Genomic DNA, 51,165 nt, shown 5'->3' with positions numbered 1-51,165 from the left:
CCTGGATGCGGCCTGGCCTCGGCACCAGCGAGCAAGTAGTCCTCGACCGCCCCGGGGGCCCACTGGAGGATCTCGCCAACCTTGTAGTAGCCGTCAGGCACTCGGTCGGCGCGGGCGGGCGGCCGCCCGTTCTCGTAGTTGCTGATCGACTTCCGGTCAAGGCCAGCGGCGCCCGCGAGCTCTGCCTGCGTCATGCCGATCTTCACCCGCGCCTGTCGGATTTTGCGACCGAGCGCGGCCCAGTCGAGGCCAGCCTCTCCGGCTGCGCTCATCACGGGCTCCCAGATACCTCGACGGACAACGATAGGCAACAGCATCCCAGATCGCTGCCCATCCGTGCGCGTCGGGTTCCCGCCATTCCCCCAGGTGAGAGCAATCATTCCGCTTCATTGCTCACAATGCCTTGCCATTGCCCATCATTGCTCATATGGTTCTCGGTGTGAGAGCGCACGGACCGAACATCCGGCACAGGCGCGAACGGTCGGGCTACGGCCTGCGGCGGTTCGCCGCCTTGGTCGGTGTCTCACCTGCGCACCCGTCCCGAATCGAACGAGGGCAGCGCGGCGCCCAACCCGAGGTGATCAAGCGGATCGCCGCCGGGCTGGGTGCCGAGATCACCGAGATCGCTGATCTCTCCCAATGAGCAATGGAGGGGAGCAATGAGTACTAGCGGACCCGAGAAGCACCTCCTCACGCTGGAGGAGGCTGCGGCCTACATCGGCCGGTCGACCAAGGGCCTGCGCGGCCTCCGCGAGCGCAGGAGCGGCCCGCCCGGGTTCCGGGCTGGTGGACGCGTGATGTACCGGCGGACTGCCCTCGATGCGTGGCTCGACGCGCAGGAGGCGAATGACTCCCGGTCGAACCTCGCGCTCGACCCGACCCGCCAGGCCCCCGAGCCGCGCCGGCCGCGACGCCAGCAGCCGCTCGCCGCCTGACCCCAAAACAGGTTCGGGCCGCTCCCCACGGATTGCGACCCCAGGAGAGCGACCCCGGGCCCACCGATCAACCCGAAACGAAAGGAGGTAGGCCCGCATGATCGAGCCTACCCGTGCCCCCGCCGGTATCCCCCCGGCGGCCGCCCCCTACGTCCCGCAGCGGACGGTGCTCGCCGGTATCGCGGTGCTCCGCACCCGCGCCGGCCTGCCCGCTCAGTCCATCGACGCCGTCGAGCTCGCCCCCGATGGCCGCCGGGCCACCGTGACCGCCTCGATCGGAGAGCTGTCCGCCTGGTACTCCGCGTCGGCGCCCCGCAGTGCCGTCGTCGGCGGCCGGGACGAGACGGGCCCGAACGGACTGACGCGTCCCTCCGGCGGGCTGCGCTGGGTCCTGTCGTACGGGCAGATCCCGGGCTGCCCGGGCGTGATGCTGTCCGTCGTCGCCGAGACCACGGCCTCCGGGTCCCTGCCGGACACTCCGCTGGTGCGCGCCCTGCACCCGCGGGGCCTGGGAGTGGCGGCGTGAGCGCCCTCGACCTGGCGGCGCAGGCAGCCGCGATGCAGGCCGTGGTCCACCTGACGCGCATGGCCGCCGGGTCCGGCGCGAGCGAGGCACCGACCTGGACGGTCGACGCGGCCGGCGCGGTCGTCGGCCAGTTCAGCGGACCGCGGGCCCTGATGGCCTTGGATGGCTGGCGGCAGACGATCGGGACGCACAGCGTGTGGTCCGACCGGGTCGCCGGCGGTCTCCGATGGACGATCGTCGCGACGGTCCAGGACGTGATGGTGCGCCTGGTCGCAGTCGCCCCGGCCCGGACGGCGGTGGCGGTGTGATGCCCCCCGCCCTCGCAACGATCGCCGCACTTCATGTCCTGGTGGCTCAGCACATCGAGTTGGGCAGCCTGCCGCTCGTGTGGCGGGTCAACTCGGACGGCGCGCTGTTTGTGGAACCCGACGACCGCAGCCCTGAGGGCCGGGACGCGGTGCGGGCTCTGGCGGCGGCGCTCGGCGTCGACACGGACGAGTCGGAGATCACGAGCAAGATCGACGGCCAGCGCCTGTCGGTGGTGTCGCTGCACCACTCGACCATGATCGCGGGCTCGCCGGTCTACGCCACCGCGTACCTGCCCGTCGAGGACGGTGCCCAGTGAGCAATTCCCTCGGCCCGATCGCCTCGGGCGCGATCCTCTCCGCCCCCGTGGCCGCCGCGGTCGCCATCGCCTACTGGCCGAGCCGCGAGCAGCTCGCGCGCCGCCGTCGGCGCCGCGCCTACCGGCGCGCCCGCGCGGCCGCCCTTCCCCGCCCGCGCAACGACTGACCGGAGGCTCCTGATGCCCGCTCCTCAGCCCGAGTCCGCCGACGTCGTCATGCGGCGCACGGTGGTCGACCACATCGCCAACGGGCTGTCGAGCGGGCGGCCGGAGGTCATCACGGCCGCCCTGAGCCTGCTCACCGAGCTGGACCTGGCCGGCGTGCCGGTCGGTGACGAGGTCAACCAGGCTCTCGTCACGCTCCCTCCGGCCTGGCGCCGCCGGTGACCGGCGGCCGCCGGGCAGTGGCTGCCCGCCGATGACCGCCACTGCGGCCGGACCGCCCGGCCGTACGTGGTCGGCCCCCGGTGCCCCGCGCACACCCCGGCGGCCCAGGCCGGACACCCGGAGTCGCAGCCCGGGCCCGGCTACACCCCGCAGACCCTGCCGACCCCGGCCTCGGCGAGCGCCCTCGTCGACGCGCGAGCGATCGCCTCTGGCAGGCGCCGCAGCACCACCCAGACCTACCGCCTCGCCCAGGCCGCCACCGGCCGCAGGTGAAGCCCCGAACCACCTGCAAGGAGGAGACCGCCATGGTCCCGCTGTTCCCGCCCGTCAGCAGCAGCGTCGGCATGTACGGCCCGGACGCCGAGCCGCTCACCGAGGGCCCCCGCTTCGTGAAGACCGAGCGGATGCGCCGCTGGCACCGCGTGCGCTCCGGCGTCCGCTACTGCACCGGCCGGACCGTCTACCACCTGTGGTGTCAGGGGGCCGTGTTCGACGACCAGTTCCTCTCGAAGGAGGCGGTGCCGGCCGACGCCGAGGTGTGCGGGCCGTGCGACGGCCGCGCGGTCGGCGCCGGCCAGGAGCCCGAGGGCCCCGCCGGACGGCTGCTGGTCTTCAACCCGCGCGACAACGAGCTGCCCGGAACCTGCCCCGGCTCCCGGAAGGAACGGCTGACCCTGGCCATCCCGCCCGGCACCGTCGGCCAGTGCCTGGCCTGCCTCGACCTGCACCCCGTGCGCGCCATGGGCGGCCCGTACGACCCGCGCAACGCGATCACCCGGCACGCCCCCGGCGCCGGCCTGGTCACCCCGTGCCCCTTCCACCGCTGGAAGTACCTGGAGCCCTCGCCCGACGGCGCCCTGCGCTGCTCGTGCGGGCGCACCCTGCGCGAACCGGCCCCGGCTGCGGCCTGACGACCCGGCACCGAGCGGCCGGGTGGCGGGCGAGCCGAGTCCTCGCCCGCCGCCCGGCGACCACCCCACCTACCGCCCGGAGGGCACCCTTGAGCACCACCCGCACCCGCCCGGCCAGCCTCCCGGCGGCCCGGCACACCTGGACCACGCGGCTGCGCGCCGAGGTCCTGCGTGTCCGCAGCCGCGACCTGGCGGCCGTGGCCCGGATCGGGGTGTGGCTCGCCTCCTACGCGGACGCCGACGGCGGCCGCGCCTTCCCGGCGCGCGAGACCCTGGCCTCGCTGGCCGGCTGCGGGGTCGAGTCGGTCACCCGCTCGCTGCGCGTCCTCACCGAGGCCGGAATGCTGACTCAGCAGCGGCGCCCCAACGCGTCGACGGTCTATCAGCTGATGGTTCCGATCCTCCCGGACACGGAAGAGATCGACTGGCCCCGCCACCTCCTCCACTACACCGAGACCCGGCAGCGTCGGGCCCGGGCTGCCGAGAAGCAGGAGAGCATCGCCGCGTCCGAGGCCGCCAGGGATGTCCGGACAGCGTCCTCGGACGCGGTCCGGACAGCGTCCTCGGCGGGGGTTCCGGACAGCGTCCCCGGCGGGGGTTCCGGACAGCGTCCGCGAACGCCTTCCGAGGTTCCGGACAGCGTCCCCGGACGCCCCCGGACAGCGTCCCCGGACGCGGTCCGGACAGCGTCCCCGGCGGGCGCCTACAGATACCTACCTACCTACGGTAGGGACAGGCTCCACGACCACCGCGCGCGCGTGGCCCCGGGCCAGGTGCCGGCCGCACCGGGCGCCGCCGAGGACGACGAGGCCGCCGTTACCCGGCTGGCCTCCGCAATGCAGGCCGCCGGCATGCGGGTGTCCTGGCCGCTGAGCCCCGACGAACGCGAGCAGCTCGCCCGGCAAATCGCCACCGTCGGCGCGGACGCCCTCGTCGAGTACGCGGCCCGCGTCTGGCGCACCGTCCAGGACCGGCCCTTCAGCGCCCGGTTCTTCCTCACGCAGTGGCTCACCCTCCAACCCCTCCCCGACGGGACGCCCGGCGGCGCCGACGGTCCGAGTCGCACCGGGACCTACCTCGCCGCCATGGCCGCCCTCGCAGACGAGATGAGGCAGACATGACACCCGACCTGATACCGCGGCTCATCGCCGAGATCGCGCTCGCGGACCCACGGGTCCGCAAGGACGACGACGCCGAGCAGCGGGCACAGGCCCTGATGTGGGCCGCCGCACTCACCGGCGTGCCGTACGACTTCGCGCTGCGGGCCGCCCGCGAGCACTACCGGACCTCGCCCTGGTCGGTGATGCCCGCCGACATCGCGACCCGCTGGGACACCTGGAGCAGGGCCCGCCTCGCCCGGCACACCGACCCGACGCCCGCCGTCGACCCGGACCGTTCCGGCGCTTGGTGCCGCGAGCTCGGCGCAACCCGGCGCGCGGTCGCGGTCGGCGAGGCCGAGCCCACCCCGGCCGCGATCGCCGAGGGCCCGCCGCTCGCCGTCGCCGAGCTCGTCGCCGGTATCGGCCGCACCCCGCCGACCCGGGACGACGCCGCCCCGTACATCCCCGCCGACGTCCGCCAGGCCCTCGATCAGTTCCGTACCGCGCGCCGCGCCGAATGGACGATCCCGTGCCCCGTCCCGGCATGCCGGGCCCGGCGCGGCGACCCGTGCACCCGTCCCAGCGGTGGCCGACTGAACGGCGACGAGCTGAGCACCGGCAGCCACCCGAGCCGCCTGGACGCCTGGCTCGTCCAGCAGGCCGCCGCGTGATCCCGCCCGCCGCCGTGCAGATCATCCGCACCGCCGCGCACGACGCCGCCCGGGCCGGCCACAGCCACCCCGACGCGCTCGCCGTCCGTATCACCGCCGCCCTTGTCGAGGACGGATGGCAGATCACCCCGGACCTCCTCGAGGCCCCCGACGACTCCCCCACCACCCCGAAGCCCTGGAGGACCGACATGACCCTCGCGCAGGTGGTCACCGACCACCCCCTCGTCCCCGCCGTCAACCCCTGCGACCCCGACCTCTGCCTCGGCTGCTGGATCGCCGACGGCGACTCCGTGCCCTGGCCCTGCGGCCCGCTGCTGCGCGTGGCCAAGGTCGAGGCCATCGAGGGCGGCTGGAACATCACCGCCTGCTCGTGAGCCCCTGTTCGTCCTCGTCGCCACTGCCATCGGCCTGACCATCCTCGGCCGAGACACGGTCGGCGGGGCCACCCCGCAACCCGCAACCCGCAACCCGCAACCCGCAACCCGCAACCCGCACCAGCCTGATCCCCGGGAGCCCGTTATGCCCCCCGCCCGCCCGGCACAGCTCGGTCAACGGCTGAGCGAGAGTGAACTTCGCGTCATGCGGCTGGTGATCAACGGCCGCAGCAACATCGAGATCAGCCGCGAGCTGTTCATCAGCGAACTCACCGTCAAGTCGCACCTCGGCCGCATCTTCCGCAAGCTCGGCGCCCGCGACCGCGGGCACGCCGGCGCCCTGTGTATCGCGACCCGCCAGCTCCACCCTCGCGAGGTCGAGATCATCGCGATGCCCAGCGCGGTCGCGTTCTGACCGCAGCCCTGTCGGACCTGCCCGACCGCGCCCAGGAGAACCCCATGACCCAGCACCTGACCGCCGCCGCGCCCCTCGACCTCGACGCCATCCAGGCCCGCACGGTGGCTGACAAGGAGCTCCGCGGCGCCGTCGTCACCGCCATCGTCAACGACGCCACCAAGCCCCGCGCCGAGGGCCGCCTCGACGCCGCCCTCGACGTCGTCGAGCAGTGGACCGACCACTGCATCGGACCGCAGACCCGCAACCTCCTCGACGAGATCCGCGCGGCGCTCAACCCGGAGCCCGCCCCCGGCGACCCCCAGCCGCCCGCCTGACGGCCCCGCAGCGCCGGACCGGACCCGTCGGCCACCGCCCGCCCGCAAGGACGCCACACGCCCGCACAGCCCCGCCGCGACCCCGAGGAGCACCGTGCCCCAGCCCTACTACCAAGACGACCACGTCACCCTCTACCACGGCGACAACCGCGAGCTCCTCCCCGCCCTCGGAATCACCGCCGACCTAATCGTTACCGACCCGCCCTACGGGATCATGCAACGTACCGGCAGCTGCACCTGGGACGAGTGGCCGGACGACTGGGTCGCGCTCGCCGCCACCGTGGCCCGCTCCATGTGGTGCTTCGGCACCGCCCGCATCTTCCTTGATCACTACGCCGATTTCATCGCAGCCGGCTGGCGCATGTCCCAAGACGTCATCTGGGCCAAGACCGCCGGCACCGGCGTACAGGCCGACAGGTTCCGGCGTGCACACGAACACGTCTTCCACTGGTATCAGGGGCCCTGGAGCGACATACACCACGAGACGCCGCGGGTACCCAGCAACCGCCCGAAGACGGGCACCGTGAAGCGAGCCCGGGGCGGCCGTGGTGACACCTACACCCACCGGCCAGCCGGCACATGGACCGACGACGGCCTCCGATGCCAGCTGTCCGTCATCACCGCCTCCGCCGTAAGGGCCCGCCGACACCCCACCGAGAAGCCCGTCCCAGTGCTCGACCTGCTGATCCGCTACGGCAGTCCCGAGGGCGGCCTCGTCGTCGACCTGTTTGCTGGCTCCGGCAGCACCCTCGACGCTGCCCGCCAAGCCGACCGCCGCGCCATCGGCATCGAGGCCGACGAACGCTACTGCGAAGCCGCAGCCCGCCGCCTCTCACAGGCCACCCTGCCCGCAGCCTGACGCCCCCCGCGCCGGACCGGTCCAGCCCCGAACCGCGCGCGCCACACCCACCACGGAGACCCGCATGCAGATCCGCATCACCCACGGCGCCACCGACCAGCCCGACGAGATCATCTCCGTCATCACCCCGACCGGCGACGACGGATGGAAGTACACCGACGTCGACGGCGACCGCATCGCCGTCTTCACCGCCGACATCAACGGAACCCCCGGCGTGTACTTCCGCACCGACCCGAACGGCTCCTCGATCCCCCTCGCCGACCTCGACGCGTTCGTCGATGCCGTCCGCACCCCGACCAGCTGAGGACCCGCCACCATGACGACCCGGCCGCACGGATACGCCCGCTACAAGCTCGACGGCTGCCGCTGCAACACCTGCGGCTGGGCCGTTGCCACCTACCGCGACCACCGCGAACACCTCATCCGCCGCGGCCAGTGGCAGCCCTACGTCGACGCCGCCCCCGCCCGCGCGCACGTCGTCGACCTCAAGGCCTGCGGCCTGGGCGAGCGCACCATCGCCGCCCTCGCCAGCCTCGACCGCAAACGCATCCGCGACCTGACCCACGGCCGGCCCGAGCGCGGCACCCCGCCGCCCGCCCAGATCCGGCCCGCCACCGCCCTCGCGATCCTGAACGTCGAGCCCACCATCGACATTCTCCCCGGCAGCCTGATCATCGACGCGACCGGCAGTATCCGCCGCCTCCAAGCGCTGACCGCAGCAGGCTGGCCACAGGCCCAGCTCGCCGACCGCATCGGGTCGACGCCGGGCAACATCTCGGCCCTGCTCCGCCGCGACCGCACCATCGTCCGAACCGCCCGCGCCGTCCGCAGCTCCTACAACGAGCTGTGGTCCACCGACCCGCTGACCGAGGGCGTGACCGCCCAGGCCGTCGCCCGCGCCCGCAACCACGCCCGTGCCAACGGCTGGGCGCCGGTGGGCGCGTGGGACGACGACACCATCGACGACCCGGCCGCCGTACCGGACTGGACCGGGGAGTGCGGCACCGCAGCCGGCTACTGGATCCACCGGCGCGAGGGCATCCCACGCTGCCAGCCGTGCATCGAGGCCCGAGCCGCCCAGCGGCAACAGCACGCCGCCTGACCCCTGACACCCGTCTGCCGCCCGTCACCACGGGCGGCCCCACCCCGGCCCGAGGAGCACCCCGTGACCGACCAGCCCGCCGACCTGCTCGCCGCCGCCGTCAACCGACTCCGAACCGGAACCTGGATTGCCGCCCCCGCCCTCGCCCGGCCGCTCGCCGACTGGCTGGCCCACGAGGCCGCCTACCAGCTCCACCTCGACGAGACCGGCCAGGACGGCGCCGAGGACTCCACCCACGCCCTCGCGGTCGCCCGCGCGGTGCTCGGCCAGGACGGCGGCCCCCGATGACCCGCCCCCTCACCATCCGCGAGGCCGAAGTCCTCCGCTGGACCACCCAGAGCTGGAGCACCGGCCGCATCGCCACCGCCCTCGGCATCGCCGCCAGCACCGTCCGCGCCGCCCTCGCCCGGGTCCTACGCGCCCTCGGCGTCCGGACCGTGGACGAGGCGATCCAGCGCCACCATGGGGCGGCTGCGGACCAGGTCCCCACGCCCGAGCAGGAGCCGGCTGCGACGACCCGTCCCGCTGACGGTCCCCGCCCCCGCCTCTTCCACCTCCAGCGCGATCACGATGTCACCGGCGTCTCCGGCACCGGCGTCGTCGCCTGGGGCGTGCAGTGGCCCGACGGCACCGTCACCATCCGCTGGACCGGCGACCGGCCGTCCACCGTCAACTGGGCGTCGATCGACGACGCGGTCCACGTCCACGGCCACGGCGGCCACACCCGCATCGTCTGGGCCGACGGCACCGAGTGACCGCCCCAGCCGCGGTGGCCGGCGCCCTCATGGTCGCCGGCTCGACCGCCCTCGTCCTCGCCCTCTGCCTCGCCGCCGCCGAGGACGACCAGGACCCCCAGCAGCCCGACCCCGTCCGCGCCGACGCCGAGCACAGCGACCTCATCCCCGGGAGCCACCAACCATGACCCGCCCCACCGCACCCTCCGCCGACCAACTCGACCACCTCGTCGACACCGCCAGCCGCCGCCGCCTCACCCCCGACGAGGACGCCGCCCTACGCGCCGGCGTCCGCCAACTCCGCGCATCCCTCGCCGGCGCCGGGGCCGCCGCCCGCCGCGCACCTACCCCGACCTACCTCGCCCAGCTCCAGCAGCAGGCCGCCCGCGCCGGGCGGTACCGGACCGCCTGGCAGTCCGCCCGCCGCCGCGCAAGCCAGGAGCACGGCATCGTCGACCGGCACCGCGCCGACCACATCGCCAGACTGCTCCACGCCATCGAGGCCCACCCGGCCGCCCCCTGCGCCTCGTCCAGCGCGGTCCCACCTGCCGACCACGACGTCCACATCTCAGAGGACGAGGACGGGTGGCGCGCCTTCTGCTGGACCTGCGGTGAGGCCGAAGAGGACCTCGGCTCGAAGCACGACTCCAACGAATGGGCCGAGCGTCACCTGGCAGAGGCCCAGCCGTGAGCGGCGCCCGCGGCGAGGACGAGCGGTTCACCACCGAGGCGCTCGCCCTGTTCACCGCCGACGACGAGTTCCCCCGCGACCCCCCACCCCCGCTCAGGCCCGTGGTCGACGCCCCCAGCATCGACAACTACCCGCCCCTCGCCTGACCGCGCCGACGAGACAGCACAGCACAGGAGACCGGACATGCTCCCCGCCCCGTACCTCGACCGCCTCCGCACCCAGCTCCAACAGCTCCCCGAGCTGATCGCCCACGCCCACCTCGCGCTTCTGCCCGGCGCCGGTCCGCGCGGGGCCCGCGTCTCCGGCGCCACCCGCACCCCGCCCCTCCCCTGCCGCCTCGACGTCCTCGACGACCTCGGCCCCCGCCGCGACAACACCCCCACCCTCGGCCTCCTCACCAGCTGGGCCGAGACCGTCCTCGACGATCGCCGCCGGGCCAACGACTGGTCCGCCTGGGCCATCCTTCCGACGCCGACCCGCGCGCCCTACGAGCTCGACAGCGAGCACCAGGCCCGAACCGCCATCCAGTACCTGCTGTTCCACCTCGCCTTCGCCGCCACCCGCACCTACGCCACAGACCTCGCCGACGAGGCCGGACAGCTCCACCGACACCTCAGCGAGGTCACCGGGTGGTACCGGCTGGACAAGCCGGCGCGCCGCCGCGCGCTTGCCCTCCCCTGCCCCCGGTGCGGCCTCCTCTCCCTCAGCCAGGCCGAGGGCGACGACATCCGCTGCAGCGACGACGTCTGCGGCGTGATCATGCGCCAGACCGAGTACGACGCCCGCGTCGAGGACTACCTCGCCACCGCCGCCTGACAGCCCTCTTACCTCGCCCGGAGTTACCGTGAGCAGCCCCCTTACCCTCGGCGCCGTCCACGCCGCCCACCTCCACGGCATCGCCGGCGCCTGGACCATCACCGGCACCGCTACCGTCTGGGCCACCGACGACACCGACACCGTCCTCCTGCAGCTCAGCGACAGCCCCAGCCCGCACCGCATCAGCCACGCCACCTACTGCCGCGGCAGGGTAAGCAGGCTGCCCGACGGCCGCCGCGAGGTCGTCGACCTCGTCGTCCCGCTGCCCGGCCCCACCCGCATCAGCCTCGGCTGGCACGTGCTCCACCAGCGTGCCCTCGACGACCTGCCCCACCACATCGAGCAGGCCGAGAAGGTGTTGGAAAGCTGGCTTCCCCTCCCTCCCGGCGACGGCCCCCTCGGGGTAAGCGCACTGCCCTGGCTCGCCCGGGCCGTCGAGCGCACCGCCCACCACCCCGACGACGACGACGCCCGCGACGACCTCGTCCGCCGGCTTCGCGCCGGCGGCGTCCCCCGCGACCTCGTCGCCGCCACCGACGGCCGCAGCCCCCAACGCATCACGCAGATCGCGACCGGCGCGACCCGTGCCACAGTGACCGCATGACGACCACGGTGTACGACACCGCTCTACGCGCTGCCCGCCAGGGCGCCGCCCGCCTGGAGACCCTGCGCGGCCTCGCCGTCGACTACGGCCTCGACCGAGACCGGGCGGACGCCCTGCTCGTCCAGGCCCAAGCGGGCGAGGTCGGCAGCACTCCCACCGCCGACACGTTCGCCACCGCAGAGCTGCTGCTGTGGGCCGAGTACGAGGCCGCACACCCGGTGCCCACCGGCGACCCATTCACCAAGCTCGCCACGCCGGGCGCCTAGCGGGAACGCCGCTTGCGCAAGATCCGCGCCATGTGTCAGGCTGCTGCCAGCACCACACGTGCGCCCACGTACAGGAAGGCCCGACCACCACGGTCGGGCCTTCCGCGTTTCCCGGGAGGCCGTCATGTCCAATCTGATGACCCCCCGGGAGGCCGCCGCCCTCTGCGGCGTCACGGTTGACGCCATCTGGCAGTGGAAGCGCCGCGGCCTCTTGGAGCCCGCCGGCCTCGACGAGCGCGGCCGCCCCCTCTACCGGCAGCTCGACGTCGCCCGGGCCGAGAAGCGCACCCGCGCCCGGGCACACCGCACCGTCGGCCCCGTCGCCGCCTGAGCCTCACCACCGAAGGAGCGCCGTGCAGCCCACCATCGGACGCATCGTCCACTACACGCTCAGTGAGCAGGACCAGCAGCGCATCACCGCCCAGCAGAATCGGCCCCTGCCTGACGGCCGAAGCCCGCTGTCCAACTCGGCCCAGGCGGGCGACGCGTTCCCCGCCGTGATCGTCCGCATCTGGGACGCCACCCCCGGGTCACCGCTCTGCAACCTGCACGTCCTCCTCGACGGCGAGCTCACCCTCTGGGTCACCAGCCGCGCCGAAGGCGCCGAGCCTGGCACCTGGGCCTGGCCACCGCGCACCTGATCGCTACGGCACCAGCGGGCCCTTGCCCACCACCCGCGGCCCAGCCGGCGGCACATCAGGCACCGCCTCGTCCTCCCGGCGGCCGCCGACCAGCCCGCCCACCACCGCAGCAGCACCGGCCACCGTCAACAGCCACGCCGTCCCCGACCGGCCGGACAGCTTCATCGAGCACTCCGCAGCATCCGCGCGCGTCAGCGCGGTGATGCCCGTGCCCTCCTTCGGCGACCACGCTGACCCGCAGTCACCCACCGAGGCGACCCCAAACAGGATCCCCCCGCAGACCAGCACCACCCCGGCCAGGCCCACGCCCTGAGCCACCTGCGACACAGCCATCACAACCCCCTCGCTCGACAGGGCGCCAGCGTAGAGGCAGGTGATCGCGGTGGCCAGACGCAGAGCCCACACCAGCACCACCCCGGTCGAACTCCGGTACGCGGGCACCGAGCTCGCGATCTCCCGGCTTCAGCAGGAGCTGGACAGCACGCTAAGCCAGACCTGGGGTGGGCGCCTCGCGCTGCGGCTCGCTCGCTGGTACGCAGCGTGGAAGAGCTGACCGTGGCCAGACGCAGAGCACGCACCGTATGCACCGTGCCCGGCTGCCCCGAGATCACCGACAGCGGACGCTGCCCCACCCACCGCGCCGAAGCCGAACGCGCCCGCGGCACCACCACCCAGCGCGGCTACGGCCAACAGCACCGCACCCGCTTCCGCCCCGGCGTCCTCGCCCGCGACCCAGCCTGCGTCTGCACCGAGCAGGACCACGGCCACGCCCAGCCCTGCGGCCAGCCCAGCCGACACGCCGACCACTGGCCGCTCTCCCGCCGCGAGCTCGTCGACGCCGGCCACGACCCCGACGACCCAGCCCACGGCCGCGGCCTCTGCCACAGCTGCCACTCCCGCGAGACCGGACGCCACCAGCCAGGAGGGTGGAACACGTGACCGTCATCAGAGTCCTACTCCGCGAGGAACTCGACACCAACCGCGAGGCGATCTGCGCCTGGCTCACCGCCAACCACATCGACCCCAAGCACGTCGACCCCGCATGGATCTCCATCGAGCTCTACGCAGGCGAGAAGCTCATCCGGTGGAAGGCGATCAAGCGCACCATCGACGGCCGCGCCCTCGTCGACCCGGACAACCCGAACCAGCACTGGACCGTCCAGCTCCAGAACCGCCTACTCGTCGAGCTGGACCTCCCCGCACAGCGCCCGCCACAGCTACGGCGGGAAGCGGTCGGACAGCACGCCGATGGGTGAGCACACGGTGCGGCTCTACAGGCTGCCAGGAGGCGGCCTGGTGCTCGCTGAGGAGCACACGTGGACAGCCGAGGAGTGGCAGGCCGCCCAGCACGCTCTGGCCGGCCACCAGCCGCCTGCCAGCTCCCTCTGGCTGTCGACCACGGAGGGTGACTGACCCCAGGGGGGTGACCCCCTCCGGCAACCCGCCAGGGACCCGCGGGGGAGGCAGCTCGCTGTGTGTACGGGTCTGGGAGCCCCAGACCTGAGCGTCAAGTGACGCACCGTGACATCTGGCCCCGCCGCAACGGTCCGGGCCGCACCGTGCCGCAACGGCACTCCGTGGAGGCGACATGGCAGGCATGGGCCCGGCCCCGAAGCCGGCGAGCGAGCGGCGGAGGCGCAACGCCACGCACGCGACGACCAAGCTGCCCGCTGGCGGCCGGACCGGCGATCCACCGCGTTGGCCGCTGCTCGACGACATCGTGATGACGACCCAGCGCGACACCGCCCAGCGCCAGGTCGACGAACTGGAGCTCCAGCTCCTGGAACCGACGCTGAAGGGACGGCCGAAGGGCACTGCCCAGCGCAAGCTCGACGCCGCCCAGTCTGCACTGAACATCGTCTCCGCCCAGCTCACCGCTGCCCAGGCCGTTGAGGCCGAGCTGTGGTCCGAGCTGTGGGCCACCCCGCAAGCGGCCGCCTGGGAGCGGCTCGGCTGGACCCGGGAGGTAGCCCAGTACGTCCGGTGGAAGGCGAAGGCGGAGCAGGGCGACATGGACGCCGCCAAGGAGGCCCGACAGTTGGCCGACCGGCTCGGCCTGAATCCGCTCGCGATGCTGCGGCTGCGGTGGGAGGTCGCCGCCGACGAGGTCGCCGAGCAGCGGCAGGACCGTACGGCCCGGCAGCGTCCAGCCAGCGCCCGCCAGCGGCTGAAGATCGTTGACCCGAACGCGGCGGGAGGTGCCTGATGGCCGACGTCGTGAAGCTGGAGCCGGGCGACGTACTGATCCTGTCGAACCTGGGCGACTCCGATCTCGCCGATCTCGTTCCCGCGGCCGAACTCCTGACCCGCTGGCTGGGAGGTGGTGGCGTCTACCTGTTCTCCGGCAACGTCGACATCTCGAAGCTGTCGGCCGTCGAGGCGAAGGGGGCGTGATGGCTGGCGTGTACCCAGACCGTGAACGAACGCTGCGGCACCTGCAGTTCAAGCGGGCCGTGTACCTCTGTGGCCGGATGCCCCAGCGCGTTGCTCTCGGGGTCGGTCAAGCCCCGGAGAGCCTCGGCCTCATCAGCAAGGTGCCCGCCCGTGCCGTGGCGAGGACCTGAGTATGCGGGCGAGTTCCCCACCCTCGGCTGGACCGTCGGCGAGTGGATCGAGGAGTTCTGTGTCATCCCGGACGGCGACCGGGCGGGTGAGGCGTACCGGCTGACCGACGAGATGTGGACCTTCCTGGCCCACCACTACCGGCTGCGGCCGGGCGCCCAGGCCGGGCAGCGGGCGCCCGCCTTCGCCTACCGCCGCAGCCAGTTGGTGAGGCCCCAGAAGTGGGGCAAGGGCCCGTTCTCGGCGGCGCTGATCTGCGCTGAGGGGATCGGGCCGGTTCTCTTCGACGGCTGGGACGCTGACGGCGAGCCGGTCGGTCGGCCGTGGCCGACTCCGCTGATCCAGATTGCCGCCAACAGCGAGGACCAGACGGCCAACGTCTACGCCGCGCTGCAGCCGATGATCGAGCTCGGGCCGCTCGCCGACCTGATCCCGGACACCGGGGACACCCGGATCAACCTGCCGGGCGGCGGCCGGATCGACCCGGTCACCTCCCGCGCCCGGACCCGGCTCGGCCAACGCGTGACCTTCGTGGTGCAGGACGAGACCGGCCTGTGGACGGTCGCCTCCGGCATGGTGCAGGTCGCCGAGACCCAGCGCCGCGGCCTCGCTGGCATGGGCGGCCGCTCGGTCGAGACCACCAACGCCTGGGATCCAAGCGAGGACTCGGTCGCCCAACGGACCGCCGAATCCCGAGTGGAGGACATCTACCGGGACCACCGGCTCGCCGACCCGCACCTGAACTACAAGCTCAAGCGGGACCGTCGGAAGATCCACCGAGCCGTCTACGGCGACTCAGCGAAGCCCCGGACCGGGTGGGTCGACCTCGACGCTATCGAGGCCGAGGCCGCCGAGCTGGTCGAGAAGGACCTGGCCCAGGCCGAGCGGTTCTTCGGCAACAGGGTGACAGCGGGCGTCGGCACCTGGATCGAGCGCGCGGTCTGGGACACGCTCGCCGAGGCGCGCGAGGTGCCCCGCGGGACCCGGGTGACGCTCGGCGTGGACGGCTCGGACCTGGACGACTGGACCGGCTTCCGGTGCGAGACGCTGGACGGCTACCAGTTCACCCCGGTGTACGGGCCGGACCGGCGCCCGTGCGTATGGGACCCGGCGGAGTGGGGCGGCCAGGTGCCGCGCCTCGAGGTCCAGGCCGCATTCGACGAGGTCATGCGCTACTACGACGTCGTCCGGGCCTACATCGACCCGCCGTACTGGGAGACCGAGACGGACGCCTGGGCGGAGACCTGGGGGGACCGGGTGGTGCGCTGGTACACCCAGCGGGTCACGCAGATGCACGCCGCCGCAGAGCGGCTGGTCACCGACGTGACGAAGGCGGACACGGTGCTGCGGCACGACGGCTGCCCGACAGCGTCGGCGCACGTCGGCAACGCCCGCAAGGCGGCCCGGCCCGGCGGGAAGTACGTCCTGCGCAAGGCCAGCGTGCACCAGAAGATCGACGTCGCCGTGTGCTCCGTGTTGGCGCACGAGGCGGCCGGAGACGCGGTCGCCGCCGGCCTCGCCAAGCCGCAGCAGCAGTTCTACGTCTACACCGGATAGGGGGTGGTGCCCGTGGCCACCGTGGAGCAGGCCCGCGCCCTGGTCGACGTCCTCGCCTCCGAGCTGACCAGCCGGGCGTCGGCGGCGAAACGCACCTCGGACTACTACCGGGGCAAGCACCCGCTGAGGTTCGCCAGCCGGGAGTTCCGGGACTACTTCGCAGAGCAGTACGCCGGGTTCGCCGACAACTGGGTCCAACCGGTCAGCGACAGCCCGGTGGAGCGGCTGACCGTGGTCGGGGTCCAGGCCGCCAGCGAAGTCAAGGCCGACAAGGAGCTCTGGCAGGTCTGGCAGCGCAACGGCCTCGACGCCGACAGCCAGCTCGGGTTCCTCGGCGCGGTGACCTCGGCGCGCTGCCACGTCCTGGTGTGGGGAGACCCGGGCAACCCCGACCTGCCGATCGTCACCTTCGAGGACGCGTCCAGCTCGATCGTGCAGTACGAGCCGGGGTCGCGCCGCCGGCGCCGGGCCGCGCTGAAGCTGTGGCAGGACGGGATGCGCGAGTACGCGACCCTCTACCTGCCCAACCAGGTCTGGAAGTTCGAGCGGCCGACCGGTCCTGGGCCGAGGAAGTCGCCGCAGATGGCTGAGGCCGACGAGGTCATGGACTCGTGGGAGCCCCGCGAGACCGGGAAGGAGCCGAACCCGCAGCCCAACCCCATGGGCACCGTGCCGATGGTGGAGCTGCCGAACCGGCCGCTCCTCGCCGAGGACCCGATCTCGGACGTGGCCGGGGTCATCTCGATGCAGGACGCCATCAATTTGCTGTGGGCCCAGCTGTTCACCGGCGCCGACTACGCCTCCCTGGCCCAGCGGGTGGTGATGGGCGCCGAGGTGCCCAAGATGCCGATCCTGGACGCGAACGGGCAGAAGGTCGGCGAGAAGCCCATCGACCTGAAGCGCTTCGCCAAGGACCGGGTCCTGTGGCTGGAGAACCCCAACGCCAAGATCGGCTCGTGGGCGCCCGCCGACCTCAAGGCGTACACCGAGGTCATCACCGTCGCGGTCGGGCACATCGCCGCGCAGACCCGCACCCCGCAGCACTACCTAGTCGGCAAGATGGCCAACCTGTCCGGGGACGCCTTGCTGGCCGCCGAGACCGGCCTGGTCAAGAAAGTCGAGGAGAAGCAGCTCTGGTTCGGGCAGGCCCTGCGCGAGGTCTTCCAGCTCATCGCGCTGGCCCGCTTCGAGCGCGAGAAGGCGTACGCGGTCGCCGGCGGGAGCGTGTTGTGGGCCGGGGTCGAGTCCCGCTCGATCGCCCAGCTCACCGACAGCCTGCTGAAGTTGAAGCAAGTCGGCTTCCCCTTCGAGTGGTTGGCCCTGCGCTTCGGCCTGACTCCGACCGAGGTGGCCGACCTGATGGCCATGCGTGAGCGGGAGGCCGAGTTCGACCCGGTGTCGGCGCTGATGAACTCGGCCCAGCGGGTCGAGGGCGCCCACCCGACGCCCGGGCCGCAGCCTGCCGACGTGCCGGAGTAGGCCGTGGACGTGATGGAGCTGGCGGCGCTGCACCTGGCCGCCCGGCGCCGAACCGCTGCGGCCGCCGTGCTCGGCGCTGTCCGGGAGTGGCGCACGCTGGACGCCGACGACCTCACCGGATCGTGGGAGGCCGCGATGCCCCGGCTCCAGGCCGTCCTGTCTGCCGGGCAGCTGGTCGCCGCCGGCGCCGCCCAGGCGTACACGGACACGGCCCTGGCCGCCCAGGGCGTCCCCGCCGCTCCGTCCCGCATCGACCCCGCGGCGTTCGCCCGGACGGCGGTCGACGGCCGCAGCCTCGTCAGCCTGCTGTACCTGCCCGTCATCGACACCGAGCAGGCCCTGGCCGAAGGCGCGAGCACCCAGGAGGCGTTCGGCGTCGGGGAGCGCAAGCTCCGCATGCTGGTCGACACCGAGGTCGCCGACGCGGGCCGGGCCGCCGACGGCGTCGGCATCACGGCCAACCGGCGATCGCGCGGCTACGTCCGCATGATCTCCGGCGGCGCCTGCGGGCGGTGCGCGCTGCTCGCCGGCAAGGAGTACGCGTTCAACCGCGGGTTCCAGCGGCACCCGCACTGCCACTGCACGCACGTACCCATCGGCGGCCGCACCGGCTTCCGCGGCCGGACGCTCAACGCGCGCGACTACTTCGACTCCCTCACCCCGGCCCAGCAGAGCCGGGCCTTCACCGTGGCTGGCGCCCGGGCGATCCGCGACGGCGCCGACATCACCGCGGTGGTCAACGCCCGCCGCGGCGTCACGACGATCGGCTCCTGGGTGCGCGACGACGTCACCCACCGCGGCCGCGTGGTGCGCATGGGCACGCCCGGGCGCCAGGTCACCACGACCACCGAGGGCACCACCCGGCGAGGCCTGGCCGCCCGGCGCCTGCGCGACCTCGACGCCGACAAAGCCCGCGGCCGCGGCGCCCGGCGGGTGAACCGCCTGACCCCCGAGGCGATCTACCGGCTCGCCAGCGACCGGGACGACGCGATCCGGCTGCTGCACCGGTTCGGCTACCTCTTCTGACCGTCCGGCCGCCCGCAACGGGCTGCCCCGACTCCTGCAACAGGAGCATCCGATGCACCACAGCACACTGCCCAGGCACCCGCGCACCGGGCTCACCGCCGTCGGCTGGCGCAACGCCCGCCCCGGCGAGAGCGGACCGCAGCCGATCTGGCCGATCCTCGGCGGCGCCCCCGAGGGCGAAGGCGAGGGGGAGGACGAGGAGGAGCCGGACGACGAAGAGGAGGCCACCGAGGAGGAGGCCGACGACGCCCCGCTCGGCGAGGCCGGTACGAAGGCCCTCGCCGCGGAGAAGGAGCGCCGCAAGGCTGAGGCCGAGCGGCGCCGGGCCGCCGAGAAGCGCGCCACCGACCTCGAGGCCCAGCTCGCAGCGGCGAAGCAGGGCGACGGCGCCCCCGACGAGGACCGGATCCGCCGCGAGGCGACGACCGCCGCCACCGCGCACGCCAACGCGCGGATCATCAGCTCCGAGGTCCGGGCGGCCGCCTCCGGGAAGCTCGCCGACCCCCGCGACGCCCTGCGCTTCATCGACCTCACCCGGTTCGAGGTCGACAAGGACGGCGCAGTCGACGAGGAGGAGATCGCCGATGCGATCGCCGACCTCCTCAAGTCCAAGCCGTACCTGGCCGCAACGGCCGGTGCCGACGGCCGCCCCCGCTTCGAGGGCACCGCCGACCAAGGCGCCCGCAAGGGCGCCGCCGGCCCCCGCCAGCTCGGCGAGGCCGACGTCAAGAAGATGACGCCCGAACAGATCGACGAGGCTCACCGCAAGGGTCAGCTGCGCGACTACCTCGGCGGATAACCACCACCCAGAGGAAGGACCCACCGTGGCCATCACCCGGTTCAAGCCGGAGATCTGGAGCGCCAAGCTCGCAGTCGCCTCCCGCAAGGCGCTCGTCTACGGCGGCCCCATGGTCATCAACCGCGAGTACGAGGGCGAGATCGCCGACGCCGGCGACACCGTCCGGATCACCTCCATCTCCGACCCGACGGTGGGCACCTACGTGCCCAACCAGACGGTCATCACCCCGGAGGAGCTGACCGACGCCCAGCGGGCCCTGGTCGTCGACCAGCAGAAGTTCTTCGCCTTCAAGGTCGACGACGTCGACAAGCGGCAGGCCAAGGGCGACGTGATGACCGAGGCCATGTCCCGCGCCTCGTACCGGGTCGCCGACCAGCAGGACCAGTACATCGCGGGCCTGTACACCGGCATCGTCGCGGCCAACGTCCTCGGCAGCACGGGCGCCCCGATCAACACCTATAGCACCCCGACCGACGCGTACGACAAGGTCCTGGTGCCGCTGCGGACCAAGCTGGCGAAGGCGAACGTGCCCAGTCAGGGCCGGTATGTCGTCGCCTCCCCGGAGTTCATGGCCTCGCTGCTGCTCGACTCCCGGTTCATCAAGGCCAACGAGGCCGGCACGCCGGACGCCCTGCGTAACGGCCTGGTCGGCCGCGCCGCCGGGTTCACGATCTTCGAGAGCAACAACACCCCGGTGCCCACCGGCGACATCCAGGTCATCCAGGCCGGTGTCAACGCCGCGATCACCTTCGCCGACCAGATCGCCAAGACCGAGGCCTACCGGCCGGAGAACAGCTTCGCGGACGCGATCAAGGGCCTGTCGGTCTACGGGGCCAAGCTGATCCGCCCGGACATGCTCGCCTGCGCCTACATCGACCCGGCCTGATCGGAGACCAGACACCATGGCACGCACCGCTGTCGCCTACAGCAGCTTCCTCCCCAACAGCTCCGTCACGGACGCGTCCCTGACGGCCGTCACCCTCAACCCGGGTACGAACAACGGCCACTCGATCGCCAAGGCGGTGCCCGAGCTGACGGTCCTGCGGGTCGCGGTCGGCGCGACCGGCGGCAACATCACCGTCAAGGCCGGCACCTACCCGCCCGCGATCGCCGCCGGCCAGGGCGACCTCGTTGTCAACGTCGCCTCGAACACGATCAGCTGGATCGGCCCGTTCGAGTCCGGCCGGTTCCTCCAGAACGACGGCAGCATGCTCATCGACGTCGCCGCCGCAGTCGTTCCCGGCACCATCACCGCGCTCCGCGTCCCGAGGAACACCTGATGGCCGCCGAGACGATCCACGTGCGCGGCGAGGGCGGCACGGTCATCGCGATGGACCTGCCGCTGCCCGAGGCCATCGCCCAGCGCCTGGCCAAGGGCCAGCTGCAGCGCGTCACCGAGGACGGCAGCCCCTACACGGCCCCGCCCCCCGACGACGTGCCGTCCCTACCGGCCAAGGCGCCCGCCAAGGCCGCACCGCGGGACGCCTGGGTCGGCTGGGCGGTGGCCTGTGGCGCCGACCCGGACCAGGCCGACGGCATGACCAAGGCCGACCTGGTCGACGCCTACGCCGAGCTCACCCCCCGGGAGCCCGCGCCGAGCGAGTAGGAGGCGACGATGAGCCTGCCCGCGCTCGCCACAGCGGCCGACGCCGCCGCCCTGGACTACGCCCTCCCCCCGGCCCGCGCCGACGCCCTGCTCGCCAAGGCGTCAGTGCGCATCCGGCGGGCGGCCGGCCAGCCCATCACGCCGAGCACGGTCGTCGTCCAACTCGACTCGGAGGAGGGCTCGGTGGTGCTCCCGGCTCCACCGGTCATCACGGTGCAGCAGGTCCAGGCGGTCACCGCCGCCGGCACGCTGACTGTGGTGACCGGCTGGGTGTGGGACGGCGAGCGGCTGCGGCTGCCGGACCCGTGCACCACCCGGGTTCAGGTCACCTACCAGCGCGGCTGGACGGTCGTCCCGGACGGGCTCGTGGACCTGACTTGCCAGGTTGCCCAGCGCTTGGCAGACACCCCCACCACCGGCATGGCCACCGGCATCCGGTCCGAGCAGATCGACGACTACAGCGTCACCTACGCCGTCGAGCAGCTGGACGCCGCTGGCGACCTCCTGCCTGGCGAGCGGACCGCGCTGGCCGATGCGCTCGGTGCCGCCCCGACAGCGTGGGTGGTGAAGTCGTGATCGAGCCCGCTGTCCTACTCGCGCGCGGCCGGGCCGCGGCGGAAGTGCTGATGCTCGACACCGTGCGCCTCGTCCGCCCGGGCACCGACGTCTACGACCCGGTGACCGGAGCGACCGCCCAGCCGGACGCCCGCGTGCTCTACGGGGGGCCGGACGGCGGCCGGGCCCGGGTGAAGCCCAACGACGCCATGAGCGAGGACGTGCAGGCCGGACAGCGGGCCGTCGTACTCCGTCGGTACGTGGTCTCGCTGCCGTGGTCGGCCGTCCCTGCCGGTGGCGAACGAATCGTCCCCGGTGATCGGGTCGATGTGGTCGCGTCCCCAGACGCCAGGCTTGTCGGCCTGGCTCTGTGGGTTACCTCGGTGGGCGAGTCGGCGACGGCCACGGCGTGGCGGATCAGTGCGGAGGACCGGTCATGAGCGCGGACATCCGCGAGCTGGAGGCCCTGGTAGCCGATCTCGCCCGGGCCAGCGCCGAGACGGACCGCCAAGCCCGGCAGGTCCTGGCCAAAGGCGCCCTGAACGTCAAGCGGGACTGGCAGACCAACGCCCGAGCCAGCAGCGGCCGGTACGCGCCGCACTACCCCCGCAGCATCTCCTACGACCCGCCGTCCACCGGGCCCGCTGGCATCAGCGTGGTGATCGGCCCGGACAAGGGCGCGGCTCAGGGCGCACTCGGCAACATCCTCGAGTACGGGACGAGCACGCAGGCCGGCCACAACGACGGCGGGAGGGCCCTGGCTGCCGAGGAGCCGCGGTTCTTCGCCGCGGTCGAGGCCCTCGCCCGGGACCTGCTGTGAGCGCGCCTGCCGTCCTGCCGCACGTGGAGGCCGTCCGAGCGGTGCTCGCCGCGGTGCCGCTGACGGTGTACGTCGGCGGCGCCCCGGCCGGCCCGACGCCGCTGCCGAAGTCCTTCGCGGTGCTCTACCCGGCTGGCGGCCAGGCCGGGCCGGTCAGCCTCGCCGACGAGCGCACTGCGCTGGACGTCCTGCTGCAGGTCACCTACGTGGCGACCACGCCCGAGGGCGCCCTCGGCACAGCCGACCGCGGCCGCGTCGCGCTCGCCGGCCCGCTCACGGTCGACGGCCGCGTCTGCTGGCGGCCCGAGGAGCTCGGCGGGCCGCCCCTCGCCCGGGACGACGACGTCACCCCGCCCCTCTACTACCTGCCAGTGCAGTACCGGATCCGATCCATCATCGCCTGACGACAAGGAGGCCCCCGTGGCCACTCTCACCCCCGCAGCGCTCTCCGCGGCGGGCACCCTCGAGTCCCCCGTCGCCGCGTCCGCCGGCGGCGACAAAGTGGCCCCGGTCGGCGACCGCGTCTGGGTGGAGGTGACCAACGGCGGCGGCAGCAGCATCACCGTCACCGTCCCCTCCTACGCGGCCGTCCGCGGCCTGGCTGCCGCCGACCGCACGGTCACCATCGCCGCCTCGGCCACCAAGAAGATCCCGATCTTCGCCGACCTCAACACCAACCCCAGCGACGGCCTCGCATCGATCTCGTACTCGGGCGTCACCACGGTGACCGTCGCCGCCTACCGGTCCTGACCCAGGGCGCTGTTCGCCCGCCCCGTTGACCTGCCGCCCCGCCGCCCCGGCGCCGGGGCGTTTCTCATGCCCCGAGGAGCCCCCCGTGTCCGACCTCATCAGCGACGGCCTCACGAAGGTGGTGTGGTGCGCATCGCTCTCCAGCCAGAGCGCGCCGACCGCCGCCGAGCTCAACGCCGCACCCGACTACACCACCCGCATCACCCCCGACGGTCTGAAGGTTGACCCGACCACGGCGGGGGTCGACACCGGCAGCCTCGCCAGCACGACCGACACCGAGGAGGTCGGCCGGGTCAAGTGGGACCTGGAGATCACCTTCAAGGTGGGCTCGACGCCGACCGAGCAGCTGCCCTACACCACGCTGACCCGGGGTACGCACGGCTACCTCGTCGTGCGCCGGGACGTTCCGGTCGCCACCGCGTTCGCCGCCGGCCAGGCCGTCGAGGTCTACCCGGTCGCCTGCGGGCAGCGGGCCCGCAAGTCGCCGGCCGCCAACGAGGTCGCCAAGTACGCGGTGCCGATGAAGGTCTTCGCCGAGGCGATCCCGGACGCGGTGGTCGCCTGATGGCCACCCAGCCCAAGGCCGCGCCGACGGCCGCCGCCATCCTCGCCCGGGTCCGCCCGCGCACCGAGACTGTCACCCTCTACCTCGACGGCGAGGCCGCCGGCCGGATCTCCCAGCTGGAGTCCCGGTTCGCTGCCCTGGCCGACTGGCAGCCCGAGTCCCTTGCCGAGCCGGACCCGCGCCGAGCGATCGCCGAGGAGATCGTCGAGCTCCAGGACCGAATCCGCGACAGCGCAACGGACTTCACCCTGCGGGCCCTGCCCCCGGAGGCCTGGTCGGACATCCTCGCTCTACACCCGGGCCGACACGCCCAGGAGCTCTACAACCCGCTGACGCTGCCGCCCGCGCTCGTCCCGGCCTGCCTGGCCGAGCCGGCGATGTCGCCGGAGGAGTACGAGCAGCTCACCGAGGGGCTGAATCAGGGCCAGCGCGACCAGCTGGAGCTCGCTGCCTGGCAGGTGAACAACGAGGCCACCAGCATCCCTTTCTCGCTGGCCGCCTCCGCACTTCGGTCGTCCACCGGCGAGAGGTAGAGGCCGCCCGCGCCTGGGGTGTGCCGCGGTCGGTGTTCTTGGGCCGGCCGCTGCCCGGGCCCGGCGAGGTGCTGTGGACGGACGACGACCGGGCGTGGGCGCTCGCCTTGCTCGCCGTCGAGGCTGAAACGTGCTCCGGCTGTGGCCACCCGCTCGCCGACACCCTCGACGGCGACCTTGAAGAGGCCTGGAAGGCCGAGGCCTTGAAGTGTCACGCCTGCGCAACCGCAGCACGGCACATCGACGGCTGGCGCGACGCCGGCGGCGACACCCGCGGCGCCCAAGTGCGCGTGACCCGGAGGGAGAGCCATGGCTGACCGCACGGTGAACGTTCGGCTCGACCTCAACACGAGCGGCTTCCGGCGCGGTGCAACGCAGGCCGAGCAGGACACCCGGCGCCTGGCGGCCGCCGCGACCGCCTCGGCGGACCAGACCGAGCGGAGCTTCAACAGCGCGTTCCGGGAGACGTCGGCGGCAGCGACGGCGGCCCAGCGCAGCCAGCAGGCCGCGTTCGAGCGCACCGCGGCGGCCGCGGTCTCCGCGTCCCGGGTCACCGCCGAAGCGGGCCAGGCCGCGGCGGCCGCCACCCAGCGCGTCGCGGCGTCCGCGGCCGACATCCCCGCGACCTTCACCGCGGCCGGCACCTCCGCGTCCCGGTCGCTCACCGAGATCTCCACCTCGGCGCTCGGCGCGTCCCAGGCACTGGACCGAACAGATGTCGCCGCGGTGAACCTGTCGGCGGAGGCGTCGGCGGCCCTCGGCCGGCTCGCCGCGAGCGCCCGCTCGTCGATGGGCGAAGTCGCGGCGTCCACTCCACCTGCGGCGACCGCGACTCAGCGCGTGGCCGTCGCCGCCGGGGAGATCTCGGCCGCGTTCCGTGTCGCCGGTACGGCCGCCACCAGCTCTCTGGCTCAGGTGATGGCGGCCAGCACCCGCTCGGCCCTGGCGCTCGCCCAGGTATCAACGGCCGTCACCGCCACCAGTCTCGCGGCGACGAGCGGCCTGTCCGTGGCCTCCCGCGTCGCGGTCGCGGAGGCGGCTGCCGCGGTCGGTGTGGTGTCGGCGGAGGCCACCGCCGCGCAGGCCACGATGCTCGGCCGGGCCAGGGCGGCGACCGCCGCATGGTCCGCGTCGGTGCGCGCGCAGGCGGCGGCTACCTCGGCCGCGATGGTCGCCAGCGCGGAGCGGTCCGAGACCGCGTGGAAGGCCGTGCGGATGGGCGGCATCGCCCTGATCGCGGTCTTTGCCGCGGCGGTTGTCGCTGCGGCCCGTTTCGAGCAGGCCATGAGCGTGGTCGGCGCCGCATCGGGTGCGACGGGCAAGGACCTGGAGGCCCTGCGAAAGAGCGCGCTTGAGGCCGGCCAGGCGACCGTGTACTCCGCGCGGGAGGCGGCCGAGGCCGAGGTCGAGCTGGCCCGTGCGGGCATCTCGACGGCGGATATCGTCGGCGGCGCCCTGCGCGGCGCACTGGACTTGGCCGCGTCCGGCCAGCTCGACCTCGGTGAGAGTGCTGTAATTGCCGCGCAGGCGATGAATGCTTTCAATTTGCGCGGCGCGCAGGTTGGACATATTGCGGATGTCATTTCCGCTGGCGCCGGAAAATCGGCGACAAATGTTCACGATATGGGTTTTGCTTTCAAAATGTCGGCGCTTGTCGCGCAACAGACTGGCCTCACACTGGAGGACACGGTCGGCGTTCTGTCGCTTTTCGCGCAAAATGCCCTGACCGGTAGCGATGCGGGCACCAGTTTCAAGGTGATGCTGCAGCGACTCACTCCGCAGTCCGCTGAGTCGGCCGCGATGATGCAGCAGGTCGGCCTCAGCGCCTATGACGCAAAGGGCCAGTTCGTAGGCGTCACCGAGTTGGCCCGCAGAATGGCCACCGCCTTCGGCGATTTGACGCCCGAGGCTCGCAACGCGGCACTCGGCGTGATTTTTGGAAGCGATGCCGTTCGCGCCGCAACCATTCTCTATCGGGCTGGCGAACAACAGGTCCGCGGCTGGATCGGCGCCGTCGATGACGAGGGTTTCGCGACCCGAACCGCCGCCCAGCAGACCAACAACCTGATCGGTGACCTGGAGCGCCTCAAGGGCACACTGGAGACCGCGTTGATCGAATCGGGAGCCGGTGCGACATCGGTGCTGCGCGACATGGTCAAGGGCATCACGTCCGTGATCGAGGCGTACAGCAACCTGCCCGGCCCGGTGAAGGAGAGCGTCACCGCAGTGGCCGGAATCACCGGCATCCTGACACTCGCCGTCGGAGGGTTCGTCCTCGCGCTTCCGCGCATCGCCGCCTTCCGCACCGCGCTGGTCGAGCTGGCCGTCACCATGCCCCGGCTGGCGGCCGCGGCCTCCGCCACGTCGAGCTTCCTGTTCGGCCCCTGGGGCCTGGCCGTCGGCGGCGCCGTCGCCGCGATGATGCTCTTCTCCAACAGCCACAAGACCGCCAAGATCGACGTCGAGGGGCTGAGCGCGGCCGTCAAGCAGGACAGCGGCATCGTCGGCGCGAACACGAGGGCCTACGCCGTCAACTCCCTGCAGAAGTCGGGCGCCATGGCGGCGGCCAAGGAGCTCGGCGTCAACCTGCACGACCTGACGGACGCGGCGCTCGGCAGCGGCGATGCGTGGAAGGAGGTCCAGGCCCAGATCACCGCCAGCAGCGGCGAGATCTTCAAGGGCGGCCGGAAGGTCGACGACTACACGGGCAAGATCAGCCTGCTGAGGTCGTCCGTCGACACCACGAAGGGCGCCGTAGCGGACGCCGCCGCGGCGATCGCGCAGGAGGGCGAGGCCAGCGGCAAGGCCGCTGCGGGCACCAAGACGCTCGGCGACGAGGCCGAGGCCACCAGTGGCGACCTGAAGAAGACCGAGACGGCGGCTGATCAGCTGTCGAAGACCCTCGCGGGTCTGAACGGCACGAACATCTCGGTCGCTCAGAGCGCGATCGCGTTTCAGAGCGACCTCCAGGGCCTGCGCGACGCGGTCGAGGAGAACGGCGTTCAGCTCGACATCACCTCGGAGAAGGGGCGCGCGGTCAAGGCCGCGGTGCTCGGCGCCGCCGAGGCAGCGACCGCGCACGCCAAGGCGGTTGCGGAGCAGACCGGCGAGGTCGAGGCTGGGACGATCGCTTTCGGCCGGGATGTCGAGGCCCTCAAGGCGACGATGCGGCAGGCAGGGTTCACCCAGCAGCAGATCGACCAGCTGACCATCTCATACGCCACCCTGCCGCCGGTCAAGGAGACCCGGGTCACCGACCCCGGGGCGATCCAGACGATCACGGATCTGGAGGTGCTGCGGGACAGGCTGGCTGCGGTGCCGCCCGGCAAGTCGATCGTCGTCAACGCGCCGACGGCGGACGCCCTCCAGGACCTGAAGACCATCGGGTATGCGGTCGAGAAGCTCCCGAACGGGCAGGTCAAGGTCACCGTCCCGGTGGGCGATGCTTTCGATGGAACGCGCTCAATCCAGCAGGCGATCAACGGCATCAAGGGTAGGGCCGTCGCCATCGACGTCGTTGCGAACTTCCCCGCCGGCCTGCACCGCGCTGGCGACCTGCTGAGCGAGCAGGCGGCGGGCAGCGTCATCCGGTACGCCTCCGGCGGCATCCGCGCGGCCGCTGACGGCCTGTCGACCCGGCAGGCCGGGATCAGCAACCGCCCGATCCTGTGGGCTGAGGCCGGGCCCGAGGCGTACATCCCGCTCTCCCCGGGCCGGCGGGAGCGCTCCATGATGCTCCTCGGCGAGGTCGCCGGGATCTTCGGCCAGCAGCTCATCCCGGCCGGGCCGACCGCCCGGGATCTGATCCCGGCCCGGTCCCTCAGCGGGCCGAGCGCCCCGGCGCCCGGGTCCGGTGGGGGCCGCGGCGACACCACCATCCACCTCTACGGCGCCCACCAGACCAGCGAGGAACAACTCGCCGACCTCGCACGCCGGATGACTTTCATCACCTGAGAGGGGGTGGCCCATGGCCGGCTACGTCCCGGGGCAGGTCCTCGGCCGCACCGTCACGCTCGGCACGCTGCAGCTGGGCCGGGTGGACGCGGCGGGGGTCGCCTGGACCGTCGCCAAGGACGGGCTGAGGGGCTGGGCGGGCGCCGCGGTGCGCACCCAGTACACGGAGCGGCAGGGCGCCCACGGCGTCTGGGCGGGTCCCACCTACCTCGGGGCCCGGGTCATCACCCTGGCGGGCACGATCACCGCGCCGTCCCTCGCCGCCCTCGACGCGGCCGCCGAGCAGCTGTACGCGGCGGCCTCGCTGACCGACACCACCCTGACCGTTGCCGAGACGATCCCCAAACAGGCCACGGTCCGGTGCTCAGGCGAGCCGCTGGTCGACTACGAGACCGACCGGGTCGCCCGGTACTCGGTGATGCTGACCGCCGCCGACCCGCGCCGGTACGCGCTCTACGAGCAGGGCGGGAACACCAAGCTGCCGTCCGGCTCGGGCGGGGTGACGCTGCCGATCACCCTGCCGCTGACCATCGCCGCGGGCAGCAGCTCCGGCACGGTCACCCTCCAGAACCAGGGCACGATCGCCACGTCCCCCAGATTCGTCGTGGGCGGGCCGCTGCCGGGTTTCACGATCCTCGTGCAGTACTCCGACAGCACGGTCCGCCAGCTCACCTACACCGACACCGTGGGCGCGGCCGATGTCCTCATCATCGACACCGGCGCCCGCACCGTGGTCCTCAACGGCACGGTGAGCCGCCGCCGTTACCTGTCCGGACAGTGGCCGGACATCCCGCCCGGCCAGACGGTCACGGTCCAGTGGGTCTCTGCCGGGTCCGACCCTTCCGCCCTCCTGTGGGCGTACGCCCGCTCCGCCTGGAAGTAAGGGAGGACCGACTCCATGGTCTCCACCGACCCGCTCTGGATGCCCTCGCTCAGCTACGACGAGACCGAGCTCCGCAAAATGGACTCCGCCTTCGTTATGGCGGACGGGACCGCACTCGGCTCCCGGGCCGGCATCCGGCCCGGCGACCCCGGGCTCGCCGTCACGCTGGCCGGCACCACGGTCAACGTCAGCGCGGGCACCGCCACCGTGTACCGCTCCGGCCAGGGCGTCTACCGGGCCCAGCTGGCCGCGACGTCCCCGGGCACCCTCGCCGCCGCGAACGCTTCGTTCTCGAGGATCGACCTGGTCTACCTGCGGGTGTGGGATACGTCGGTCGACGCAAGCACCCTGCGCAAGGCTGACACGGTGCTGCTCACCGGGACCGCGTCGGGAAGCCCTGCGGTGCCGTCGCCGGGCGGCACCGAGATCTACATCCCCCTGGCGACGATCAACGTTCCGTCCACGGGCGGCGGCGGCACCGGCGCGGCCACCGTCTCCAGCACGATCCGCCAGATCACCGTCGCCCCGGGCGGCATCCTGCCCGTCTCCAGCACGGCAGACCTGGCGCTGGCCGGCGTCTACGGCGGGCAGGCCCGCTGGAACGGTACTCGGAACGTGGTGGAGTACTGGACCGGCTCGGTGTGGATCGCACCCGGCGACGCGATCGCCTACACCCCGACCTGGACGGCCATCACCACCAACCCGACCCTCGGCAACGGGTCGCTCGCGGCGACCTACACCAAGGTCGGCGGCCTGGTCACCTACCAGGGCAGCCTCGTCCTCGGCTCGACCTCAAACGGGGGCACCGGCATCTGGGCGATGTCACTGCCGCTCCCGCCGGTCACCGGCGTGGCCGGCGTCCGGGGCGTCGCCAGCTACACCAAGCCGGGGGACAACGAATACGTAGGCGTGTCGGTCATCACGCCAGCCAGCACCGTCCTGGGGTTCGTCGTCAAGACTCAGAGCACCTACTTCTTCTCCGACGTGAGCAACACCGGCCCAGTGGCGGCCACGAGCGGCAACACGCTGCTGTGGACGATCCAGTACTGGACCACCAGCTGATGGCGGCCGGGCCGTACGTCCTGAGCTGGTACGCCTGCGACCTGCGGACCGGCGCCGTGGTGGAGGAGCTCCTGGCGCTCGCGCCGACTCAGCCGCTGCAGCGCAGGCTCGGCGCGGCCACCTCCTGCTCGTTCGCCCTCGCGCTGGCCGGTGCGCCGCTGGAGTGGGAGTCGGCAACGGACCAGGGCCGCACCATGCTCGTCGCGACGGACACGGCGAGCGGCCAGCCCGTCTGGCCCGGCCTCACCCTCGTACGCGAGGGCGGATCCGACCCCGTCCTCGACCTGGCGGCCGCCAGCCCCGAGGCATACCTGGACCGGCGCTACCCCGGCGACTACTCCGCCACCGCGACGGACGCCACCACGGTGATGGCCGCTCTCGCCGCGCCGCTCCTGAGCGGCGGCCCGCCCTTCGTCCTGGACACCGCCCTGTCCGGCCTGCTGATCGACTACGCCATCGCCGACACCGAGGACAAGACCGTCCTGTCCTGTCTGCAGGAGATCGCGGCGATGGCCGGCGCCCCCGAGTGGACGATCGACGCCGTGTGGGCGGACGCCGCGCAGACCAGGTTCCAGCTGGTCCTGCGGATCCGCCCGACGATCGGCGTGCAGAGCACCAACCCCGGGGCGGTGTTCGACCTGCCCGGCTGCATCAGCCGCTACCGGCTGACCGAGTCCTACGAGCGAGGCCGCGGCGCGACCCGGGTCATCGCACGCGGCGAGCAGACCGCGGGCGGGCGGGCAACCAGCATGGTGCACACCAACACCGTGCTGACCGCCGCCGGGTGGCCGCTCTGGGAGCACCGGTGGACCCCGGCCGCAGGCCTGGCGGATGCCGGGCAGCTGGAGCGGCACGCGGCCGAGGCGCTCGCCCTGATGGGCACCGGCTCCCGCGCCTGGTCACTCGAGGCGGCCGCGTCCGTGGCGCCGCGCCTGGGCGCCGACTGGGGCCTGGGCGACAGCGTGCACGTGGTCATCGACTTCTCTCCGCGACACCCGCGCGGCGCTGAGGCCGTCGCCCGGGCGTACGCCTGGACGCTCGACCCGGGCGCGGACAGGGTGTCGCCGATCCTGTTGGAGGACTGATGACGACCCGTCACGACCAGCTGCCTGGTGATCCGTCCTCGCTCGCCCGCCGGGTCGCCGACCTCGAGCGGCGGATCGCCGAGCTCCGCGCCCAGGCCGTCGACCTCACGGCGGCCGATGCCCTGCTGCCGCCGCTCGACGCGGATACGACGCGCTGGCCGCAGACCACCTCCGGTAGCTACGTCACCATCTCCCGCTGCTATCAGCTCCGTTGGGGGTCGCAGCTGCGGCTGTGGTTGGCCACCGCGGTCGGCGGCGGTACCACCGGCGCCGTCCGGGTCTTCGTCGACACCACCCAGTTCGGCCCGGTCGTCGCTGCCGGCCAGGCCTTCGATTACACCGGCCCGCTGCCGTCTTCCATTCCCATCGGCGGCCAGTACCAGATCAGCGTCCAGGCGATCCGCTCCTCCGGGGGCGGGATCGTCAGCGCCCAGGCCCAGCTCATCCGCTCGATCATCTGAGGAGACTCCTTGCGCACCGTCGCTACCCTGTCCGCACCCGACGTCACCACCCTCACGCCGTTCCTCGACGGCTACGCGCGGGACGAGTACCGCGCTGGCCGGGCCGGCGCGATGTCGCCCGACCTGTGGGGGACCTTCGGCGAGCTGTGGCTCCTCGCCGTCGCCCGGCCGCTGCGGGACAGCCCGACCATCGAGTGGGTCGTCTACGCGATCACCAGCGAGGAGGACATCCCGGGCTGGCCGTCCCGCGAGGACGACTACAGCGGCGGCATCCGGGAGGCCCGCGACATTGCTCAGCCCCTGGCGGACGCCGGCTGCACCGTGGTGCTCCGCCACTACGCCAACTTGGGCCTGGCCGCGACCATCACCAACGTCGCCCTCGCCTGAGCCCAGGCCCATCCCGCCCCGGCCGCTCGGTCGGGGCTCTCGCACACCTGGAGGCCCCCTTGGCCTGGTACCCCGGGGCTGAGCGCATGGAGCTGCAGCCCGAGTCCGACGACCAACCGGCGATCGTGCCGACGCAGGTCATCTTCCACAGCATCGCCGCGCCGTGGACGCCGCAGCGCATCTACGAGTACTGGCGCGACAGCACCAACCTGGACTGCCACTTCGGGCTCGGATACGACGGCAGCCTCGGCCAGTTCATCGGCACTCAGACCCGCGCCGATGCCAACTTCCGCGCGAACCGGCGCCCGGACGGCACCGGCGCGGTGAGCGTCGAGACGGCGAGCAACGACCGGCATACCGACCCGTGGACGGACGCCCAGGTGGCGGCGCTCATCGGGCTCGGCCTGTGGCTGCACCGTACCCACGGCATCCCGATTCGGGTGTGCCGATCCGACTCGGATCCCGGGTTCGGCTACCACCGCCTGTTCCCGGCCTGGTCGGACGGCGGGACGGCCTGCCCGGGGGACGCCCGGGTGCGGCAGTTCCACGACCTGGTGATGCCCGGCATCGCAGCTGCTGCTGCGGGTGCTCCGGTGCCCACCACTCCGGCGGTGCCCGTACCGCCGGCCCCCACCCCTCTCCCGCGCCGGCGCATCCGCCCGGCGATCTACCGAGCGATCGGAGTCTGACCATGACTCTTTCCATCCCCCGCCCCGAGGGCCTGATCCTCGTCAAGGGCCACCCCCAGCAGGGCGCCGGAACCGAGGTCTTCGGCATCTGGCCGTCTGGGCTCGTCCGGCAGATCACCCCCGCCGAGTACCTGTCCTGGGGCAGCCCGAGGCCGGACCGTGAGATCCCGTACGGCCAGGATGCCGAGTTCCTGCAGCTGGTGGCCTACGACCGCGCCCTGCGCGCCTGAGGAGAGCCGGATGTACGACTTCCTGGTATCCGTCTGGCGGACCGTCGTCCCCACCCTCGTCGGCCTGGTCGGCGCTCAGGCGACCCGGCTGGGCTTCCACGTCGAGGACGCCCAGCTGACCGCCTGGCTGACCGTCGCCTTCAGCACGGTCTACTACGCGGCGTTCCGCAGGCTGGAACAGTTGCGCCCGGGCTGGGGCTGGTTCCTCGGGATAGCTCGGCCGCCGGCCTACGCCCGGCCGGACGCGGACCTCCTCGCCTTGCGGGACCGCCAGTGACCAGCCCTGTCGACCCCGGAGTGTCTGTGGCCCTTGAACTCGCCGAGCTCCGCCGGTCGGTGGATGTCGGCAATGCGAAGACGCAGGGCCAGTTGCAGTTGCTCGTGCAGCGGGGGGACCAGACCGACCGCAAGGTCGACAGCCACGAGACCCGCCTCGACCAGCTGGAACGGAAGGTGTACATCGCGATCGGCGCAGGCAGCTTGCTCGGCACGCTCGGCGGCTACCTTGTCCCGCTCGTCTCCCGCTGAACCACCGCGCCCCCGCCCGGACTCCCGGGCGGGGGCGCTTCGTCGTGTCCAGGGTCAGTGCTGGGGCGGCCAGCCCCAAGTGGCGGGACTGAAACCGACAATTCACACAGAGCCCATACCAGGGCGGTCGCCCGCCGCTTACCCTGCACTCAGGAGACCCAGAGCTGGGGGCAGCATGAACAGCACGATCGGCGAGCGAATCCGCGAGCACCGCAAGATCCGACACCTGACCGTCCGTGAGCTCGCACGACGGGTGGACACCTCGGAGTCGGCCATGGAGAAGTACGAGGCCGGATCCCGGAATCCCGCTCCCGGCATGGTCGTGCGCATCGCGACGGCCCTGTCGATCGGCCCCGAGCGGCTACTCGGCCAGCCCTATGTCAACGGCGCCGAGTCCGAGGACGGAGTGCAAATTGTGATCCCGGCCCTGCGTCGGATCATGCTGACCTACAACAGTCCGGACGACCTGGATGCCGCACCTCGCCCGCTGCCGGTCCTCGCCGCCGAGATGGAGCAGGTCGCACGGATGCGGCAGAACGGCGCCTACGTGCCTATGGCACCGCTGCTGCCCGGACTGCTGTCCGAGCTGACGCACGTGGCGTTCACCTCGGTCGGGCGCGAGCAGGCCCGCGCGTATGGCTGGCTGGCGAGGGGCTACCGCGCAGCGAACAGCCTGAGCCACAAGCTCGGCTACCACGACCTGAGCCTCACAGCCATCGACCGGGTGCACTGGGCTGCGGACCGGTCGGGAGAGCCGCTGCTGCAGGTGACTGCCGCGTACCTGCGCGCGGGCGCCATGCTCCGCACCGGGTCGTTCGCTTCCGCCCGCCGCATCCTGACCGAGCTGGTGGATGAGGTAGAGCGGCTGGCGCCGGAGCAGTGCCACACGAAGGCGCACCTGGCGGTGACCGGCGCCCTGTACCTGAAGCTGGCCATCCTCGAAGCGCGGGACGGCCAGCCGGACCGGTCGGCCCAGTACCTGGCCGAGGCCCGGGTGCTCGCGGCCTGGGTGGGCGGGGACACCGACCACATGGAGCTGTCGTTCGGGCCGAGCAATGTGAGGATCCACGAGATCGCCGGGTTGATCGACACCGGCGACACCGAGCAGGCGCTCGCCCGTCTGCACCAGTGGGGCGAGGAGCAGGGGGCCGAGGAGTGGACGCTGCCGGCCGGGCTGGCGTCCGAGCGGTCGTCGCATCACCACATCGACGTTGCGTCTGCTCGGCTCGCGCAGGGCGATCGCGACCGTGCTTTCCGCTCTCTGAAGCGGGCCCGGGCTGTCGCCCCGAACCATGCCCGCTTCCACCCCACGGTGCGGACCACGGCCGCGACCCTGGTCCGCCTGGACCGCGGCGGCTCTGACGAGGTCGCCAGCTTCGCCAAGTGGGCAGGAGTCTGACGGCCTGTCAATAGTTCGCGGCGGGATTCACTCCTCACACTTTGTGCGGAAACCCGCACTTGCAGGTGGAACGATCCCCTCACTGACCGAGAGTGAGGGGATCGTTCCATGTCGGCACCGCCGCTTGACGCCGCCCGTGCCTGGCTCGCCGCCAGCGACCCGGACACGGGCCACGCCTACCGCTGGTGGGAGCACAACCCGGACGGCGTCGCAATCATGCCCTGCGGCCGGCTCTTCGACGTCGTCGAGATCTATGCCCCACTGACGGACCGCCTGCTCCCGCACCCCTCCGTCACCGGTCCGGTGATCGCGTTCGCGGACACCCGGAAGCTCTACGTCCTGGTGCCCACCGGCACCGCGGATTCCTGGCACGACGACTCCTCTCAATGCTTGGGAGACGGGCATTACCTGGCGGTCCCGGACCCGAGCCGACTCGCCCCCTTGGGCGCCTACTGGGTGCAGGCACCCGACGGGTCCGGACAGCTGACCACCGCGGCGGGACTGCGGTCTGCTATCGACGAGGCCGTCCTCTTGCTGGCCGCCCCGGTCGACGGCTCGCGCACTGGCGCCAAGGAGTCCCTGTGACCGACCCCGACGACAGGTACTACCTGGACACGCGGAGTCCCGAGTGGCGTGCGGCTGTCGCCGGGGTGGACGTGTACCTCGCCAAGCAGCGCGCGCGGCACCAGCTGGCCGCCGAACAGCCCGCCTCCGCCGCGTCCGCCGCGTCCGCCGACGATTCGCCCGACGCCGAGTGAGCGCGGTCGGCGGTGACCGGCCGCGCATGCCGGAGACCATCGGGTACTGCCGGACGTGCGGCACCTACACCCGCGGGCGGCTGTACCGGACCGTGGACGAGCGGCGAGAGCTGGTGAGCGGCCACTGCCCCGACCCGAAGGCGCGGCGTCCTCAGGGACGACAGCAGTGCTGAATCGGCCACGGGCCCCTGCCAGCCGCGCCACGATGGGTGGTCCGGCCACCCGGGCCGCACCACAGAGAGGCCAGCCGATGAGCAACGTCATCCCCCCGGACCGCCAGGGCCGGTACCCCGGCCGTCGTCGCGGAGCTGCCGCGCCGACCCGGACGAAGTTCCACCCCCCCATGCCGCCGCCGGACCAGATCCCGGCGGAAGAGATTGAGGAGGACGACGTGGCTCAGAAAGACCCCAGTGGGGGTAGCGGTGGGATCGGCGGCCCGAAGGCGCCGCCGGCTGGCCCCAGCAGTCCGCCGCCGCCCACTCCGCCGCCGACCGAATAGCGGCACGCGCTCCCTGGCCGGCCGTACTGCGGGCGCGGTCGGCCAGGGCCTACTCGTCCCGCAGGAGTCGCCAGGGTGGTACGCCGAGAGCGCGCGCGATCGCGGCGAGCTGATCGAGCGTCGCAGCGACCGTCCCGTGTTCGATCCGGCCGATCGTGCGGCGGTCCATTCCGGAGTGCTCGCCGAGCTCTTCCTGGCTGAGGCCGGCCTGGAGCCGGAAGGATAGGGCGCGCGCACCGACCTCGTGGCGGACGTCCTGTTGGTAGGTGCTGGGGGTGGATCTCGGCGGCACCCCTTGACGCTGACCGGCCGGTGATCAAAAGTCTGTACCGATACAACGCCACTATACGAAGGCTTGTTCGATATCATGCCTGTCGCAACCCGGGGGGACCTGATCCGGGAGCACGCCCTGAGCTCGACCTACACCCTCACCATCGACGGCCTCGCCGACCCCAGTTCCCATGCCACCCTCCAGGGCGCGATCGACGCCCTGGCTGAGGCCATCCGGTCTGCCCCTATTCGACCGGACCGCTCCGAGGCGTACCTGTGGCTGATCTCCGCCGACGGAGGTGCCGACCGCGTGCTCGACTTCATCCAGCAGGACGGCCGATTCCAGCTCCGCTTCATCGCGGCTGGACGCCGCTACACCGCGGTCATCCGCTAGCGCTGCAGCTCCCGCTTCGCCCACCAGTACAGGAGCTGGGACTGAGTCCGGCAGCCGGTTGCCGCCCGCAGGTCGGCGAGCTTCCCCTGTACGGTCCGCTTCGACATCCCGAGCTCCTCAGCTACCTCGTCCTGCTCCAGTCCCCGGGCAAGGCAGCGCAGAATGGCCACGTGGACCGCCCTCAGCTCGGCCTCGGACGCGCCGTCCCAGGGCTCAGCGTGCAGCCAGTCCCGCTCGAACGACGCCACGGCCAGGCCGACCGCCAGCTCGGATGTGATGACGGCCGCCTGGTCGGGGGCGCTCGCCTCCAGGCTCCATGGGTCGAGGATCGGCACGACGGCGGCCCGCCTGTCCACGATGATCATGCGGCCGAACGTCGCCCCGGTGCGGATTTCGGCGCCCTGCTCGGTCATGGTGAGTGCCCAGCGCCCGGTCGGCGCGTCCGACCGGACGGACGGCAGGTAAATCGTGCGCATGCGCGCCCCCCTCTTCAACACGCCCAGGTCGCGCTGATAAGAGATCGCGAGCAGCTCAGCCGGCCTAGGCCCGGTGGGCTGCGCGGTGAGCAGTTCCCGGGTGCAGCCGTTGACGAGGGCCTCCAGCCGCTCGTTGATGGCGCGCAGACCGGTCAGGACCTCGACACCGCCGACGGTCTGGCCCGCCGTGGCCGCCCGATAGGCAGACGCCAGGTCGGCGAGATGGTGAGGCATCACCTGGGCCTCGGCAAGCATGTCGCCGGCCGTTCGAATGAGCTCGGCCTGGCGCGCCCTGGCCACAGCGTCGGCGTCGAGCGCTCGAACGTGGCCGGGGCGGTCAGGATCCGGCGCGATGAGACCGGCTCGCTCCAGCTCGTCCCGATCGGGACCGACCTTGGCGGTCCCTTTGCCCGAGAGGAGCTGCAAGTAGAGGCGTCGACTTGCGGCTTTGAGCAGCGGCCGAGCTGACGTAATGTCCGATTCCATCCGTTTGCCCCAGATGAATAGGCGTCAGGTTTGCGCATAGGCGCAACATCTGCAGCGTACCTGGCGAATCACTTGATTCGGATTCGAACGGCGAGCACTCTAGATCCAGAGGGAGCGCGCCCCTCCACTTCACGGGATGAGCACACATCGAAGGGTGCCGTATGCCTCGCAAGAGCCTCCGCTGTGCCGCCGCGGCTGCCGCCCTCGGCGCTGCCCTCACCGCCGGGCTGGCCGTCGCCGCCCCGTCGACGCCGGCCCCGGTCGACCGGGTCGCCGACTCCGTCTGGGGCGCCGTTGCGCCCGAGCCGACTCCGACCGCCACCCCGTCGTCCACGGCCACCCTGGCCGACTCCGTCTGGGGCTGACGGAACCAGCGGGCGCCCGCCGCTTCGGCGACCGCCCGCGACCCCCCAGCTCCCACCGTGCAGTGCCCGCTTGCATCGGGCGCTGATCGGCGGGCCCCTGGACCAGTAGGAGACCCTCGAAGTGCTGGGAGGCATCCGGAATCCTACTGGCCCCCGAAGCCGCCCCGTACCCCCCGCTTGGGGGGTGCGGGGCGGCTCTCGTGTGAGGAAACCTGGGGAGTTCTGAGGGAGTGAACCGCCCCGGAGGGAGCGCCCGGGGAGGTTTTCAATGAGGACCCGTGAGGACCGATGAGGAAATATGAGGAAAGCGAAAGCCCAGGTCAGCTACCCGCTTGAGCCTCTCCCGGGGTTCCGTTGCTGGCCTCCGGCTCCTCGACGAAGTTCACGCGCTTGAACTGCTTGTTCATGGACTTGACCAGGAACCACGTGGCGACGCCGAGGGCGGCGAAGACCACGAAGCCCAGGAGGCCCGGGGTCACCTTCTCGTCGGGGACGAGGTCGGCGGCGAGGCTGGTGAGGTTCACGGGGGTGCTCATCTCTCCATGGTGGCCCGGCTCACGGGGAGCCGGGCCACCGGGGGTGGGTCAGTCGCGCGTGTCGGCGGCCTCGGCCGCCAGGCTGGGGGTGCGCAGGCCGGCGAACAGGTCGTCCTCCGGCAGGTCGGCGTCGATCAGGGTGCGGGCCAGCTCGTAGTCCTCGGTCGGCCAGACCTCGCGCTGGACCTCCAGCGGGACGCGGAACCACGGCCCGTCCGGGTCGATCTGGGTGGCGTGCGCGATCAGCGCGCGGTCCCGGGTCTCGAACCAGTCGTCGCAGCGGACCCGGGTGGTGATCTCGCGCTCCTTGCGGCCGCTCTTCTCCCAGCCCTCGATCCACTCGCCGTAGGGCGACTCGTGGCCGTTCTCGCTGAGGTACGTGTGCAGCGCGCGGATGCGGCCCATCGGGAAGCCGTGGTTGTAGTAGAGCTTCAGCGGCTGCCAGGGCTCGCCGGCCTCCGGGTAGGCGTCCGGGTCCCCGGCGGCGTCGAAGGCCAGCATGGTGATCTTGTGGGTCATGATGTGGTCGGGGTGCGGGTAGCCGCCGTTCTCGTCGTAGGTCGTGATGACCTGCGGCTTGAACTCCCGGATCAGCCGGACCAGCGGCTCGGCCGCCTCCTTGACGTCCTTCAGTCCGAAACAGCCCTCGGGCAGCGGGGGCAGCGGGTCCCCCTCCGGCAGGCCGGAGTCGACGAACCCCAGCCAGGCCTGCTTGACCCCGAGGATCGCGCGGGCCTCGTCCATCTCCTTGCGCCGGACCTCGTGGATGTTCTCCTCGATCTCCGGACGCCCCTGCAGCTTCGGGTTGAGGACCGACCCGCGCTCCCCCCCGGTGCAGGTTGCCACCAGTACGTCCACCCCCTGCTCGACGTACATGGCCATGGTCGCCGCGCCCTTGCTGGACTCGTCGTCCGGGTGGGCGTGCACCGCCATCAGTCGCAACTGCTCAGTCAACGCCTGCGTTCCTTCCACCAATGTCCGGGCCTGCCGTCGCTCCGGCCTGCCCATCGTCCCAGCCGCTCGGTTCGGGGACCGCGTCGCCGCGGGACCGGCCACCGGAGATGCCACCGACACGGCCGAGCCCCGCCCCCGCCGAACCGGCCGCGGGCGTGCCCCTCCTATAGTGACGGACTGGAGGAGCCTTACATTCCCCCGCACCACCCTGGCGGCCCTCCGAGGAGAGGACTGAGCCCGATGAGCGCAGGTACCACCGCCCCGCAGTTGCCCGAGGGCCGCTACGGCCGGCGCAGCGACCGCGAGGCGGACCGGCGGCTCAAGGTGGTGGGCGCGGTCGTCGCCGTCCTGGCGCTCGGCCTGGTGGCCTGGCTGGGCGGCTCGTACCTGATCCGCGAGACCACCATCAACGGCAGCGTCCCGACCTTCCAGGCGGTCTCGGACTCCGAGGTGAAGCTGCACCTGGCCGTCCGCAAGAGCGACGGCACCGCGGGCAGCTGTACCGTCCGCTCGCAGAGCGCGGACGGCGCGGTGGTCGGGGTGGCCGACTTCCCCGTCCCGGCCGAGCACGACAGCTACGACGCCTGGGTGAGCCTGCGGACCACCGCTCGCGGCACCACCGCCGAGCTGCTGGGATGCACCCCGGCCAAGTAGCCCGCCGCGGCCCCGGAAGGCAGCCCGCCCCGGGCCCGGACAACTGGCAGGCCGCGCGTCCCGGCCGGGTATTCGGTGGCGGTTGCGGCCCGCCCCGGCGCATATTCGATCCGGGGAGCGGGAATCGGTTCAGGAAGTCCGACCCGCCCGTCCTGTACACCTTGGCGCAATGCCGTCGTCAATGGCACGCCAACGACTCTCCCGCTTGTCGGCGGGAGTTGTTAGGCTCGTGGTTTCGCCCCTCTCGCACCGGATGGTACGGGAGCGGGCGTTGCTTTGTAGTTAAGACCGATATCACCACCACACCCCCTGCTGACGACTCACACCCTCAGCACAGCCCCAGCACCTACGAGGAGCACCCGTGACCCAGACCAGCGACCACGTGACCTGGCTCACTCAGTCCGGCTACGACCAGCTCAAGGCCGAGCTGGAGCATCTGACCGGCCCCTGGCGCATCGAGATCGCCCAGAAGATCGAGGCGGCGCGCGAAGAGGGTGACCTCAAGGAGAACGCCGGCTACCACGCCGCCAAGGAGGAGCAGGGCAAGTACGAGCTGCGCATCCGCCAGCTCACCCAGCTCCTGGAGCGCGCGAAGGTCGGCGAGGCCCCGGCGGACTCGGGTGTGGTGGCCCCGGGCATGGTCGTCACGGTCGCCTTCGACGGCGACGAGGACGACACCATGACCTTCCTGCTGGGCTCGCGCGAGATGGCCGGCGGCGCCGACCTGAACATCTACTCCCCGCAGTCCCCGCTGGGCCGCTCCATCGACGGCAAGGCGATCGGCGACGACGCCAGCTACGAGCTGCCGAACGGCAAGCAGGCCTCGGTCAAGATCATCGAGGTCAAGCCGCACGCCGGCTGACCCGCGCAGAACCGACGAGGGCGGCCGTGGAGGGATCCACGGCCGCCCTCGCGCGTGCCCGCGCCGGGCCGGTCAGCCCGAGGCCGAGCGGTACTTGCGCACCGACAGCCAGGAGAACACCGCGGTGATCACCAGCGACCAGAGCACCGACACCAGTACCGCGTGCTGCATCGGCCAGGCGCTGTCCACCGGGCCGACCTGGTTGCCGAACAGGTCGCGGCAGGCCTGCACGGTGGCGCTGAACGGGTTCCAGTAGGCGATCCCCTGGAGCCAGCCCGGCATGCTGCTGATCGGCACGAAGGCGTTGGAGATGAACGTCAGCGGGAAGAGCCAGATCAGCCCCGCCGAGGTGGCCGCCTCCGGGCTGCGCACCGAGAGGCCGATCAGCGCGCCGATCCAGGAGAAGGCGTAGCCGAGCAGGAGCAGCAGCGCGAACGCGCCCAGCGCCTTCGGCACGCCGTTGTGGATCCGCCAGCCGACCAGCAGCGCGACCACCGCCAGCACCACCAGGGTGAACGCCGTCTGGCAGAGGTCCGCGAGGGTGCGGCCGACCAGCACCGCCGAGCGGGCCATCGGCAGCGAGCGGAACCGGTCGACCAGGCCCTTGGTCATGTCCTCCGCGATGCCGGCGGAGGCGCCGGCCGTGGCGAAGGTGACCGTCTGGGCGAAGATGCCGGCCATCAGGAACTGGATGTACGTGGACGAGCTGGCCTGCGTCCCCGGGATCTGGATGGCCCCGCCCATGACGTACGAGAACAGCAGCACGAACATCACCGGCTGCATGAGGCCGAAGACCACGATCTCGGGGATCCTGGTCATCCGGCGCAGGTTGCGCTTGGCGACCACCCAGGAGTCGTGCAGGGTGGCGGCCACCCCCCGGCGCTGCTTGGGGATCGCCCCGCCGATGGCGTGCTCGGTGGCGGTCGTCATCTCACAGCTCCTTGCCGGCCGGGACGGCCTGCTTGTCCGGGCCCCGGCCGTCGTCGTCGCCCGACCCGCCCCGGCCGTGCCCGCGGCCCCTCCCCTTGCCCGCGGCGCCCTCCTCCTCCTCGGCCTCCGTGGCGTGGCCGGTGAGCGAGAGGAAGACGTCGTCGAGGGTCGGGCGGCGCAGGCCGATGTCGTCGATCTCGATCGAACGCGAGTCCAGTTCGCGGATCGCGTCGGCGAGCACCCGGGCGCCGCCGCTGACCGGCACGGTGATCCTCCGGGTGTTCTTCTCCACCGCGGCCTCGCCCTTGGCGTACGCGGCCAGTGCGGTGACCGCCTCGGCGACCAGGTCGGCGCGGTGCACCACCACCTCGATCCGCTCACCGCCGATCTGCGCCTTGAGCTGGTCGGCGGTGCCCCGGGCGATCACCCTGCCGTGGTCGACCACGGCGATGTCGTGGGCGAGGCGGTCCGCCTCCTCCAGGTACTGGGTGGTGAGCAACAGGGTGGTGCCCTGCTCGACCAGGGTCTCGATGACCTCCCATAGGGCGAGCCGGTTGCGCGGGTCGAGGCCGGTGGTCGGCTCGTCCAGGAACATCACCGGCGGCCGGACGACCAGGGCGGCGGCCAGGTCGAGCCGGCGGCGCATACCGCCGGAGTAGGTCTTGGCCGTGCGGTCCTTGGCCTCGGCGAGGTTGAACCACTCCAGCAGCTCCAACGCCCGGGCCTTCGCCTCGCGGCTGCTCATCTGGTAGAGCTCGCCGACCATCTGCAGGTTCTCGAAGCCGGTGAGGTACTCGTCGACGGCGGCGTACTGGCCGGAGAGGCCGATCAGGCTGCGGACCCGGTTGGGGTGCTTGAGCACGTCGACCCCGGCCACCACCGCGCGGCCGGAGTCGGGCTGGAGCAGGGTGGTGAGGACGCGCACGGTGGTGGTCTTGCCCGCGCCGTTCGGGCCGAGCAGCCCGAGCACCGTGCCCTCGGGGACGTCGAGGCTGACGCCGTCCAGGGCTCGGACGTCTCCGAAGGTCTTCACCAGGTTCTCGGCTTGGATGGCTGGCGGCATGGGCCTGCCTCATCTCCTCGGACGATATGGGGTGATCTGTCCCACTCTGCCCCGAACACCGGCATGCGGGCGACTCGGTTTCCCGCGCACTCGGACCCGCCCGCCACGAAGAACACGATGTATCGCGAGCCTGACAGCTCGCGATATATCGCGTCAAGGGGTTTATGTGATCCAGGCCACTTCGACCGGGCCGCGGCCTCGCCGACCGACACCGATGCCGACACCGATGCCGCTGCCGCTACCGCTACCGCTACCGCTACCGCGAGACGACGAACCCCGCGTCCCGCAGCTCGCCGACCACCACCGCGCAGTGCTCCGGCCCCTTGGTCTCCAGGTGCAGGTCCACCTCGACCTCGGTCAGGCCCAGCTGCGGGTCGATCCGGACGTGCGCCACGTCCAGCACGTTGGCGTCCACCCGGGTCAGCACCGCGAGCAGGTCCGCCAGCGCGCCCGGCTTGTCCGCCAGCCGCACCCGCAGCGACAGGTAGCGCCCGGCCGCCGCGAGCCCGTGGCGCAGCACCCGCTGCATCAGCTGCGGATCGATGTTGCCGCCGGACAGCACCGCCACCACCGGCCCCTCGAAGGACTCCGGCTGCTCCAGCAGCGCCGCGATCGGGCTGGCCCCGGCGGGCTCCACCACCAGCTTCAGGCGCTCCAGCCCCAGCAGCAGGGCGCGGGAGAGCGAGTCCTCGGAGACCGTCCGGATGCCGTCGGCCAGGGTGTTGACCACCTCGAACGGGATGTCCCCGGGCCGGCCGACCATGATCCCGTCCGCCATCGTCGCGAAGTGCTCCAGCGTCACCGGCCGCCCGGCCGCCAGCGAGGGCGGGTACGCGGCCGCGGCCGCCGCCTGCACCCCGATCACCCGCACGTCCGGGCGCAGCGGCTTGACCGCCGCCGCGATCCCCGCCAGCAGCCCGCCGCCGCCCACCCCCACCAGGATGGTGCGCACCTCGGGGCACTGCTCCAGGATCTCCAGGCCGACGGTGGCCTGGCCGGTGACCACGTCCCAGTGGTCGAACGGGTGGATGAACACCGCGCCGCTCGCGTCCGCGTACCGCTGCGCGGCCTGCAGCGCCTCGTCCACCGTGGCGCCGTGCAACCGGACCTCGGCGCCGTACTCGCGGGTCGCCGCGATCTTGGGCAGCGGCGCGGCCACCGGCATGAAGACGGTCGAGCGGACCCCGAGCAGCGCGGCCGCCAGCGCCACGCCCTGGGCGTGGTTCCCGGCGCTCGCCGCGACCACCCCGCCGGCCCGCTGCACCGGCGACAGCCCCGCGATCCGCACGTACGCCCCGCGCAGCTTGAACGAGCCGGTGCGCTGGAGGTTCTCGCACTTCAGGTGGACCGGTGAACCGATCAGCGCGGAAAGGTGCCGGCTGCCCTCCATCGGCGTCACCCGGGCGACCCCGGCGAGCATCTTCTGGGCGCCGCGGACATCGTCGATGGTGATCGGCCAGCTCTGCATAGCGCCAGCCTACGGCGGTCGTCACCGCCAACCGGGGATGTCGGGACTGTTCCCGGGCCCGCCCCGCGCGCGTACGCTGCTGCTTCTGAGCCTCCCTCACCGCACGACGATCGTGAGCCGCGATGACGACGACCTCGCCCCAGGCCACCGACCGCACCGACCCCGTGCACAGCCAGCTCCAGTACCACCTGGCGGTCTTCGCCCGCCGGATGGAACAGGTCCGGACCTCCGACGGCGTGGGCGCCCTGGACCGGGCCGCCTACCTCCTGCTCGACCGCCTGGAGCGGCACGGGCCCGCCAACATCAAGGCACTCGCCGACGCCCTCGGCGTCGACTCCTCGACCGTCACCCGGCAGGTCGCCCCGCTGGTGGCCTCCGGGCTGGTCGGCCGGGTCCAGGACCCGGCCGACCGCCGCGCGGTACGGCTCGCACTGACCCCGCTCGGCTCCCGCCGACTGGCCGAAGTGCTGGCCGGCCGGGCCGAGTTGGCCCGCCGACTGGTGGCCGACTGGCCGCCCGAGGAGCAGCGCGCGTTCTGCGCGCTGCTGGCCCGCTTCAACGACTCGATGGAGTCCTACGCGGCCGGGCGGACGGGCGACTGGCGCGAGCCGGCCGGCGACCGGACCTAGGCCAGCGCCTGCTGCAGGTCCGCCAGCAGGTCGTCGATCGACTCGATGCCCACCGAGACGCGCACCAGGTCGGCGGGCACCTCCAGGGCGGAGCCGGCCACCGAGGCGTGGGTCATCCGGCCCGGGTGCTCGATCAGCGACTCGACGCCGCCCAGCGACTCGCCGAGGGTGAACAGCCGCGCGCGGTTGCAGACCTCGACCGCCGCCTCCTCGCCGCCGTTGACCCGGAAGGAGACCATGCCGCCGAAGGCCTTCATCTGCTTGGCCGCGATGTCGTGGCCCGGGTGCTCGGGCAGGCCCGGGTACAGCACCTGGCTGACCTTCGGGTGGCCCGCCAGCAGCTCGGCGACCTTCTCCGCGTTGGAGCTGTGGCGGTCCATCCGGACACCGAGGGTCTTGATGCCGCGCAGCACCAGCCAGGCGTCGAACGGGCCGGAGACCGCGCCCATCGCGTTCTGGTGGTACGCGACCTCCTCGCCGAGGCCCGCCTCGGCCAGCACCAGGGCGCCGCCGACCACGTCCGAGTGGCCGCCCATGTACTTGGTGGTGGAGTGCACGACCGCGTCCGCGCCCAGCGCGATCGGCTGCTGCAGGTACGGGCTGGCGAAGGTGTTGTCGACCACCAGCAGCGCGCCGGCGCCGTGCGCGATCTCGGCGAGCGCGGTCAGGTCGGTGATGCCCAGCAGCGGGTTGGACGGGGTCTCCACCCAGACCGCGCGGGTGTTGGGGCGCAGCGCCTCGCGGACGGTCGCCAGGTCCTGGGTGTTGGCGACGGAGAACTCGACACCCCAGCGGGTCAGCACCTTGGCGAAGAGCCGGAAGGTGCCGCCGTAGGCGTCGTTGGGGATCACGATGTGGTCGCCCGGCTTGAGGATGGTGCGCAGCAGGGTGTCCTCGGCGGCGAGGCCGGAGGCGAAGGCGAGGCCGCGGGCGCCGCCCTCCAGCGCCGCGAGGCACTCCTCCAGCGCGGTCCGGGTCGGGTTGGCGCTGCGGCTGTACTCGTATCCGCCCCGCAGGCCGCCCACCCCGTCCTGCTTGTAGGTGGACACCTGGTAGATCGGCGTGACGACGGCCCCGGTCTGGGGGTCTGCTTCCTGACCCGCGTGGATGGCGAGAGTCTCGAAGCCCTGGGGAAGCTGGTGCTCGGTCATGGCTCCGAGCGTAGTGGGCGAATCCGGGAGTGCCTCCCGGAATGCGGCGGCGCCCGGCGGAAAGCCGCCGGGCCCCAGGAATCCGCGGGCGGCCGTTCGCGTTGGAACCTGCACCACCCCTCCCGACCAGCTGGAGCAGGCCGTGCTGTTCAACCGCGACAAGACCTCGTTCGTCCACGCCGACCAGGCGCTGCCCGGCCGGGAGGCGCCGGGCTTCACCCTGCGCGAGCCGCACACCGTGCTCGGCCACCCGCTCACCGGCCCGTACCCCGAGGGGCTGGAGGTGGCCGACTTCGGGCTGGGCTGCTTCTGGGGTGCCGAGCGGACGTTCTGGCGCCTGCCAGGGGTCTGGACGACCCTGGTCGGCTACCAGGGCGGGTACACCCCCAACCCGACGTACGAGGAGGTGTGCAGCGGGCGGACCGGGCACACCGAGGCGGTCCGGGTGGTCTTCGACCCGGCGGTGATCACGTACGAGCGGCTGCTGAAGACCTTCTGGGAGGCGCACGACCCGACGCAGGGCAACCGCCAGGGCAACGACGTGGGCAGCCAGTACCGCTCCGCCGTCTACACCCACTCCCCCGCCCAGGCGGCCGCCGCGGCCGCCACCCGGGAGGCCTTCCAGCCCGCGCTGACCGCGATCGGCCTCGGGTCGATCACCACCGAGATCGCCCCGGCCGGCCCCTTCTACCCCGCCGAGCCGTACCACCAGCAGTACCTGTCGGAGGCCAGGAACCCCAACGGCTACTGCGGCCTCGGCGGCACGGGCGCCAGCTGCCCGATCGGGGTCGCCCGCACCGGGGGCTGACCGGGCACGGCGCCGGCCGCGCGGTCAGCCCCGCCGGGCTTCGTGCCGGAACGCGGCCTCAGCCCCGCCGGACTTCGTGCATGAAGCAGCCGAAGTGCAGCGCGCGGACGTGCACCACGGCGACCTCGGGGTCGGCGAGCAGGGCGGCCGCGCCCGCCTCGGCGGTCTCGGGGGTGACGGTCACGCCGCCCAGGATGTGCCCTCGGCGGTCGTAGGCGCGCAGCACCCGCTCGCCGCCGTGGAACGCGGTCGGCCAGTCGGAGCCCGCGCCGGGGCAGGGCCCGTCGTGGAGGAAGACCGGGCCGAGCTCGTCGTACGGGCCCGGGTCGGCCCCGGTCTCGGCGGCCCAGCGTCGCAGCGGGGCGTAGCCGACGAGGGCGATCCGGTCGCCGGGCAGCGCCCGGCTGAGGCAGCAGCGCAGCGGGGCGCCGCCCTCGTGGTCCACGGACCGCACGGGCGGGCGCCCGGCGTCGTCGCGGACCAGCAGGGTGGCGTGCACGGCCGGGTCGATCGGCCGGACGGTCAGGGCGGGGGCGGTGGTCGTCATGCCCCCAGCCTCCCGCCGAAGCCGCGCCGAGTCCGGCGGGTTTCGGTCGTCGCGTTGGACCCCGCCGGCCGGGCTACCCTCCGGCGGGGTCCAACACAGCGCACCAAAGCCCCGACACGGCGCGGGCCGACCCGGCAGGAGCCGGACCGGCCCGCGGGCCGCTCGGGTCAGATCGCGCTGCCGGCCGTCCAGGCGGCCCAGCCCAGGTTCCAGCCGTTCAGGCCGTTGGACGGCTCCACGGTCTTGTCGCCGGAGTTCACGACCTCGACCACGTCGCCGACCATCGAGCTCTTGTAGAACCGGTAGCCGTCGGTGCTCTGGTCCTGCCCGCCCTTGGCGTCCTTCAGGCCGATGCAGCCGTGGCTGGTGTTCTGGCTGCCGAAGATCGAGGACGGCGACCAGTAGTTGCCGTGGATGAAGGTGCCGGAGGTGGTCAGGCGCTGGGCGTGCGGCACGTCGGAGATGTCGTACTCGCTGCCGAGGCCGACGGTCTGCGAGTTCATCCGGGTCTGCTGGAACTGCTCGGAGATGACCATCTTGCCGCCCCAGGTGCGGTACTCGGGCGCGCCGCCGGAGATCGCGTAGACGGCGCTCACCTGGCCGTCGGTGGTGACGGTGAGCTTCTTGGTGGCGAGGTCGGCGACGCTGGTCTGGGCCCGGCCGATGGTGAAGCGGACGTCCTTCGACTGGGTGCCGTACACGCCCTTGGCGCCCTCGACGTCCTTGAGCCGGAGCTTGACGGTGACCTTGGTGCCCTTCGCCCAGTACTCCTGGGGACGGAAGTCGAGACGGGTGCTGGAGAACCAGTGCCCGACGATCTCGACGCCCGGCTCGGCTGTCACCGTGATCGCCTGCTGGACGGTCTTGCGGTCGGTGACCGGCTTGCTGAAGTTGATCGAGACCGGCATGCCGACGCCGACGGTGGAGCCGTCCTCGGGGGTGAAGTAGCCCACGAAGGTGTTGGCCGGGGTCGCCGTGGTGAAGGAGGTGTTGGAGTCCGCCTCCAGCTTGTCCTTGTCGGTGGCGGTGGCGGCGACCGTGTACTTGGTGCCGCTGGCCGGCGCGGCCGCGGAGGTCCAGCCGGTGCCGTCGGAGGAGAGCTGGCCCGCCAGGGCCTTTCCGGCGGCGTCGGTGACCTTGACCGAGCCCAGGGTGCCGTTGGCGACGGCGACCTTGACCGGGTCGCTGAAGCTGGCACCGGTGGCGCCGTCGGCGGGGGTGACGGTGATGACGGCGGCCGAGGTCTTCGGCGAGCTGCTCGCGGCGGTCGTCGGCCCGCCCGAACCGCCGGCGCCCGGGGTGCCCGCCGTTCCGCCGCCGCCTGCGCTGCCGCTGGACCCGGCCGAGCCGCTCTTGTCGTCGTTGCAGGCCGCCAGCAGCAGGACCGGCGCCCCGATCAGACCCGCCAGCACGCCGCGCCGGCTCCAGTTGCTCCCGGCCGACCGACCCTGCCCGTCCCGTGCAGTCACGTCACGCTCTCCCTGCTGATCATCCCGGGCATTACGGATAGAAGAACGCAATCCGACCCTTCACGGTTCCACCGCCAACGGGAAGCGATCGTATGAGACTACTCAACTTCCCGCCAAATATGGACAAAATGCCCGGCCTGCACAGGGCAGACCGGGCAGTCACACGATGTGACGGTGGGGGTCGCCCCCCGGGGATGGCTACTCGGCGGACTCCTCCACCGTGTACTCGTCCCACTCCCCCTCGGGGTCGAACTCGGTCTGCGCGGACTCCCAGGTCGCCGAGGCGAGCTCCACCCCGGGGACGTCGCCGAGCAGGGCGACCGGGTCGATGAAGTGGGCGAGGGAACCGGACGGGTCCACCTCGATGGCCTCGACGGACTGGGCGCGCTCGTCGTCGTCGAGGTACTCGTCGGCCGTCACCTGCTGCAGGGCGGCCGCCTTGAGCGCCTGCTCGTCGGTGATCTCTGCGATGAGCTCGATGCTGAGCCGGACGTAGCGCGGGGCGTCCTGGCCGGTCGTGTCAGTGCTGGTCATGCGTGCGAGGTTACGGGAAACGGACACCGGAAGGGCCGGCCCCTCCAGGGAGGGACCGGCCCGCCGCCTCCGCCGGACTCCCCCACCCGGGAACCGCGGAGACGCGCCAAGCGGCGCGGTGAACGCCCGTGGGAGCCGCCGCACCCTGTCGACCGGCCGAAGCCGGACAGGGGCGGGACGACGGCGCCTCCCACTGGCGGGCCCCTCCCGCTCCCGATGCCGGGGAGGGAGGGCGGGACACGGTCGGCCGGGTCAGGGCCGGCCAGTGTGTCCGGAGACGACCACGGTCGCCGGGGAGCCGCTCCCGGACGGTTGCCGTCGTCTCGCTCGGCTTCTTGCCGTGCACACAACGATGCCCGACCGTTGTTAACCACGTGCTGCGCGCAGGTGACGCCGGTGTACCACTTCAGCCGTGGACGAATCCTCAGCCGCACCAGGAGCGGTCAGGACTGACCAGGCGTCAGTGCGCGACCCGGCTGGCGAGGAACCCCAGCAGGTCCTGGCTGGTGACGATGCCCTGCGGCTTGCCCTCCACCAGCACCACCGCGGCGTCGGACTTCTCCAGCACGGCCATCAGGTTGGTGACCGTCTCACCCGAGCCGACCACCGGCAGCGGCTTGGACATCACCTTGTCCAGGGTGTCGGTCAGCTGGATCTCGTTCGAGAAGACGCCCTCCAGCAGCAGCTTCTCGACCACCGAGCCGATCACCTCGCCGGCCATGATGTCGGGGTGCCCGGCACCCGGGGAGACCACCGGCATCTGCGAGACGCCGTACTCGCGCAGCACCCGCACCGCCTCGGCGACGGTCTCGTTGGGGTGCATGTGGACGAACTGCGGGATGCCCTCGTGCTCGATGGCGTCCTTGCGGCCCAGCACCTCGCCGATGTGCGCCTCGTCCGTGGCCGAGGGCAGGAAGCCGTAGTCGGCCATCCAGTCGTCGTTGAAGATCTTGGACAGGTAGCCGCGGCCGCCGTCCGGCAGCAGCACGACGACCACGTCGTCCGGGCCGAGGTCCTTGGCGACCTCCAGCGCGGCCACCACGGCCATCCCGCAGGAGCCGCCGACCAGCAGGCCCTCCTCCTTGGCCAGGCGGCGGGTCATCTGGAACGAGTCCTTGTCGGAGACGGCGACGATCCCGTCCGCGACGGCGCGGTCGTAGGCGGTCGGCCAGAAGTCCTCACCGACGCCCTCGACCAGGTACGGCCGGCCGGTGCCGCCCGAGTAGACCGAGCCCTCCGGGTCGGCGCCGATCACCTTGACCTTGCCGCCGGAGACCTCCTTCAGGTAGTTGCCGGTGCCGGAGATGGTGCCGCCGGTGCCGACGCCCGCCACGAAGTGGGTGATCCGCCCCTCGGTCTGCTCCCACAGCTCCGGACCGGTGGAGTGGTAGTGCGAGGCCGGGTTGTC

81 protein-coding genes (2 of these 81 cut by a window edge) are annotated in these 51,165 nt (G+C 72.3%); 67 read left to right on the top strand and 14 right to left on the bottom strand.

Annotation, left to right across the window (positions count from 1 at the left end; genetic code table 11):
- Positions 1–272 carry the start of a helix-turn-helix transcriptional regulator gene (locus tag ACGFZP_RS05340; protein ID WP_392928812.1) on the bottom strand. 307 nt of this gene lie to the left of the window's left edge, so only the first 272 of its 579 coding nucleotides appear in the window; the start codon lies at positions 270–272; its stop codon lies beyond the left edge, outside the window.
- A 155-nt stretch (positions 273–427) separates the two neighbouring features.
- Here ACGFZP_RS05340 and ACGFZP_RS05335 point away from each other — a divergent pair, with 155 nt between their 5' ends.
- The 27 genes from ACGFZP_RS05335 (at position 428) to ACGFZP_RS05205 (ending at position 11,974) form a co-directional block, all read left to right on the top strand.
- The gene (locus ACGFZP_RS05335) at positions 428–643 is read left to right on the top strand and encodes a helix-turn-helix domain-containing protein (protein ID WP_392928810.1); all 216 of its coding nucleotides are present in this window, start codon (positions 428–430) and stop codon (positions 641–643) included.
- Positions 644–659: 16 nt separating this feature from the next.
- A complete protein-coding gene (locus ACGFZP_RS05330; RefSeq protein ID WP_392928808.1) occupies positions 660–935 on the top strand; it encodes a helix-turn-helix transcriptional regulator in 276 nt (91 codons plus the stop codon).
- Between the two features lie 97 nt (positions 936–1,032).
- Positions 1,033–1,461 (top strand): hypothetical protein, encoded by a 429-nt coding sequence (locus ACGFZP_RS05325; protein ID WP_392928806.1) that lies wholly within the window; start codon positions 1,033–1,035, stop codon positions 1,459–1,461.
- Positions 1,458–1,769: a hypothetical protein gene (locus tag ACGFZP_RS05320; RefSeq protein ID WP_392928804.1), complete on the top strand. Its 312-nt coding sequence runs from the start codon at positions 1,458–1,460 to the stop codon at positions 1,767–1,769. The genes ACGFZP_RS05325 and ACGFZP_RS05320 overlap by 4 nt, the downstream gene beginning before the upstream one ends.
- A gap of 41 nt (positions 1,770–1,810) precedes the next feature.
- Positions 1,811–2,086: a hypothetical protein gene (locus tag ACGFZP_RS05315; protein WP_392928802.1), complete on the top strand. Its 276-nt coding sequence runs from the start codon at positions 1,811–1,813 to the stop codon at positions 2,084–2,086.
- A complete protein-coding gene (locus tag ACGFZP_RS05310; protein ID WP_392928801.1) occupies positions 2,083–2,253 on the top strand; it encodes a hypothetical protein in 171 nt (56 codons plus the stop codon). Before ACGFZP_RS05315 ends, ACGFZP_RS05310 begins: the two co-directional genes overlap by 4 nt.
- A 13-nt stretch (positions 2,254–2,266) precedes the next feature.
- Positions 2,267–2,473 (top strand): hypothetical protein, encoded by a 207-nt coding sequence (locus ACGFZP_RS05305; RefSeq protein ID WP_392928799.1) that lies wholly within the window; start codon positions 2,267–2,269, stop codon positions 2,471–2,473.
- A 66-nt stretch (positions 2,474–2,539) separates the two neighbouring features.
- On the top strand, positions 2,540–2,746 hold the full coding sequence (locus ACGFZP_RS05300) for a hypothetical protein (RefSeq protein WP_392928797.1): 207 nt from the start codon (positions 2,540–2,542) through the stop codon (positions 2,744–2,746).
- Positions 2,747–2,778: 32 nt separating this feature from the next.
- Positions 2,779–3,384 (top strand): hypothetical protein, encoded by a 606-nt coding sequence (locus tag ACGFZP_RS05295; RefSeq protein ID WP_392928795.1) that lies wholly within the window; start codon positions 2,779–2,781, stop codon positions 3,382–3,384.
- Between the two features lie 89 nt (positions 3,385–3,473).
- Positions 3,474–4,505: a helix-turn-helix domain-containing protein gene (locus ACGFZP_RS05290; protein ID WP_392928793.1), complete on the top strand. Its 1,032-nt coding sequence runs from the start codon at positions 3,474–3,476 to the stop codon at positions 4,503–4,505.
- Positions 4,502–5,155: a hypothetical protein gene (locus ACGFZP_RS05285; RefSeq protein WP_392928791.1), complete on the top strand. Its 654-nt coding sequence runs from the start codon at positions 4,502–4,504 to the stop codon at positions 5,153–5,155. Before ACGFZP_RS05290 ends, ACGFZP_RS05285 begins: the two co-directional genes overlap by 4 nt.
- Entirely contained in the window at positions 5,152–5,529 is a 378-nt protein-coding gene (locus tag ACGFZP_RS05280; RefSeq protein ID WP_392928788.1) for a hypothetical protein, read from the top strand. The genes ACGFZP_RS05285 and ACGFZP_RS05280 overlap by 4 nt, the downstream gene beginning before the upstream one ends.
- Positions 5,530–5,674: 145 nt before the next feature.
- Complete coding sequence (locus tag ACGFZP_RS05275; protein WP_392928786.1) at positions 5,675–5,944, top strand: helix-turn-helix transcriptional regulator; 270 nt, start codon at positions 5,675–5,677, stop codon at positions 5,942–5,944.
- Between the two features lie 44 nt (positions 5,945–5,988).
- Entirely contained in the window at positions 5,989–6,261 is a 273-nt protein-coding gene (locus ACGFZP_RS05270) for a hypothetical protein (protein WP_392928783.1), read from the top strand.
- Positions 6,262–6,355: 94 nt separating this feature from the next.
- On the top strand, positions 6,356–7,120 hold the full coding sequence (locus ACGFZP_RS05265; protein WP_392928781.1) for a DNA-methyltransferase: 765 nt from the start codon (positions 6,356–6,358) through the stop codon (positions 7,118–7,120).
- Positions 7,121–7,184: 64 nt separating this feature from the next.
- Positions 7,185–7,424: a hypothetical protein gene (locus ACGFZP_RS05260; protein ID WP_392928780.1), complete on the top strand. Its 240-nt coding sequence runs from the start codon at positions 7,185–7,187 to the stop codon at positions 7,422–7,424.
- A gap of 12 nt (positions 7,425–7,436) precedes the next feature.
- Positions 7,437–8,222 (top strand): hypothetical protein, encoded by a 786-nt coding sequence (locus ACGFZP_RS05255; RefSeq protein ID WP_392928779.1) that lies wholly within the window; start codon positions 7,437–7,439, stop codon positions 8,220–8,222.
- Positions 8,223–8,285: 63 nt separating this feature from the next.
- Positions 8,286–8,510 (top strand): hypothetical protein, encoded by a 225-nt coding sequence (locus ACGFZP_RS05250; RefSeq protein ID WP_392928777.1) that lies wholly within the window; start codon positions 8,286–8,288, stop codon positions 8,508–8,510.
- A complete protein-coding gene (locus ACGFZP_RS05245) occupies positions 8,507–8,977 on the top strand; it encodes a helix-turn-helix transcriptional regulator (protein WP_392928775.1) in 471 nt (156 codons plus the stop codon). The genes ACGFZP_RS05250 and ACGFZP_RS05245 overlap by 4 nt, the downstream gene beginning before the upstream one ends.
- Complete coding sequence (locus ACGFZP_RS05240) at positions 8,974–9,144, top strand: hypothetical protein (RefSeq protein ID WP_392928773.1); 171 nt, start codon at positions 8,974–8,976, stop codon at positions 9,142–9,144. Before ACGFZP_RS05245 ends, ACGFZP_RS05240 begins: the two co-directional genes overlap by 4 nt.
- Positions 9,141–9,647, top strand: a complete 507-nt coding sequence (locus ACGFZP_RS05235; RefSeq protein ID WP_392928771.1) for a hypothetical protein — start codon at positions 9,141–9,143, stop codon at positions 9,645–9,647. Before ACGFZP_RS05240 ends, ACGFZP_RS05235 begins: the two co-directional genes overlap by 4 nt.
- Complete coding sequence (locus tag ACGFZP_RS05230; protein WP_392928769.1) at positions 9,644–9,793, top strand: hypothetical protein; 150 nt, start codon at positions 9,644–9,646, stop codon at positions 9,791–9,793. Before ACGFZP_RS05235 ends, ACGFZP_RS05230 begins: the two co-directional genes overlap by 4 nt.
- 37 nt (positions 9,794–9,830) lie before the next feature.
- On the top strand, positions 9,831–10,463 hold the full coding sequence (locus tag ACGFZP_RS05225) for a hypothetical protein (protein WP_392928767.1): 633 nt from the start codon (positions 9,831–9,833) through the stop codon (positions 10,461–10,463).
- A 28-nt stretch (positions 10,464–10,491) separates the two neighbouring features.
- A complete protein-coding gene (locus ACGFZP_RS05220) occupies positions 10,492–11,067 on the top strand; it encodes a hypothetical protein (RefSeq protein WP_392928765.1) in 576 nt (191 codons plus the stop codon).
- On the top strand, positions 11,064–11,333 hold the full coding sequence (locus tag ACGFZP_RS05215; protein WP_392928763.1) for a hypothetical protein: 270 nt from the start codon (positions 11,064–11,066) through the stop codon (positions 11,331–11,333). Before ACGFZP_RS05220 ends, ACGFZP_RS05215 begins: the two co-directional genes overlap by 4 nt.
- A 124-nt stretch (positions 11,334–11,457) precedes the next feature.
- Positions 11,458–11,664, top strand: coding sequence for a MerR family transcriptional regulator (locus ACGFZP_RS05210; protein ID WP_392928760.1), 207 nt, complete (start codon positions 11,458–11,460; stop codon positions 11,662–11,664).
- A gap of 22 nt (positions 11,665–11,686) precedes the next feature.
- Complete coding sequence (locus ACGFZP_RS05205; protein ID WP_392928758.1) at positions 11,687–11,974, top strand: hypothetical protein; 288 nt, start codon at positions 11,687–11,689, stop codon at positions 11,972–11,974.
- Between the two features lie 3 nt (positions 11,975–11,977).
- Here ACGFZP_RS05205 and ACGFZP_RS05200 read toward each other — a convergent pair whose 3' ends face one another.
- Positions 11,978–12,307, bottom strand: a complete 330-nt coding sequence (locus ACGFZP_RS05200) for a hypothetical protein (protein ID WP_392928756.1) — start codon at positions 12,305–12,307, stop codon at positions 11,978–11,980.
- 49 nt (positions 12,308–12,356) lie between these two features.
- Here ACGFZP_RS05200 and ACGFZP_RS05195 point away from each other — a divergent pair, with 49 nt between their 5' ends.
- From ACGFZP_RS05195 to ACGFZP_RS05030, 34 genes are all read left to right on the top strand, one after another.
- Positions 12,357–12,527, top strand: a complete 171-nt coding sequence (locus ACGFZP_RS05195; RefSeq protein ID WP_392928754.1) for a hypothetical protein — start codon at positions 12,357–12,359, stop codon at positions 12,525–12,527.
- A gap of 35 nt (positions 12,528–12,562) precedes the next feature.
- Positions 12,563–12,913, top strand: coding sequence for a holin (locus ACGFZP_RS05190; protein ID WP_392928752.1), 351 nt, complete (start codon positions 12,563–12,565; stop codon positions 12,911–12,913).
- Positions 12,910–13,230 carry a hypothetical protein gene (locus tag ACGFZP_RS05185; RefSeq protein ID WP_392928750.1) on the top strand — a complete coding sequence of 107 codons (321 nt, stop codon included), beginning with the start codon at positions 12,910–12,912 and terminating at the stop codon, positions 13,228–13,230. Before ACGFZP_RS05190 ends, ACGFZP_RS05185 begins: the two co-directional genes overlap by 4 nt.
- Positions 13,223–13,387 (top strand): hypothetical protein, encoded by a 165-nt coding sequence (locus ACGFZP_RS05180; protein WP_392928748.1) that lies wholly within the window; start codon positions 13,223–13,225, stop codon positions 13,385–13,387. Before ACGFZP_RS05185 ends, ACGFZP_RS05180 begins: the two co-directional genes overlap by 8 nt.
- A gap of 175 nt (positions 13,388–13,562) precedes the next feature.
- The gene (locus tag ACGFZP_RS05175) at positions 13,563–14,180 is read left to right on the top strand and encodes a hypothetical protein (protein WP_392928746.1); all 618 of its coding nucleotides are present in this window, start codon (positions 13,563–13,565) and stop codon (positions 14,178–14,180) included.
- Complete coding sequence (locus ACGFZP_RS05170) at positions 14,180–14,368, top strand: hypothetical protein (protein WP_392928744.1); 189 nt, start codon at positions 14,180–14,182, stop codon at positions 14,366–14,368. The genes ACGFZP_RS05175 and ACGFZP_RS05170 overlap by 1 nt, the downstream gene beginning before the upstream one ends.
- A gap of 150 nt (positions 14,369–14,518) precedes the next feature.
- Positions 14,519–16,093, top strand: coding sequence for a hypothetical protein (locus tag ACGFZP_RS05165; RefSeq protein ID WP_392928742.1), 1,575 nt, complete (start codon positions 14,519–14,521; stop codon positions 16,091–16,093).
- 12 nt (positions 16,094–16,105) lie between these two features.
- A complete protein-coding gene (locus ACGFZP_RS05160) occupies positions 16,106–17,572 on the top strand; it encodes a phage portal protein (protein ID WP_392928740.1) in 1,467 nt (488 codons plus the stop codon).
- Between the two features lie 3 nt (positions 17,573–17,575).
- On the top strand, positions 17,576–18,598 hold the full coding sequence (locus ACGFZP_RS05155) for a hypothetical protein (RefSeq protein WP_392928738.1): 1,023 nt from the start codon (positions 17,576–17,578) through the stop codon (positions 18,596–18,598).
- 52 nt (positions 18,599–18,650) lie between these two features.
- Positions 18,651–19,397: a hypothetical protein gene (locus ACGFZP_RS05150; protein WP_392928736.1), complete on the top strand. Its 747-nt coding sequence runs from the start codon at positions 18,651–18,653 to the stop codon at positions 19,395–19,397.
- 25 nt (positions 19,398–19,422) lie between these two features.
- Positions 19,423–20,283 carry a P22 coat protein - protein 5 domain protein gene (locus ACGFZP_RS05145; RefSeq protein WP_392928734.1) on the top strand — a complete coding sequence of 287 codons (861 nt, stop codon included), beginning with the start codon at positions 19,423–19,425 and terminating at the stop codon, positions 20,281–20,283.
- Positions 20,284–20,299: 16 nt separating this feature from the next.
- Complete coding sequence (locus tag ACGFZP_RS05140) at positions 20,300–20,677, top strand: hypothetical protein (protein WP_392928732.1); 378 nt, start codon at positions 20,300–20,302, stop codon at positions 20,675–20,677.
- Complete coding sequence (locus tag ACGFZP_RS05135; RefSeq protein ID WP_392928730.1) at positions 20,677–21,003, top strand: hypothetical protein; 327 nt, start codon at positions 20,677–20,679, stop codon at positions 21,001–21,003. Before ACGFZP_RS05140 ends, ACGFZP_RS05135 begins: the two co-directional genes overlap by 1 nt.
- Positions 21,004–21,012: 9 nt before the next feature.
- The gene (locus ACGFZP_RS05130) at positions 21,013–21,579 is read left to right on the top strand and encodes a hypothetical protein (protein ID WP_392928728.1); all 567 of its coding nucleotides are present in this window, start codon (positions 21,013–21,015) and stop codon (positions 21,577–21,579) included.
- Positions 21,576–21,998 (top strand): DUF6093 family protein, encoded by a 423-nt coding sequence (locus ACGFZP_RS05125; protein ID WP_392928726.1) that lies wholly within the window; start codon positions 21,576–21,578, stop codon positions 21,996–21,998. Before ACGFZP_RS05130 ends, ACGFZP_RS05125 begins: the two co-directional genes overlap by 4 nt.
- Positions 21,995–22,378 carry a hypothetical protein gene (locus tag ACGFZP_RS05120; RefSeq protein ID WP_392928724.1) on the top strand — a complete coding sequence of 128 codons (384 nt, stop codon included), beginning with the start codon at positions 21,995–21,997 and terminating at the stop codon, positions 22,376–22,378. The genes ACGFZP_RS05125 and ACGFZP_RS05120 overlap by 4 nt, the downstream gene beginning before the upstream one ends.
- Positions 22,375–22,782: a hypothetical protein gene (locus tag ACGFZP_RS05115; RefSeq protein ID WP_392928721.1), complete on the top strand. Its 408-nt coding sequence runs from the start codon at positions 22,375–22,377 to the stop codon at positions 22,780–22,782. Before ACGFZP_RS05120 ends, ACGFZP_RS05115 begins: the two co-directional genes overlap by 4 nt.
- Positions 22,783–22,798: 16 nt before the next feature.
- Complete coding sequence (locus ACGFZP_RS05110) at positions 22,799–23,128, top strand: hypothetical protein (RefSeq protein ID WP_392928718.1); 330 nt, start codon at positions 22,799–22,801, stop codon at positions 23,126–23,128.
- 85 nt (positions 23,129–23,213) lie between these two features.
- Positions 23,214–23,693 (top strand): hypothetical protein, encoded by a 480-nt coding sequence (locus ACGFZP_RS05105; RefSeq protein ID WP_392928716.1) that lies wholly within the window; start codon positions 23,214–23,216, stop codon positions 23,691–23,693.
- A complete protein-coding gene (locus tag ACGFZP_RS05100; protein WP_392928714.1) occupies positions 23,693–24,226 on the top strand; it encodes a hypothetical protein in 534 nt (177 codons plus the stop codon). The genes ACGFZP_RS05105 and ACGFZP_RS05100 overlap by 1 nt, the downstream gene beginning before the upstream one ends.
- 32 nt (positions 24,227–24,258) lie before the next feature.
- Positions 24,259–24,543 carry a hypothetical protein gene (locus ACGFZP_RS05095; RefSeq protein ID WP_392928712.1) on the top strand — a complete coding sequence of 95 codons (285 nt, stop codon included), beginning with the start codon at positions 24,259–24,261 and terminating at the stop codon, positions 24,541–24,543.
- Positions 24,536–28,180 carry a phage tail tape measure protein gene (locus ACGFZP_RS05090; protein ID WP_392928710.1) on the top strand — a complete coding sequence of 1,215 codons (3,645 nt, stop codon included), beginning with the start codon at positions 24,536–24,538 and terminating at the stop codon, positions 28,178–28,180. The genes ACGFZP_RS05095 and ACGFZP_RS05090 overlap by 8 nt, the downstream gene beginning before the upstream one ends.
- Positions 28,181–28,193: 13 nt before the next feature.
- On the top strand, positions 28,194–29,063 hold the full coding sequence (locus ACGFZP_RS05085; RefSeq protein WP_392928708.1) for a phage distal tail protein: 870 nt from the start codon (positions 28,194–28,196) through the stop codon (positions 29,061–29,063).
- 15 nt (positions 29,064–29,078) lie between these two features.
- Positions 29,079–30,125, top strand: coding sequence for a hypothetical protein (locus ACGFZP_RS05080; protein ID WP_392928706.1), 1,047 nt, complete (start codon positions 29,079–29,081; stop codon positions 30,123–30,125).
- Positions 30,095–31,210 carry a hypothetical protein gene (locus tag ACGFZP_RS05075; protein WP_392928703.1) on the top strand — a complete coding sequence of 372 codons (1,116 nt, stop codon included), beginning with the start codon at positions 30,095–30,097 and terminating at the stop codon, positions 31,208–31,210. Before ACGFZP_RS05080 ends, ACGFZP_RS05075 begins: the two co-directional genes overlap by 31 nt.
- Positions 31,210–31,671: a hypothetical protein gene (locus ACGFZP_RS05070; protein WP_392928701.1), complete on the top strand. Its 462-nt coding sequence runs from the start codon at positions 31,210–31,212 to the stop codon at positions 31,669–31,671. Before ACGFZP_RS05075 ends, ACGFZP_RS05070 begins: the two co-directional genes overlap by 1 nt.
- A 9-nt stretch (positions 31,672–31,680) precedes the next feature.
- Positions 31,681–32,058 (top strand): hypothetical protein, encoded by a 378-nt coding sequence (locus ACGFZP_RS05065; protein WP_392928698.1) that lies wholly within the window; start codon positions 31,681–31,683, stop codon positions 32,056–32,058.
- An 86-nt stretch (positions 32,059–32,144) separates the two neighbouring features.
- Entirely contained in the window at positions 32,145–32,747 is a 603-nt protein-coding gene (locus ACGFZP_RS05060; protein ID WP_392928696.1) for an N-acetylmuramoyl-L-alanine amidase, read from the top strand.
- 2 nt (positions 32,748–32,749) lie between these two features.
- On the top strand, positions 32,750–32,977 hold the full coding sequence (locus tag ACGFZP_RS05055) for a hypothetical protein (protein WP_392928694.1): 228 nt from the start codon (positions 32,750–32,752) through the stop codon (positions 32,975–32,977).
- A 10-nt stretch (positions 32,978–32,987) separates the two neighbouring features.
- Positions 32,988–33,254 carry a hypothetical protein gene (locus tag ACGFZP_RS05050; protein WP_392928692.1) on the top strand — a complete coding sequence of 89 codons (267 nt, stop codon included), beginning with the start codon at positions 32,988–32,990 and terminating at the stop codon, positions 33,252–33,254.
- A gap of 26 nt (positions 33,255–33,280) precedes the next feature.
- Positions 33,281–33,505, top strand: a complete 225-nt coding sequence (locus tag ACGFZP_RS05045) for a hypothetical protein (RefSeq protein ID WP_392928690.1) — start codon at positions 33,281–33,283, stop codon at positions 33,503–33,505.
- Between the two features lie 175 nt (positions 33,506–33,680).
- Positions 33,681–34,904: a helix-turn-helix domain-containing protein gene (locus ACGFZP_RS05040; protein WP_392928688.1), complete on the top strand. Its 1,224-nt coding sequence runs from the start codon at positions 33,681–33,683 to the stop codon at positions 34,902–34,904.
- 108 nt (positions 34,905–35,012) lie between these two features.
- Complete coding sequence (locus ACGFZP_RS05035; RefSeq protein WP_392928686.1) at positions 35,013–35,489, top strand: hypothetical protein; 477 nt, start codon at positions 35,013–35,015, stop codon at positions 35,487–35,489.
- A complete protein-coding gene (locus ACGFZP_RS05030) occupies positions 35,486–35,662 on the top strand; it encodes a hypothetical protein (RefSeq protein WP_392928684.1) in 177 nt (58 codons plus the stop codon). The genes ACGFZP_RS05035 and ACGFZP_RS05030 overlap by 4 nt, the downstream gene beginning before the upstream one ends.
- A gap of 548 nt (positions 35,663–36,210) precedes the next feature.
- On the opposite strand, the gene ACGFZP_RS05025 is transcribed toward ACGFZP_RS05030, so the two are convergent.
- Positions 36,211–36,453 (bottom strand): helix-turn-helix domain-containing protein, encoded by a 243-nt coding sequence (locus ACGFZP_RS05025; protein WP_392928682.1) that lies wholly within the window; start codon positions 36,451–36,453, stop codon positions 36,211–36,213.
- A gap of 75 nt (positions 36,454–36,528) precedes the next feature.
- On the opposite strand from ACGFZP_RS05025, the gene ACGFZP_RS05020 reads away from it, so the two are divergent.
- Entirely contained in the window at positions 36,529–36,825 is a 297-nt protein-coding gene (locus ACGFZP_RS05020; protein WP_392928679.1) for a hypothetical protein, read from the top strand.
- Here the strand turns inward: ACGFZP_RS05020 and ACGFZP_RS05015 are convergent.
- Positions 36,822–37,787, bottom strand: a complete 966-nt coding sequence (locus tag ACGFZP_RS05015; RefSeq protein WP_392928677.1) for a hypothetical protein — start codon at positions 37,785–37,787, stop codon at positions 36,822–36,824. The genes ACGFZP_RS05020 and ACGFZP_RS05015 overlap by 4 nt on opposite strands.
- 161 nt (positions 37,788–37,948) lie before the next feature.
- Between ACGFZP_RS05015 and ACGFZP_RS05010 the strand changes: the two genes are divergently transcribed.
- Positions 37,949–38,152, top strand: coding sequence for a hypothetical protein (locus tag ACGFZP_RS05010; protein ID WP_392928675.1), 204 nt, complete (start codon positions 37,949–37,951; stop codon positions 38,150–38,152).
- Positions 38,153–38,472: 320 nt separating this feature from the next.
- On the opposite strand, the gene ACGFZP_RS05005 is transcribed toward ACGFZP_RS05010, so the two are convergent.
- Both ACGFZP_RS05005 and mca read right to left on the bottom strand, forming a co-directional pair.
- The gene (locus ACGFZP_RS05005; RefSeq protein WP_392928673.1) at positions 38,473–38,688 is read right to left on the bottom strand and encodes a hypothetical protein; all 216 of its coding nucleotides are present in this window, start codon (positions 38,686–38,688) and stop codon (positions 38,473–38,475) included.
- 48 nt (positions 38,689–38,736) lie between these two features.
- Positions 38,737–39,642: a mycothiol conjugate amidase Mca gene (mca, locus tag ACGFZP_RS05000; RefSeq protein ID WP_392928670.1), complete on the bottom strand. Its 906-nt coding sequence runs from the start codon at positions 39,640–39,642 to the stop codon at positions 38,737–38,739.
- A 240-nt stretch (positions 39,643–39,882) separates the two neighbouring features.
- Between mca and ACGFZP_RS04995 the strand changes: the two genes are divergently transcribed.
- Both ACGFZP_RS04995 and greA read left to right on the top strand, forming a co-directional pair.
- Positions 39,883–40,296 (top strand): DUF4307 domain-containing protein, encoded by a 414-nt coding sequence (locus ACGFZP_RS04995; protein ID WP_392928668.1) that lies wholly within the window; start codon positions 39,883–39,885, stop codon positions 40,294–40,296.
- A gap of 361 nt (positions 40,297–40,657) precedes the next feature.
- On the top strand, positions 40,658–41,158 hold the full coding sequence (gene greA / locus ACGFZP_RS04990) for a transcription elongation factor GreA (RefSeq protein WP_387944600.1): 501 nt from the start codon (positions 40,658–40,660) through the stop codon (positions 41,156–41,158).
- Positions 41,159–41,230: 72 nt separating this feature from the next.
- Here greA and ACGFZP_RS04985 read toward each other — a convergent pair whose 3' ends face one another.
- From ACGFZP_RS04985 to ilvA, 3 genes are all read right to left on the bottom strand, one after another.
- On the bottom strand, positions 41,231–42,088 hold the full coding sequence (locus ACGFZP_RS04985) for an ABC transporter permease (RefSeq protein ID WP_392928666.1): 858 nt from the start codon (positions 42,086–42,088) through the stop codon (positions 41,231–41,233).
- Between the two features lies 1 nt (position 42,089).
- Positions 42,090–43,151 (bottom strand): ATP-binding cassette domain-containing protein, encoded by a 1,062-nt coding sequence (locus ACGFZP_RS04980; protein WP_392928663.1) that lies wholly within the window; start codon positions 43,149–43,151, stop codon positions 42,090–42,092.
- Positions 43,152–43,407: 256 nt separating this feature from the next.
- Entirely contained in the window at positions 43,408–44,619 is a 1,212-nt protein-coding gene (gene ilvA / locus ACGFZP_RS04975; RefSeq protein WP_392928660.1) for a threonine ammonia-lyase, read from the bottom strand.
- A 122-nt stretch (positions 44,620–44,741) separates the two neighbouring features.
- Between ilvA and ACGFZP_RS04970 the strand changes: the two genes are divergently transcribed.
- Positions 44,742–45,248 (top strand): MarR family winged helix-turn-helix transcriptional regulator, encoded by a 507-nt coding sequence (locus ACGFZP_RS04970; RefSeq protein WP_392928658.1) that lies wholly within the window; start codon positions 44,742–44,744, stop codon positions 45,246–45,248.
- Here ACGFZP_RS04970 and ACGFZP_RS04965 read toward each other — a convergent pair.
- Positions 45,245–46,399 carry a cystathionine gamma-synthase gene (locus tag ACGFZP_RS04965; protein WP_392928656.1) on the bottom strand — a complete coding sequence of 385 codons (1,155 nt, stop codon included), beginning with the start codon at positions 46,397–46,399 and terminating at the stop codon, positions 45,245–45,247. The two genes, ACGFZP_RS04970 and ACGFZP_RS04965, sit on opposite strands and share 4 nt — an antisense overlap.
- A 142-nt stretch (positions 46,400–46,541) precedes the next feature.
- On the opposite strand from ACGFZP_RS04965, the gene msrA reads away from it, so the two are divergent.
- A complete protein-coding gene (gene msrA / locus ACGFZP_RS04960) occupies positions 46,542–47,207 on the top strand; it encodes a peptide-methionine (S)-S-oxide reductase MsrA (protein WP_392928653.1) in 666 nt (221 codons plus the stop codon).
- A gap of 58 nt (positions 47,208–47,265) precedes the next feature.
- Here the strand turns inward: msrA and ACGFZP_RS04955 are convergent, their stop codons facing one another.
- From ACGFZP_RS04955 to ACGFZP_RS04940, 4 genes are all read right to left on the bottom strand, one after another.
- Complete coding sequence (locus ACGFZP_RS04955) at positions 47,266–47,754, bottom strand: DUF1203 domain-containing protein (protein WP_392928651.1); 489 nt, start codon at positions 47,752–47,754, stop codon at positions 47,266–47,268.
- Between the two features lie 167 nt (positions 47,755–47,921).
- A complete protein-coding gene (locus ACGFZP_RS04950) occupies positions 47,922–49,223 on the bottom strand; it encodes an Ig-like domain-containing protein (protein WP_392928649.1) in 1,302 nt (433 codons plus the stop codon).
- Between the two features lie 198 nt (positions 49,224–49,421).
- Positions 49,422–49,757: a hypothetical protein gene (locus tag ACGFZP_RS04945; RefSeq protein ID WP_392928647.1), complete on the bottom strand. Its 336-nt coding sequence runs from the start codon at positions 49,755–49,757 to the stop codon at positions 49,422–49,424.
- A 460-nt stretch (positions 49,758–50,217) separates the two neighbouring features.
- Positions 50,218–51,165, bottom strand: the 3' portion of a protein-coding gene (locus ACGFZP_RS04940) for a cystathionine beta-synthase (protein ID WP_392928645.1). Its footprint extends 453 nt past the window's final position; 948 of the gene's 1,401 nt are visible here — the last part of the coding sequence; the start codon falls outside the window, past its right edge; the stop codon is at positions 50,218–50,220.

This window comes from Kitasatospora sp. NPDC048239, assembly GCF_043202015.1.
Classification (GTDB): Bacteria; Actinomycetota; Actinomycetes; order Streptomycetales; family Streptomycetaceae; genus Kitasatospora.
This window is presented reverse-complemented; position numbering and strand designations above follow the sequence as displayed.

Excerpts from the sequence above, each read along its gene's own strand:
- ACGFZP_RS05260 (WP_392928780.1), top strand. The coding sequence starts at position 7,185 with ATGCAGATCCGCATCACCCACGGCGCCACCGACCAGCCCGACGAGATC.
- ACGFZP_RS05035 (WP_392928686.1), top strand. The coding sequence starts at position 35,013 with ATGTCGGCACCGCCGCTTGACGCCGCCCGTGCCTGGCTCGCCGCCAGC.
- ACGFZP_RS05060 (WP_392928696.1), top strand. The coding sequence starts at position 32,145 with ATGGAGCTGCAGCCCGAGTCCGACGACCAACCGGCGATCGTGCCGACG.
- ACGFZP_RS05330 (WP_392928808.1), top strand. The coding sequence starts at position 660 with ATGAGTACTAGCGGACCCGAGAAGCACCTCCTCACGCTGGAGGAGGCT.
- ACGFZP_RS04955 (WP_392928651.1), bottom strand. The coding sequence starts at position 47,754 with ATGACGACCACCGCCCCCGCCCTGACCGTCCGGCCGATCGACCCGGCC.
- ACGFZP_RS05245 (WP_392928775.1), top strand. The coding sequence starts at position 8,507 with ATGACCCGCCCCCTCACCATCCGCGAGGCCGAAGTCCTCCGCTGGACC.
- ACGFZP_RS05335 (WP_392928810.1), top strand. The coding sequence starts at position 428 with ATGGTTCTCGGTGTGAGAGCGCACGGACCGAACATCCGGCACAGGCGC.
- ACGFZP_RS05055 (WP_392928694.1), top strand. The coding sequence starts at position 32,750 with ATGACTCTTTCCATCCCCCGCCCCGAGGGCCTGATCCTCGTCAAGGGC.
- ACGFZP_RS04985 (WP_392928666.1), bottom strand. The coding sequence starts at position 42,088 with ATGACGACCGCCACCGAGCACGCCATCGGCGGGGCGATCCCCAAGCAG.
- ACGFZP_RS05235 (WP_392928771.1), top strand. The coding sequence starts at position 9,141 with ATGACCCGCCCCACCGCACCCTCCGCCGACCAACTCGACCACCTCGTC.
- ACGFZP_RS05100 (WP_392928714.1), top strand. The coding sequence starts at position 23,693 with ATGGCCACCCAGCCCAAGGCCGCGCCGACGGCCGCCGCCATCCTCGCC.
- ACGFZP_RS05070 (WP_392928701.1), top strand. The coding sequence starts at position 31,210 with ATGACGACCCGTCACGACCAGCTGCCTGGTGATCCGTCCTCGCTCGCC.
- ACGFZP_RS05005 (WP_392928673.1), bottom strand. The coding sequence starts at position 38,688 with ATGAGCACCCCCGTGAACCTCACCAGCCTCGCCGCCGACCTCGTCCCC.
- ACGFZP_RS05180 (WP_392928748.1), top strand. The coding sequence starts at position 13,223 with ATGGGTGAGCACACGGTGCGGCTCTACAGGCTGCCAGGAGGCGGCCTG.
- ACGFZP_RS05135 (WP_392928730.1), top strand. The coding sequence starts at position 20,677 with ATGGCCGCCGAGACGATCCACGTGCGCGGCGAGGGCGGCACGGTCATC.
- ACGFZP_RS05325 (WP_392928806.1), top strand. The coding sequence starts at position 1,033 with ATGATCGAGCCTACCCGTGCCCCCGCCGGTATCCCCCCGGCGGCCGCC.
- ACGFZP_RS05225 (WP_392928767.1), top strand. The coding sequence starts at position 9,831 with ATGCTCCCCGCCCCGTACCTCGACCGCCTCCGCACCCAGCTCCAACAG.
- ACGFZP_RS05140 (WP_392928732.1), top strand. The coding sequence starts at position 20,300 with ATGGCACGCACCGCTGTCGCCTACAGCAGCTTCCTCCCCAACAGCTCC.
- ACGFZP_RS05040 (WP_392928688.1), top strand. The coding sequence starts at position 33,681 with ATGAACAGCACGATCGGCGAGCGAATCCGCGAGCACCGCAAGATCCGA.
- ACGFZP_RS05200 (WP_392928756.1), bottom strand. The coding sequence starts at position 12,307 with ATGGCTGTGTCGCAGGTGGCTCAGGGCGTGGGCCTGGCCGGGGTGGTG.
- ACGFZP_RS05295 (WP_392928795.1), top strand. The coding sequence starts at position 2,779 with ATGGTCCCGCTGTTCCCGCCCGTCAGCAGCAGCGTCGGCATGTACGGC.
- ACGFZP_RS05215 (WP_392928763.1), top strand. The coding sequence starts at position 11,064 with ATGACGACCACGGTGTACGACACCGCTCTACGCGCTGCCCGCCAGGGC.
- ACGFZP_RS05285 (WP_392928791.1), top strand. The coding sequence starts at position 4,502 with ATGACACCCGACCTGATACCGCGGCTCATCGCCGAGATCGCGCTCGCG.
- ACGFZP_RS05085 (WP_392928708.1), top strand. The coding sequence starts at position 28,194 with ATGGCCGGCTACGTCCCGGGGCAGGTCCTCGGCCGCACCGTCACGCTC.
- ACGFZP_RS05210 (WP_392928760.1), top strand. The coding sequence starts at position 11,458 with ATGTCCAATCTGATGACCCCCCGGGAGGCCGCCGCCCTCTGCGGCGTC.
- ACGFZP_RS04995 (WP_392928668.1), top strand. The coding sequence starts at position 39,883 with ATGAGCGCAGGTACCACCGCCCCGCAGTTGCCCGAGGGCCGCTACGGC.
- ACGFZP_RS05305 (WP_392928799.1), top strand. The coding sequence starts at position 2,267 with ATGCCCGCTCCTCAGCCCGAGTCCGCCGACGTCGTCATGCGGCGCACG.
- ACGFZP_RS05010 (WP_392928675.1), top strand. The coding sequence starts at position 37,949 with ATGCCTCGCAAGAGCCTCCGCTGTGCCGCCGCGGCTGCCGCCCTCGGC.
- ilvA (WP_392928660.1), bottom strand. The coding sequence starts at position 44,619 with ATGCAGAGCTGGCCGATCACCATCGACGATGTCCGCGGCGCCCAGAAG.
- ACGFZP_RS05020 (WP_392928679.1), top strand. The coding sequence starts at position 36,529 with ATGCCTGTCGCAACCCGGGGGGACCTGATCCGGGAGCACGCCCTGAGC.
- ACGFZP_RS05015 (WP_392928677.1), bottom strand. The coding sequence starts at position 37,787 with ATGGAATCGGACATTACGTCAGCTCGGCCGCTGCTCAAAGCCGCAAGT.
- ACGFZP_RS05170 (WP_392928744.1), top strand. The coding sequence starts at position 14,180 with ATGGCCGACGTCGTGAAGCTGGAGCCGGGCGACGTACTGATCCTGTCG.
- ACGFZP_RS05175 (WP_392928746.1), top strand. The coding sequence starts at position 13,563 with ATGGCAGGCATGGGCCCGGCCCCGAAGCCGGCGAGCGAGCGGCGGAGG.
- ACGFZP_RS05255 (WP_392928779.1), top strand. The coding sequence starts at position 7,437 with ATGACGACCCGGCCGCACGGATACGCCCGCTACAAGCTCGACGGCTGC.
- ACGFZP_RS04945 (WP_392928647.1), bottom strand. The coding sequence starts at position 49,757 with ATGACCAGCACTGACACGACCGGCCAGGACGCCCCGCGCTACGTCCGG.
- ACGFZP_RS04965 (WP_392928656.1), bottom strand. The coding sequence starts at position 46,399 with ATGACCGAGCACCAGCTTCCCCAGGGCTTCGAGACTCTCGCCATCCAC.
- ACGFZP_RS05080 (WP_392928706.1), top strand. The coding sequence starts at position 29,079 with ATGGTCTCCACCGACCCGCTCTGGATGCCCTCGCTCAGCTACGACGAG.
- ACGFZP_RS04970 (WP_392928658.1), top strand. The coding sequence starts at position 44,742 with ATGACGACGACCTCGCCCCAGGCCACCGACCGCACCGACCCCGTGCAC.
- ACGFZP_RS04980 (WP_392928663.1), bottom strand. The coding sequence starts at position 43,151 with ATGCCGCCAGCCATCCAAGCCGAGAACCTGGTGAAGACCTTCGGAGAC.
- ACGFZP_RS05150 (WP_392928736.1), top strand. The coding sequence starts at position 18,651 with ATGCACCACAGCACACTGCCCAGGCACCCGCGCACCGGGCTCACCGCC.
- ACGFZP_RS05275 (WP_392928786.1), top strand. The coding sequence starts at position 5,675 with ATGCCCCCCGCCCGCCCGGCACAGCTCGGTCAACGGCTGAGCGAGAGT.
- ACGFZP_RS05090 (WP_392928710.1), top strand. The coding sequence starts at position 24,536 with ATGGCTGACCGCACGGTGAACGTTCGGCTCGACCTCAACACGAGCGGC.
- ACGFZP_RS05050 (WP_392928692.1), top strand. The coding sequence starts at position 32,988 with ATGTACGACTTCCTGGTATCCGTCTGGCGGACCGTCGTCCCCACCCTC.
- ACGFZP_RS05120 (WP_392928724.1), top strand. The coding sequence starts at position 21,995 with ATGAGCGCGGACATCCGCGAGCTGGAGGCCCTGGTAGCCGATCTCGCC.
- ACGFZP_RS05130 (WP_392928728.1), top strand. The coding sequence starts at position 21,013 with ATGAGCCTGCCCGCGCTCGCCACAGCGGCCGACGCCGCCGCCCTGGAC.
- ACGFZP_RS05270 (WP_392928783.1), top strand. The coding sequence starts at position 5,989 with ATGACCCAGCACCTGACCGCCGCCGCGCCCCTCGACCTCGACGCCATC.